This window comes from Paralimibaculum aggregatum (assembly GCF_030270585.1).
GTDB classification, from domain to species: domain Bacteria; phylum Pseudomonadota; class Alphaproteobacteria; order Rhodobacterales; family Rhodobacteraceae; genus Thermohalobaculum; species Thermohalobaculum aggregatum.
Genome location: NZ_BSYI01000048.1, coordinates 1 through 42,236 on the forward strand (window position 1 = coordinate 1; position 42,236 = coordinate 42,236).

At 73.7% G+C, this 42,236-nt stretch carries 42 protein-coding genes; 16 read left to right on the forward strand and 26 right to left on the reverse strand.

The features are described from left to right. Positions 1-163 precede the first annotated feature (163 nt). On the reverse strand, positions 164-1,099 hold the full coding sequence (locus QSJ97_RS20875) for an aspartate carbamoyltransferase catalytic subunit (RefSeq protein ID WP_285674175.1): 936 nt from the start codon (positions 1,097-1,099) through the stop codon (positions 164-166). A 146-nt stretch (positions 1,100-1,245) separates the two neighbouring features. Then, entirely contained in the window at positions 1,246-1,713 is a 468-nt protein-coding gene (locus tag QSJ97_RS20880; protein ID WP_285674177.1) for an ABZJ_00895 family protein, read from the reverse strand. 94 nt (positions 1,714-1,807) lie between these two features. On the opposite strand from QSJ97_RS20880, the gene QSJ97_RS20885 reads away from it, so the two are divergent. Together QSJ97_RS20885 and QSJ97_RS20890 are read left to right on the forward strand one after the other, a co-directional pair. Beyond that, complete coding sequence (locus QSJ97_RS20885; RefSeq protein WP_285674179.1) at positions 1,808-2,446, forward strand: glutathione S-transferase family protein; 639 nt, start codon at positions 1,808-1,810, stop codon at positions 2,444-2,446. Next, positions 2,443-4,515, forward strand: a complete 2,073-nt coding sequence (locus QSJ97_RS20890; RefSeq protein WP_285674181.1) for a M3 family metallopeptidase — start codon at positions 2,443-2,445, stop codon at positions 4,513-4,515. The genes QSJ97_RS20885 and QSJ97_RS20890 overlap by 4 nt, the downstream gene beginning before the upstream one ends. Positions 4,516-4,543: 28 nt before the next feature. On the opposite strand, the gene QSJ97_RS20895 is transcribed toward QSJ97_RS20890, so the two are convergent. Beyond that, positions 4,544-5,530 (reverse strand): quinone oxidoreductase family protein, encoded by a 987-nt coding sequence (locus QSJ97_RS20895; RefSeq protein WP_285674182.1) that lies wholly within the window; start codon positions 5,528-5,530, stop codon positions 4,544-4,546. A gap of 127 nt (positions 5,531-5,657) precedes the next feature. On the opposite strand from QSJ97_RS20895, the gene mnmE reads away from it, so the two are divergent. The 5 genes from mnmE to QSJ97_RS20920 all read left to right on the forward strand — a co-directional run bounded on the left by mnmE (position 5,658) and on the right by QSJ97_RS20920 (position 11,368). Continuing rightward, on the forward strand, positions 5,658-6,965 hold the full coding sequence (gene mnmE, locus QSJ97_RS20900) for a tRNA uridine-5-carboxymethylaminomethyl(34) synthesis GTPase MnmE (protein WP_285674184.1): 1,308 nt from the start codon (positions 5,658-5,660) through the stop codon (positions 6,963-6,965). Positions 6,966-7,076: 111 nt separating this feature from the next. After that, positions 7,077-8,945: a tRNA uridine-5-carboxymethylaminomethyl(34) synthesis enzyme MnmG gene (gene mnmG, locus QSJ97_RS20905; protein WP_285674186.1), complete on the forward strand. Its 1,869-nt coding sequence runs from the start codon at positions 7,077-7,079 to the stop codon at positions 8,943-8,945. Further along, positions 8,942-9,586 carry a 16S rRNA (guanine(527)-N(7))-methyltransferase RsmG gene (locus QSJ97_RS20910; protein WP_285674187.1) on the forward strand — a complete coding sequence of 215 codons (645 nt, stop codon included), beginning with the start codon at positions 8,942-8,944 and terminating at the stop codon, positions 9,584-9,586. Before mnmG ends, QSJ97_RS20910 begins: the two co-directional genes overlap by 4 nt. Beyond that, complete coding sequence (locus QSJ97_RS20915; protein WP_285674189.1) at positions 9,570-10,394, forward strand: ParA family protein; 825 nt, start codon at positions 9,570-9,572, stop codon at positions 10,392-10,394. Before QSJ97_RS20910 ends, QSJ97_RS20915 begins: the two co-directional genes overlap by 17 nt. Before the next feature lie 14 nt (positions 10,395-10,408). Then, complete coding sequence (locus tag QSJ97_RS20920) at positions 10,409-11,368, forward strand: ParB/RepB/Spo0J family partition protein (RefSeq protein WP_285674191.1); 960 nt, start codon at positions 10,409-10,411, stop codon at positions 11,366-11,368. Between the two features lie 296 nt (positions 11,369-11,664). Here the strand turns inward: QSJ97_RS20920 and QSJ97_RS20925 are convergent, their stop codons facing one another. Further along, positions 11,665-12,351 carry a ribonuclease T2 family protein gene (locus QSJ97_RS20925; RefSeq protein ID WP_285674193.1) on the reverse strand — a complete coding sequence of 229 codons (687 nt, stop codon included), beginning with the start codon at positions 12,349-12,351 and terminating at the stop codon, positions 11,665-11,667. Positions 12,352-12,470: 119 nt separating this feature from the next. Here QSJ97_RS20925 and QSJ97_RS20930 point away from each other — a divergent pair, with 119 nt between their 5' ends. The 3 genes from QSJ97_RS20930 (at position 12,471) to QSJ97_RS20940 (ending at position 15,523) form a co-directional block, all read left to right on the forward strand. After that, positions 12,471-13,238 (forward strand): DUF1013 domain-containing protein, encoded by a 768-nt coding sequence (locus QSJ97_RS20930; protein ID WP_285674195.1) that lies wholly within the window; start codon positions 12,471-12,473, stop codon positions 13,236-13,238. Between the two features lie 173 nt (positions 13,239-13,411). Beyond that, entirely contained in the window at positions 13,412-14,782 is a 1,371-nt protein-coding gene (locus QSJ97_RS20935) for a glutamate--cysteine ligase (RefSeq protein ID WP_285674196.1), read from the forward strand. Positions 14,783-14,941: 159 nt separating this feature from the next. Further along, positions 14,942-15,523: a VPLPA-CTERM sorting domain-containing protein gene (locus QSJ97_RS20940; protein WP_285674197.1), complete on the forward strand. Its 582-nt coding sequence runs from the start codon at positions 14,942-14,944 to the stop codon at positions 15,521-15,523. A gap of 47 nt (positions 15,524-15,570) precedes the next feature. Here the strand turns inward: QSJ97_RS20940 and QSJ97_RS20945 are convergent, their stop codons facing one another. From QSJ97_RS20945 to QSJ97_RS21010, 14 genes are read right to left on the reverse strand one after another with little or no spacing between them, the layout of a single operon-like run. Next, positions 15,571-16,935, reverse strand: a complete 1,365-nt coding sequence (locus tag QSJ97_RS20945) for an AMP-binding protein (RefSeq protein WP_285674199.1) — start codon at positions 16,933-16,935, stop codon at positions 15,571-15,573. Between the two features lie 3 nt (positions 16,936-16,938). Next, the gene (locus tag QSJ97_RS20950) at positions 16,939-17,580 is read right to left on the reverse strand and encodes a hypothetical protein (protein WP_285674200.1); all 642 of its coding nucleotides are present in this window, start codon (positions 17,578-17,580) and stop codon (positions 16,939-16,941) included. Continuing rightward, positions 17,577-17,864 (reverse strand): phosphopantetheine-binding protein, encoded by a 288-nt coding sequence (locus QSJ97_RS20955; RefSeq protein WP_285674202.1) that lies wholly within the window; start codon positions 17,862-17,864, stop codon positions 17,577-17,579. The genes QSJ97_RS20950 and QSJ97_RS20955 overlap by 4 nt, the downstream gene beginning before the upstream one ends. After that, on the reverse strand, positions 17,857-19,143 hold the full coding sequence (locus QSJ97_RS20960; protein WP_285674204.1) for an NAD(P)/FAD-dependent oxidoreductase: 1,287 nt from the start codon (positions 19,141-19,143) through the stop codon (positions 17,857-17,859). The genes QSJ97_RS20955 and QSJ97_RS20960 overlap by 8 nt, the downstream gene beginning before the upstream one ends. Further along, the gene (gene fabG / locus QSJ97_RS20965; RefSeq protein WP_285674205.1) at positions 19,140-19,856 is read right to left on the reverse strand and encodes a 3-oxoacyl-ACP reductase FabG; all 717 of its coding nucleotides are present in this window, start codon (positions 19,854-19,856) and stop codon (positions 19,140-19,142) included. Before fabG ends, QSJ97_RS20960 begins: the two co-directional genes overlap by 4 nt. After that, on the reverse strand, positions 19,853-20,281 hold the full coding sequence (locus QSJ97_RS20970) for an ApeP family dehydratase (RefSeq protein ID WP_285674206.1): 429 nt from the start codon (positions 20,279-20,281) through the stop codon (positions 19,853-19,855). Before QSJ97_RS20970 ends, fabG begins: the two co-directional genes overlap by 4 nt. Further along, positions 20,278-21,072: a beta-ketoacyl synthase chain length factor gene (locus QSJ97_RS20975; protein WP_285674207.1), complete on the reverse strand. Its 795-nt coding sequence runs from the start codon at positions 21,070-21,072 to the stop codon at positions 20,278-20,280. Before QSJ97_RS20975 ends, QSJ97_RS20970 begins: the two co-directional genes overlap by 4 nt. Before the next feature lie 11 nt (positions 21,073-21,083). Next, entirely contained in the window at positions 21,084-22,280 is a 1,197-nt protein-coding gene (locus QSJ97_RS20980; RefSeq protein ID WP_285674211.1) for a beta-ketoacyl-ACP synthase, read from the reverse strand. Beyond that, a complete protein-coding gene (locus tag QSJ97_RS20985; RefSeq protein ID WP_285674212.1) occupies positions 22,277-24,496 on the reverse strand; it encodes an MMPL family transporter in 2,220 nt (739 codons plus the stop codon). The genes QSJ97_RS20980 and QSJ97_RS20985 overlap by 4 nt, the downstream gene beginning before the upstream one ends. Continuing rightward, the gene (locus tag QSJ97_RS20990; RefSeq protein ID WP_285674214.1) at positions 24,493-24,984 is read right to left on the reverse strand and encodes a LolA-related protein; all 492 of its coding nucleotides are present in this window, start codon (positions 24,982-24,984) and stop codon (positions 24,493-24,495) included. Before QSJ97_RS20990 ends, QSJ97_RS20985 begins: the two co-directional genes overlap by 4 nt. A 19-nt stretch (positions 24,985-25,003) precedes the next feature. After that, complete coding sequence (locus QSJ97_RS20995) at positions 25,004-25,915, reverse strand: hypothetical protein (protein ID WP_285674216.1); 912 nt, start codon at positions 25,913-25,915, stop codon at positions 25,004-25,006. Continuing rightward, a complete protein-coding gene (locus QSJ97_RS21000) occupies positions 25,908-26,228 on the reverse strand; it encodes an ApeI family dehydratase (RefSeq protein ID WP_285674217.1) in 321 nt (106 codons plus the stop codon). The genes QSJ97_RS20995 and QSJ97_RS21000 overlap by 8 nt, the downstream gene beginning before the upstream one ends. A gap of 3 nt (positions 26,229-26,231) precedes the next feature. Next, complete coding sequence (locus QSJ97_RS21005; protein WP_285674218.1) at positions 26,232-26,648, reverse strand: hypothetical protein; 417 nt, start codon at positions 26,646-26,648, stop codon at positions 26,232-26,234. Positions 26,649-26,683: 35 nt separating this feature from the next. Further along, positions 26,684-27,415: a glycosyltransferase family 2 protein gene (locus QSJ97_RS21010; protein ID WP_285674222.1), complete on the reverse strand. Its 732-nt coding sequence runs from the start codon at positions 27,413-27,415 to the stop codon at positions 26,684-26,686. A 134-nt stretch (positions 27,416-27,549) separates the two neighbouring features. On the opposite strand from QSJ97_RS21010, the gene QSJ97_RS21015 reads away from it, so the two are divergent. Further along, positions 27,550-28,329, forward strand: a complete 780-nt coding sequence (locus QSJ97_RS21015) for a lysophospholipid acyltransferase family protein (RefSeq protein ID WP_285674224.1) — start codon at positions 27,550-27,552, stop codon at positions 28,327-28,329. Here QSJ97_RS21015 and QSJ97_RS21020 read toward each other — a convergent pair. Continuing rightward, positions 28,262-28,945 carry an MlaC/ttg2D family ABC transporter substrate-binding protein gene (locus tag QSJ97_RS21020; RefSeq protein ID WP_285674226.1) on the reverse strand — a complete coding sequence of 228 codons (684 nt, stop codon included), beginning with the start codon at positions 28,943-28,945 and terminating at the stop codon, positions 28,262-28,264. The two genes, QSJ97_RS21015 and QSJ97_RS21020, sit on opposite strands and share 68 nt — an antisense overlap. A gap of 179 nt (positions 28,946-29,124) precedes the next feature. Between QSJ97_RS21020 and QSJ97_RS21025 the strand changes: the two genes are divergently transcribed. After that, the gene (locus tag QSJ97_RS21025; protein WP_285674227.1) at positions 29,125-30,126 is read left to right on the forward strand and encodes a zinc-binding dehydrogenase; all 1,002 of its coding nucleotides are present in this window, start codon (positions 29,125-29,127) and stop codon (positions 30,124-30,126) included. Between the two features lie 4 nt (positions 30,127-30,130). Here the strand turns inward: QSJ97_RS21025 and argE are convergent, their stop codons facing one another. The 7 genes from argE to QSJ97_RS21060 all read right to left on the reverse strand — a co-directional run bounded on the left by argE (position 30,131) and on the right by QSJ97_RS21060 (position 37,790). Continuing rightward, positions 30,131-31,288 (reverse strand): acetylornithine deacetylase, encoded by a 1,158-nt coding sequence (gene argE / locus QSJ97_RS21030; RefSeq protein ID WP_285674229.1) that lies wholly within the window; start codon positions 31,286-31,288, stop codon positions 30,131-30,133. A gap of 11 nt (positions 31,289-31,299) precedes the next feature. Then, entirely contained in the window at positions 31,300-32,250 is a 951-nt protein-coding gene (locus QSJ97_RS21035; RefSeq protein ID WP_285674231.1) for a DUF6963 family protein, read from the reverse strand. Beyond that, positions 32,247-33,248 carry an ABC transporter ATP-binding protein gene (locus tag QSJ97_RS21040; RefSeq protein WP_285674234.1) on the reverse strand — a complete coding sequence of 334 codons (1,002 nt, stop codon included), beginning with the start codon at positions 33,246-33,248 and terminating at the stop codon, positions 32,247-32,249. Before QSJ97_RS21040 ends, QSJ97_RS21035 begins: the two co-directional genes overlap by 4 nt. Further along, a complete protein-coding gene (locus QSJ97_RS21045; RefSeq protein WP_285674236.1) occupies positions 33,245-34,303 on the reverse strand; it encodes an ABC transporter ATP-binding protein in 1,059 nt (352 codons plus the stop codon). The genes QSJ97_RS21040 and QSJ97_RS21045 overlap by 4 nt, the downstream gene beginning before the upstream one ends. Positions 34,304-34,314: 11 nt before the next feature. Beyond that, complete coding sequence (gene nikC, locus QSJ97_RS21050; RefSeq protein WP_285674237.1) at positions 34,315-35,253, reverse strand: nickel transporter permease; 939 nt, start codon at positions 35,251-35,253, stop codon at positions 34,315-34,317. Positions 35,254-35,263: 10 nt separating this feature from the next. Next, a complete protein-coding gene (locus tag QSJ97_RS21055) occupies positions 35,264-36,184 on the reverse strand; it encodes an ABC transporter permease (protein WP_285674238.1) in 921 nt (306 codons plus the stop codon). A 64-nt stretch (positions 36,185-36,248) separates the two neighbouring features. Next, a complete protein-coding gene (locus QSJ97_RS21060) occupies positions 36,249-37,790 on the reverse strand; it encodes an ABC transporter substrate-binding protein (protein ID WP_285674239.1) in 1,542 nt (513 codons plus the stop codon). 151 nt (positions 37,791-37,941) lie between these two features. On the opposite strand from QSJ97_RS21060, the gene QSJ97_RS21065 reads away from it, so the two are divergent. The 4 genes from QSJ97_RS21065 to QSJ97_RS21080 all read left to right on the forward strand — a co-directional run. Continuing rightward, positions 37,942-38,814 carry a MurR/RpiR family transcriptional regulator gene (locus QSJ97_RS21065; RefSeq protein ID WP_285674240.1) on the forward strand — a complete coding sequence of 291 codons (873 nt, stop codon included), beginning with the start codon at positions 37,942-37,944 and terminating at the stop codon, positions 38,812-38,814. A 28-nt stretch (positions 38,815-38,842) separates the two neighbouring features. Further along, a complete protein-coding gene (menC, locus tag QSJ97_RS21070; RefSeq protein WP_285674241.1) occupies positions 38,843-39,946 on the forward strand; it encodes an o-succinylbenzoate synthase in 1,104 nt (367 codons plus the stop codon). Positions 39,947-40,043: 97 nt separating this feature from the next. Further along, on the forward strand, positions 40,044-41,213 hold the full coding sequence (locus tag QSJ97_RS21075) for an acyl-CoA dehydrogenase family protein (RefSeq protein ID WP_285674242.1): 1,170 nt from the start codon (positions 40,044-40,046) through the stop codon (positions 41,211-41,213). A gap of 246 nt (positions 41,214-41,459) precedes the next feature. Further along, the coding region (locus tag QSJ97_RS21080) for a tyrosine-type recombinase/integrase (protein ID WP_434220948.1) at positions 41,460-42,236 on the forward strand (777 nt) is incomplete at its 3' end.

Consider the following 42,236-nt stretch of genomic DNA (forward strand, 5'->3'; position numbering starts at 1 on the left):
CCGCCGCTTTGCCTCGGCGCTTGTGCATCGGGGGGTCCTGCCGATCAGGGAGATCACGGGTCATCGCGCCGCGGCGGCTCCGGCGGCGGGCCGGGCCGGGGAAGGCGCGCGCGGCGGCCCGGGCGCCGTCACGGGCGCCGCAACGGGCGCTGCGGGCACCGGCTCAGGCGGCGGCGCCATGGCTGCGGGCCAGGAGGTCGAGCACCGCCATGCGCACCGCGACGCCCATCTCGACCTGCTGCTGGATCACCGAGCGGTCGATGTCGTCGGCCACGGTGGGGTCGATCTCGACGCCGCGGTTCATCGGGCCGGGATGCATGACGATGGCGTCCGGCCGGGCCAGCGCCAGCTTCTCGGCGGTGAGGCCGTAGCGGTGGAAGAACTCGCGCCGCGAGGGCAGCGCGGTGCCCTCCAGCCGCTCGTTCTGGATGCGCAGCATCATCACCACGTCGCAGTCGGCGAGCCCGGCCTCCATCTCGGTGAAGACCTCGACGCCGAAGCGCTCGATGCCGGAGGGCAGCAGGGTCGGCGGCGCGATCACCCGGACCCGGTTCTCCATGGCATTGAGGCAGAGGATGTTGGAGCGCGCCACGCGGGAATTGGCGATGTCGCCGCAGATCGCCACGGTGAGGCGCGACAGCCGGCCCTTGTGGCGCCGGATGGTGAGCGCGTCGAGCAGCGCCTGGGTCGGGTGCTCGTGGCGCCCGTCGCCGGCATTCAGCACCGCGCAGTTGACCTTCTGCGCCAGCAGCGCCACCGCCCCGGAGGCGCCGTGCCGCACCACCAGGAGGTCCGGATGCATGGCGTTCAGCGTCACCGCGGTGTCGATCAGCGTCTCGCCCTTGCGCATCGAGGAGGAGGAGACCGACATGTTCATCACATCCGCCCCGAGCCGCTTGCCGGCGAGCTCGAAGGAGGCCTGGGTGCGGGTCGAGGCCTCGAAGAACAGGTTGATCTGGGTGAGCCCGCGCAGCCGGTCGAGATGCTTGTCGCGCCGCCGGTTGAGCGCGACGTAATCCTCGGAGAGGTCGAGGATCGCGGTGATGTCGGCCGCCGAGAGCTGCTCGATGCCGAGGAGATGTCGATGTGCGAAGCCCATGCGGCGCTTCATAGCCGGCCCGGAGCGCGCCGTCACCTCCCCGCGCGCGGGGCGCGGCGCGGCGTCTCACCGGGCGCTGGCGGGGCGCCCCTGGGGCCTGCGCGGGGCGTGTGCGGAGGCCGGCCGCGGGGGCCGGCGGGGGCGGCTCAGCGGCGCATCCGCGCCATGCTGCGGGCCATGTTGCCGACGGCATAGGCGAAGATCCAGCGCAGCCCGAGCAGCAGGATCGCCAGCGCGCTCAGGGCGGTGACGGCGACGACCGCGAGCGCCGTCGGCTCGGCCAGCGGCGCGGCGGCGGCGGCCAGCGCGGCGCGGTCCTCCGGGCCGAGCGCGAGCGCCGCCCAGACCCCGGTCAGCAGCGCCGAGACCAGCAGCGTGACCCCGAGCAGCGCGAAGGCGAGGCGCCAGGCGGCCGGGCCCCGCGGCGCGGCGCCGCCGCGCATCGCATGGCGGCTGCCGGCGAAGAAGGTCGCGGCCAGCACCGGCACCACGGCGATGCCGCCGCCGATCTCCGGCCCGCCGAGGGCGGCGAGGCCGGCGAGCAGGGCGCCGAGGGCGATGGTCGCGGCGAGCAGGGCGAGCGCATGGTCGCGGAGGATGCGGCGGTCGGGCATGGATGCGGGTCCCTTTGGCGTCTGCAGGCGAGACGGCTTGGCGGGGCCCGGCCGTCCCATTAGCTTATGGCCTGATCAGAAGAGGAATTGCGCGATGCTGCCGAAACCCGTGCTGCTCTACGACCAGCCCCTGGCGCCGAACCCGATGCGGCTGAACCTGTTCCTCGCCGAGAAGGGCATCGAGATCGAGCGCATCCCGGTAGACCTGATGGCCGGCGCGCACAAGAGCCCGGACTATCTCGCCCGGGTCGGCGCGCCGCAGGTGCCGGCGCTCGAGCTCGAGGACGGCACCGTGATCACCGAGACCCAGGCGATCGCGCGCTATCTCGAGGCGCTGCATCCGGAGCCCAACCTGCTCGGGCGCGGCCCGCTGGAGGCGGCGCTGATCGAGATGTGGCAGCGCCGGGCCGAGTTCGGCCTGTTCGCCGCGGTCGGGCACAGCTTCCGGCACAGCAATCCGAAGATGGCGGTGCTCGAGCAGCAGTGCCCGGACTGGGCCGAGGTCAACCGCGGCCGCATCGACGGGCATCTCGCGGCGCTGGACCGGCGCCTCGAGGGGCGCGACTGGATCGCCGCCGACCGGCTGACCATGGCCGACATCACCGCCTATGTCGCGGCGAACTTCCGGCGGATCATCCGCCACGAGATGCCCGGCGGCCTCGACAACCTCGCGGCCTGGATGGCGCGCATCGCGGCGCGCCCTGCCACCGCGGCCCTGGAGACGAAACGATGAGCGAGAGCGTGAACCCGGCGATCACCGACTGGACCGGGCCCTTCGGCCTGCCCGATTTCGGAGCGATCGCGCCGGCGGATTTCGAGCCGGCCTTCGCCGCGGCGATGGGCGATCACAATGCCGAGATCGCGGCGATCCGCGACAACGCGGCGGCGCCGGACTTCGCCAACACCATCGAGGCGCTGGAGCGCGCCGGCGAACGGCTCGACCGGGTGGCCAGCATCTTCTTCACGCTGGCCGCCTCGGACACCAGCGCCGAGCTGCAGGCGATCGAGCGGCGGCTCAGCCCGCAGCTCGCGGCGCATGGCCAGGCGATCCTGACCGATGCGGCGCTCTGGGCGCGGGTCAAGGCGGTGACGGCCGAGGGGCTCGGGCCGGAGGCGGCGCGGGTGACCGAGCTGGCGCAGCGCCGCTTCCGCCGCGCCGGCGCGGATCTCGACGCGGCCGGCCGGGCGCGGATGCGCGAGATCGGCACCCGGCTGGCCGAGCTCGGCACCGCCTTCGCGCAGGCGGTGCTGAAGGACGAGCAGGACTGGTCGCTGGCGCTCGGCGAGGACGACATGGCCGGGCTGCCGGATTTCCTCGTCGCCGCGGCGCGGGCCGAGGCGGCGGCCCGCGGGGCGGATGCGGCCGGGGTGATCACGCTGTCGCGCTCCTCGGTGGAGCCGTTCCTCGCCCTCTCCGACCGGCGCGACCTGCGCGAGGCGGCCTGGCGGGCCTGGACCGGGCGCGGCGAGAGCGGCAGCGAGGGCGGCGCTGGCGGCACCTGGCCGATCATCGCCGAGACGCTGGCGCTGCGCGACGAGAAGGCGAAGCTGCTCGGCTTCGAGAGCTTCGCGGATTTCCGCCTCGCCGAGGAGATGGCGAAGACGCCGGACCGGGTGCGCGGGCTGCTGATGCAGGTCTGGCGCCCGGCCCGGGCGAAGGCCGAGGCCGACCGCGCGGCGCTGGAGGCGCTGGCGCAGGAGGCCGGGATGAACGATCCGGTCGAGGCCTGGGACTGGCGGTATCTCGCTGAAAAACAACGGAAAAAACTCCACGATCTCGATGAGGCGGCGCTCAAGCCCTATCTCGCGCTGGACAATGTCATCGCCGCCGCCTTCGATGTGGCCGGGCGGCTCTTCGGGCTGGAATTCCGCGAGGTCGAGGGGCTGCCCCTGCCCCACCGCGATGCGCGGGCCTGGGAGGTGACGCGCGGCGGCGCCCATGTCGGGCTCTTCGTCGGCGACTATTTCGCGCGCAGCTCGAAGCGCTCGGGCGCCTGGGCGAGCGCGCTGCGCCGGCAGCAGAAGCTGACCGAGCCGCACCGGCCGATCATCCTCAACACCTGCAACTTCGCGAAGGGCGCGCCGACGCTGCTGAGCTTCGACGATGCGCGGACGCTGTTCCACGAGTTCGGCCATGCGCTGCACGGGCTGCTCTCGGACGTCACCTATCCCTCGATCAGCGGCACCGCGGTGGCGCGCGACTTCGTCGAGCTGCCGAGCCAGCTCTACGAGCACTGGCTGGCGGTGCCGGAGGTGCTGGCCAAGCATGCCCGCCATGTCGAGACCGGGGCGCCGATGCCCGAGGCGCTGGTGGCGCGGCTGAAGGCGGCGGAGACCTTCGGCCAGGGCTTCGCCACGGTGGAATATCTCGGCTCGGCGCTGGTCGATCTCGAGATGCACGGGCCGCGCGCGGCCGCGGCGGCGGCCGACCCGGCGGCGTTCGAGGCGGCGGTGCTGGCGGAGATCGGCATGCCGCGGGAGATCGCGATGCGCCACCGCAGCCCGCATTTCCTGCATGTCTTCGCCGGCAGCGGCTATGCCTCGGGCTATTACAGCTACATGTGGTCGGAGGTGATGGATGCCGATGCCTTCCGCGCCTTCGAGGAGACCGGCGACGTGTTCGACCGGGCGACCGCGGCGAAGCTGGAGGCGCATGTGCTCTCGGCCGGCGGGCGCGCCGAGCCGGAGGCGGCCTATCTCGGCTTTCGCGGCGCCATGCCGGGGCCGGAGGCGCTGCTGGAAGGGCGCGGGCTGGCCGATGCCGGGACCGGTGCGGGTGCGGATGCCGGCGCCGCCGGCTGAGGGCGGCGCCGGGGTCTCGGGCCGGCCCTCAGGGCTTCAGGATCAGCGAGCCGGTGGTGGCGCGGCCCTCGAGCGCGGTATGCGCCGCCACCGCCTCGGCCAGCGGGAACACCGTCGGCTCGGCGAGCCTGACCGCGCCGGAGGCGAGCACGGCGAAGAGATCGTCGGCCGCGGCCTGCAGCGCCTCGCGGGTGGCGACATAGCTCGCCAGCGTCGGCCGGGTCACGAAGAGCGAGCCCTTGGCGGCGAGGATGCCGAGATCGACGCCGGTGATCGGGCCCGAGGCATTGCCGAAGGTGACGAAGAGCCCGCGCGTGCGCAGGCAGTCGAGCGAGGCCATGAAGGTGTCGCGGCCGACGCCGTCGAACACCACCGGCACGCCCTCCCCGCCGGTGATCTCGCGCACCTTCGGCGCGATCGCCTCGACGCCCTCGGCGCGGTAGTCGATCACATGATCGGCGCCGAGGCCGCGCACCAGGGCGCATTTCTCGGCCCCGCCGGCGGTCGAGATCACCGTCGCGCCGAGGGATTTCAGCCATTGCACCGCGATCTGCCCGACGCCGCCGGCGCCGGCATGGAAGACCACGGTCTCGCCGGCCTCGACGCGGTGGATCTGGCGGATCAGGTATTGCACCGTCAGGCCCTTGAGCAGGCTGCCGGCGGCGGTCTCGAAGGCGATCGCCTCGGGCAGGCGGACGGCGCGGTCGGCCTTGACGACATGGGCCTCGGCATAGGAGCCGATCGGGCCGGAGCAGTAGACCGCGCGCTCGCCGACCTCCCAGCCGGCGCCTTCGCCGACCGCCTCGACGGTGCCTGCGGCCTCGAGCCCGATGCCGGAGGGCAGCGGCACCGGGTAGAGACCCGAGCGGTGATAGGTGTCGATGAAGTTGACGCCGATCGCGGCATGGCGGATGCGGATCTCGCCGGGGCCGGGCTCCGGCAGCGGCACGCGGGTGGCGGTCATGACGGCGGGGCCGCCGGTCTCGGTGATGCGGATGGCGTCGATCTCGGCCATGGGCGGGGTCCTTTCCTGGGCTGCCGGGGGTCCGCGCGGCGCGGCCCGCCGGTCTGGGCGGATAGAATTGAGCCGGGCCGCGGCGGCGGGTCAAGGCCGGGAGACTGTGGGTCATGAGCGGGCGGGCATGAGCGGGCAGCGGGCGACGATCTATGCGCCGGCGACGGCGCCGGGGCGGGCCGGGATCGCGGTGGTGCGGATCTCCGGCCCGGCGGCGGATGCGGTGCTGGCGGCGCTGACCGGCGGGCCGCTGCCGGCGCCGCGGCGGGCGGCGCTGCGGCGGCTGCGCGACGGCGCCGGCGGGCTGCTGGACGAGGCGCTGGTGCTGCGCCTCGCCGCGGGCGCCAGCTTCACCGGCGAGGCGATGGTCGAGCTGCACTGCCATGGCGGGCTCGCGGTGCTGCGCGCGGTGCTGGCGGCGGTGGCGGCGGTGCCGGGCACCCGGCTCGCCGAGCCCGGCGAGTTCACGCTGCGCGCCTTCGAGGCCGGGCGGATGGATCTCGCCGAGGTCGAGGCGCTGGGCGACCTGATCGCGGCGGAGACCGAGGCGCAGCGGGCCCAGGCGGTGCGCCAGCTCGGCGGGCTGTCGCGGCTGGCGGAGGGCTGGCGCGGGGCGCTGGTGCGGGCGCTGGCGCTGACCGAGGCGGTGATCGACTGGGCCGACGAGGAGGTGCCGGAGCGGGTCGAGCCGGAGGTCGGCACCCTGCTCGGCGGCGTGGTGGCGGAGATCGACCGGGCGCTCGCCGTCTCGGAGGGGGCGGAGCGGCTGCGCCAGGGCTTCGAGGTGGCGATCCTCGGCGCGCCGAATGCCGGCAAGTCGAGCCTGCTGAACGCGCTCGCCGGGCGCGAGGCGGCGATCACCTCGCCGATGCCGGGCACCACGCGCGACGTGGTCGAGCTGCGCTACGATCTCGAGGGGCTGCCGGTGGTGTTCCTCGACATGGCCGGGCTGCGCCCCACGGCCGACCCGGTGGAGGCGATCGGGGTGGCGCGCGCCACCGCGCGGGCCGAGGCGGCGGCGCTGCGGCTGCTGCTGGCGGCGCCGGATGCGCCGCTGCCGCGGGAGGCGCTGGCGCTGGAGCGGCCGGGGGACCTGCGGCTCGCCAGCAAGGCCGATCTCGGCGGCGCCGCGGCGGGCCTTGCGGTCTCGGCGACCACCGGCGCGGGGCTGCGGGCGCTGCTCGGCGCGATCGCGGCGCGGCTCGGCGAGCGGGTGCCCTCGGAAGGGCTGGTGGCGCATGAGCGGCAGCGGCTGGCGCTGGAGGCGGCGCGAAATGCGCTGGCGCAGGCCGCCGAGGGGCTGGATTTCCGCCCCCCCGAACTGATATCGGAGGACATCCGCACCGGGCTCCGCGCGCTGGAACGGCTGATCGGGCGGGTGGACACCGAAGAGGTTCTGGGCGAGGTCTTCGCGCGGTTCTGCCTCGGCAAGTGAGCGCGGCCCGGCCTGTTCCACGTGGAACATCGGCACGGGCACGGACACTGGAACGGGCACGGGCTCCCGGCGGCGGGCGGACTGTTCCACGTGAAACAACCGGGTGACGGGATGACGACGGACGGGTTCGATGTTGTGGTGATCGGCGGCGGCCATGCGGGCGCCGATGCCGCCCATGCGGCGGCGCGCTGCGGCGTCTCGGTGGCGCTGGTCACGCATCGCGCCGACCGCATCGGCGAGATGTCCTGCAACCCGGCGATCGGCGGCCTCGGCAAGGGCCACCTGGTGCGCGAGATCGACGCGCTGGACGGCGTCATGGGCCGGGTCGCGGACCGCGCCGGCATCCAGTTCCGCCTGCTCAACCGGCGCAAGGGGCCGGCGGTGCGCGGCCCGCGGGCGCAGTGCGACCGGGCGCTCTATCGCCGGCACATGCAGGCCGAGATCGCCGCCATGCCGGGCCTCGCGGTGGTCGAGGGCGAGGTGGTGGACATCGAGATCGCCGGCGGCCGCGTCGCCGCGGTGGTGCTGGCCGGGGGCAGCCGCCTGCCGGTCCGCGCCGTGGTGCTGACCACCGGCACCTTCCTCGGCGGCGTCATCCATATCGGCGAGGAGCGCCGCGCCGGCGGGCGCATGGGCGACCCCGCGGCGCAGCGCCTCGCCGACCGGATCCGCGGCCTCGGCCTCGATGTCGGGCGGCTGAAGACCGGCACCCCGCCGCGGCTCGACCGCGCCACCATCGACTTCGCCGCGCTGGAGGCGCAGCCGGGGGATGCCGAGCCGGAGCTGTTCTCCTTCCTCAGCCGCGCGCCGGAGGCCCGCCAGGTCCCCTGCCACATCACCCATACCAACGAGCGCACGCACGAGATCATCCGCGCCAATCTCGCGCGATCGGCGATGTATGGCGGGCATATCGAGGGCGTCGGCCCGCGCTACTGCCCCTCGATCGAGGACAAGGTGGTGCGCTTTGCCGAGAAGCCGTCGCACCAGATCTTCCTCGAGCCGGAGGGGCTGGCGGACCGGCAGGTCTATCCCAACGGCATCTCGACCTCGCTGCCGGCGGCGGTGCAGGTGGACTATGTGCGCTCGATCCGCGGGCTGGAGCGGGCCGAGATCCTGCGCCCCGGCTATGCCATCGAATACGACTATGTCGACCCGCGGGCGCTCGGCCCGACGCTGGAGCTGCGCGCGGTCGCCGGGCTCTGGCTCGCCGGCCAGATCAACGGCACCACCGGCTACGAGGAGGCGGCGGCGCAGGGGCTGGTCGCCGGCCTCAACGCGGCGCGCAGCGTGCGCGGCGAGGAGCCGGTGAGCTTCCCGCGCACCGGGAGCTATATCGGCGTGATGATCGACGATCTGGTGAGCCGCGGCGTCACCGAGCCCTACCGCATGTTCACCTCGCGCGCCGAATACCGGCTCTCGCTGCGCGCCGACAATGCCGACCAGCGGCTGACCCCGCTCGGCATCGCGGCGGGCTGCGTCGGGGAGGCCCGGCGGGCCGCCTTCGAGGCCCGGCGCGCGCGGCTGGAGGCGGCGCGCGGCCTCGCCCGGGCGGTGAGCATCACCCCCTCGGAGGCGCAGAAGGCCGGGCTCGCGCTCAACCAGGACGGCGTGCGCCGCAACGCGCTGGAGCTGCTGGCGCATCCGGAAGGCTCGCCCGAGGTGCTGGTGCGGCTCTGGCCCGAGCTCGGCGCGGTCGCGCCGGATGATCTCGCCCAGCTCGCCCGCGAGGCGCATTACGCCGGCTACATCGCCCGGCAGGAGGCCGACATCGCCGAGCTCGCCCGCGAGGAGGCGCGCCCGCTGCCGCCGGGGATCGACTTCGCCGCCCTGCCCGGGCTCTCCGGCGAGCTGCGCGCCAAGCTCGCCGCGCGCCGGCCGCGCAGCCTCGGCGAGGCCCGCCGCATCGAGGGCATGACCCCGGCGGCGCTGGCGCTGCTGCTGGTGGCGGCAAGGCGGCTCGACACCCGGAAGTCGGCGTGAGCCCGGAGGCCTTCGCCCGGGCCTTCGATGTTTCACGTGAAACGCTGGCCCGGCTCGAGATCTTCGCCCGGGTGCTGGAAACCTGGACCCGGCGGATCAACCTGATCGCGCCTTCCACCGTGCCGGAGCTCTGGTCGCGCCACATCGCCGACTGTGCCCAGCTCTGGCCGCTGCGGCCCGCGGGCGCCCGCAGCTGGGTCGATCTCGGCGCCGGCGCCGGCCTGCCCGGGCTGGTGATCGCGGCGCTCGCCGCCGAGGCCGGCGGCCCGGCGGTGACGCTGGTCGAGTCGGACCGGCGCAAGGCCGCCTTCCTCGCCACCGCGGCGCGCGAGATGGGGCTGGCGCCGGCGATCCGCGCCGAGCGCATCGAGGCGCTCGCGCTGCCCGCCCCGCCGGAGGTGATCTCGGCCCGGGCGCTGGCCCCGCTGCCGGCGCTGCTGGCCCATGCCGCCCGCCTCGGCGGCCCGGAGACGGTGGCGCTGTTTCCCAAGGGCGCACGTGCCGATTCCGAATTGACCGCGGCGGCGGAGCGCTGGCATTATCACGTGACAAAGATCGCGAGCCGCACCGACGGCAACGCGACGATCCTGAGGCTAACCCATATTCGGAGCATCGAGCAGAGCCATGACCCAACATCTTGAGCCGCCATCGGCGGCAGGCCGGATCATCGCGATCGTCAACCAGAAGGGCGGCGTCGGCAAGACGACCACCGCGATCAATCTCGGCACCGCGCTCGCGGCCCGCGCCCAGCGCGTGCTGATCGTCGATCTCGACCCGCAGGGCAACGCCTCCACCGGCCTCGGCATCGACCCCGAGGCCCGCGCCCGGACCACCTATGACGTGCTCTGCGGCGCCACCCCGATGGCCGCCGCGATCCAGAGCTCGGGCCATGAACGGCTCGACATCGCCCCGGCCACCGTCGATCTCTCCGGCGTCGATGTCGAGATGGTCGACGACCCGGACCGCGCCCGCCGCCTGCGCGCGGCGCTGCGCGCGCCCGAGGCGGCGGCCGATCTCGCCGCCTACGACTTCGTGCTGATCGACTGCCCGCCCTCGCTCAACCTGCTCACCGTCAACGCGATGACCGCGGCCGACAGCGTGATGGTGCCGCTGCAATGCGAGTTCTTCGCCCTCGAGGGCCTGACCCAGCTGCTCGGCACGATCCGCCGGGTGCAGCGCGGGCTCAATCCGGGGCTGCGCATCCACGGCATCGTGCTGACCATGTTCGACCGCCGCAACCGGCTCTCCGCCCAGGTCGAGGAGGATGTCCGCGCCACCCTCGGCGAGGTCGTCTACCAGACCGTGATCCCGCGCAATGTCCGGCTCTCCGAGGCGCCGAGCCACGCCCTGCCGGCGCTGGTCTACGACCGCGACTGCGCCGGCAGCCGGGCCTATCGCACGCTGGCCACCGAGGTGCTGTCGCGCGACGGCGTGACGCTGGCGGCATGAGGGAGGAGAAACCCATGAACGCGCATCCCCCCGCCCGCAAGTCCGAACCGCGCCGGGGCCTCGGCCGCGGCCTCTCCGCGCTGCTCGGCGAGGAGCCGGTCGCGGTTGCGCCGGAGACCAAGGCGGTGCCGTTCGGCGCCGAGCCCCGCACCACCGGCGAGGCGCTGGTGGTCTCGATGCCGATCGACCTGGTGGCGCCCAACCCCGACCAGCCGCGCCGGCGCTTCGACGAGGCGGCGCTCGAGGAGCTCGCCGCCTCGATCCGCGAGCGCGGCGTGCTGCAGCCGATCATCGTGCGCCCGGACCCGGCGAAGAGCGGCCTGCACCAGATCGTCGCCGGCGAGCGGCGCTGGCGCGCGGCACAGCGCGCCGGGCTGCACGCGCTGCCGGCGATCGTCCGCGAGGTCGACGACCGCACCCTGCTCGAGGTCGCGATCATCGAGAACGTGCAGCGCGCCGATCTCAACCCGATCGAGGAGGCCGAGGGCTATGCCCAGCTGATCGAGACCTTCGGCTACACCCAGGAGGATCTCGCCCGCGTCGTCGGCAAGAGCCGCAGCCACCTCGCCAACCTGCTGCGCCTGCGGCTGCTGCCCGAGGAGGTCCAGGCGATGCTGCGCGAGGGCCGGATCTCCGCCGGCCATGCCCGCGCGCTGGTCACCGCGCCGAACCCGGCGGCGCTGGCCCGCGAGGCGGTGGCCAAGGGCATGAGCGTGCGCCAGATCGAGGCCCGCGCCAAGGAGGCAAGGGCGGCCGGCGACGGCAGCGTCGGCGGCGCGGCCGAGGGCCGCTCCGGCGGCAGGGCGGCGCGGCCCGAGAAGGACGCCGACACCCGGCTCCTCGAGGGCGACCTCTCCGCCGCGCTCGGCATGCGGGTGGAGATCGTCCACGAGGCCGGCGGCGAGGGCGAGCTGCGCATCCGCTACCGCAACCTCGACGATCTCGACCGGATCTGCCAGCGCCTCGCCGAGTAGCGCCGGCCCCGCCCCACCCGGCCCGGGCCGGCCCCGACCCGACCCGCGGCGCATCCCGCACGCCGCCGCGGCGCTGCGCCGCCGCACCAGGGCGCCTCCGGGGCGCCGCGTCGGGCGCGCCGCCCGTGGCAGGGTCACGCCCGCGGCGCATGACCGCCGGGAGCGCCGGTGGCAACCCTGCCATCGCCCGGCCGCCACCGGCGCTGCCCTCGCCTCTCGCGCCGCGGGCGGACCGCCGCCGTCCCGCCCGGGGGCCGACGCGGCGCGCCCGGACCGGGCGCCGCGAAGGCCATGCCTCAGCGCATCGGCGGCAGCAGCGCCTGGCTGCGCCGGCAGTCGCGCCGGGCGCTGTGGCTGCAGGCCCGCGGCTCGAGGCTCCGGGTCAGGCAGATCCGCACCTCCCGGATCAGCCCGTCGCCGCAGGTGACGAAGATCGCATCCGGATCAAGCCCCGGATTTTCCTCGAGAAATGCCGCCTCCACCACATCCGGGTCGAGCCGCATATCGGTGTCGATCCGGCGCAGGATCTCGGGCCGGCGCACCCGCGCATAAGCCTCGCGCGCCAGCCTGAAATAGTCCCGCGACGACATCCCGGAGCAGCGCCCGTGCTTCTTCCACTGGTACCAGGCGAGCCCGCCGCTGCCGAAGATGTCGGCCATCGCCCGGGTCTCGCGCTTCGAGGGGTCACGCCCGCGGCTGCGGCAGAATTCCGGCCAGTCGTCCTCGCCCTGCGGCCAGAGGCCGTGCAGCAGGAAGCCGTGATCGTGCCGCGGGTCGCATTGCGGGGCGTTCCGGCGATCGCCCTCGGCGCGGCACCAGGAGGCGTTCCAGGACAGCGCCAGCACGTAGTAGTCGAACCCCTCGGCCCGGGCCCGCTGGCCCGGCAGTCCCGCCCCGAAACCGATCGCGAGGCCGATCCCGAGGGCGAGGACCCCGCCCAGCCTGCGCCATCCGGCACCTGCGGAATATTGCTTTATTTGCATCGCTGCATGTCCTATATGTCGGTTGACCCGGCGCGGCCACCCGCGCACGGCGCGGCCTTGCTTTGCCTGCGCCGACGGTTTGGCTGCCCGCCCCCGAACAGATCGTGCCGAGGACCCCGATGACCGACACCCTGCCCTTGATGCCCAAGGCGACCGCCGTCTGGCTGGTCGACAACACCACGCTCACCTTTCGCCAGATCGCCGAGTTCTGCGGCATGCACGAGCTCGAGGTGGCCGGCATCGCGGATGGCGAGGTGGCGGTCGGCATCAAGGGGCTCGACCCGGTGCAGAACAACCAGCTCACCGCCGAGGAGATCCGGCGCTGCGAGGCCGACCAGATCGCCCGGCTGCGGCTGATCCGGCGCAGCGTGGCGCCGCCGCCGAAGAAGAAGACGCCGCGTTACGTGCCGGTCTCCAAGCGGCAGGACCGGCCCTCGGCGATCGCCTGGCTGGTGCGCTACCATCCCGAGATCGAGACGCCGCAGATCGCCAAGCTCGTCGGCTCGACCAAGCCCACCATCGAGGCGATCCGCAACCGCACGCATTGGAACTCCGCCAATATCCAGCCGGTGGACCCCGTGGCCCTCGGCCTCTGCTCCCAGATCGAGCTCGACGCCGTCGTCGCCAAGGCCCAGGAGAAGAAGGCCAAGAAAGCCGGCGATGTGCAAGAGGCGGCGGGCGGGCTGATGTCGACCGAGGAGAGCCTGGCGCTCGGCGAGCCGGAGGAGAGCGCGGCGCTGCCGCAGCCCTCGGCCGAGTTCATGTCGCTCGGCGACCCGCGCGGCGAGGGCGAGGAGGGCGAGGAGCCGGACGGTTTCGAGCGCGGCCGCGCGATCGACCCCGAGGCGCTGTTCAACCTGCCCCGCGGCGACGGCGCCAAGGAGTAACCCCCGCGCCCGCCACGGTTTCGTGACGCGATGTGAGCCCGGCGCCGGGCCGCCGGCGGCCCGTGGGAGGCCGCGGCCCGCGGTCAAGGCTTGTGCCGTCCGCCCGATTGGCCTATCCGCCCAGAACCTGAATGCAGGCCCCTGAATGCAGGCACTGGTGGAGGAGCGCCCCCATGTCCATCCCGCAGAGCGGCGGCGGCACGATCGAGCGCCGCGAGGATCTCGCCGGCTATCTCGAGGCCGGCTGCAAGCCCAAGGATCACTGGCGCATCGGCACCGAGCACGAGAAGTTCGGCTACGATCTCGCGACCCGCAAGCCGCTGCCCTACGAGGGCGCCTGCTCGGTGCGGGCGATGCTCGAGGGGCTGCGCGACGGCTTCGGCTGGGCGCCCGTCGAGGAGGCCGGCAACATCATCGGCCTGGTCAAGGACGGCGCCAATGTCTCGCTCGAGCCGGGCGGCCAGCTCGAGCTCTCCGGCGCGCCGCTGGAGACCATCCACCAGACCTGCGACGAGGTGAACAGCCATCTCGCCGAGGTGCGCCAGGTCGCCGACCGCATCGGCGCCGGCTTCATCGGCCTCGGCGCCGCGCCGGACTGGACGGCGGCCGAGATGGACATGATGCCGAAGGGCCGCTACCGGCTGATGACCGACTACATGGGCCGCGTCGGCACCCATGGCACCCACATGATGTACCGCACCTGCACCGTGCAGGTGAATCTCGACTTCGCCTCCGAGGCCGACATGGTGCGCAAGCTGCGCGTCGCGCTGGCGCTGCAGCCGGTGGCCACCGCGCTGTTCGCCAATTCGCCGTTCTGGGAAGGCAGGCCGAACGGGCTGCTCTCCTACCGCTCGCGGGTCTGGCGCGACCTCGATGCCGACCGCACCGGGATGCTGCCCTTCGTCTTCGAGGAGGGGTTCGGCTTCGAGGCCTGGGTCGATTACGCGCTCGATGTGCCGATGTATTTCGTCTATCGCGACGGGAAGTACATCGACGCGCTCGGCCAGAGCTTCCGGGATTTCCTGAAGGGCGCGCTGCCGGCGCTGCCCGGCGAGGTGCCGACCCTGTCGGACTGGGCCGACCACCTGACCACGATCTTCCCCGAGGCGCGGATCAAGAAGTTCATCGAGATGCGCGGCGCCGATGGCGGGCCGTGGCGGCGGCTCTGCGCGCTGCCGGCGCTCTGGGTCGGGCTGCTCTACGACGCGGGCGCGCTCGATGCCGCCTGGGATGTCTGCAAGGGCTGGACCGCCGAGGAGCGCGAGGCGCTGCGCGTCGGCGCCTCCGAGCGCGGGCTGAAGGCCGAGATCCGCGGCCGCAGCCTGCAGGACATCGCGCAGGAGGTGCTCGGCATCGCCGAGGCCGGGCTCAGGGCGCGCGCCCGCCCCGGCGCCGACGGGCTGATCCCGGACGAGACGCATTTCCTCAACGCGCTGCAGGAGATCGCCGCCACCGGCACGACCCCGGCGGAGGAGCTGCTGGCGCATTACCACGGCGACTGGGGCGGCGACCTCTCCCGCCTCTACGCCGAATACAGCTACTGAGCCCGCCCCGCCCCGGGCCTCCCCGGGGCCGGGCCTGCCCCGGCGCGCGCCGCCGGGGCCGGACAAAACGACGTTCACGGCAACACGGGCGTTGTGTGCCGCCACTTCCGAGGCTAGGCTCACGTCAGGTGAGGTTCTTGCTTCGAGGGGTGGCGTGGAATGGCAATCGGAAACAGTGTAATTGGGCGGATCGCCGCGGCCGCCGTGCTGGCGGCGGGGCTCGGCACCGCGGCGCCGGCGGCGAGCCTTGTCGGCGCCACCGTGAGCTGCGCCGGCTCGGGGTCGTTCAACTGCTCGCCGGCCAGCGTGGTGATCGCCCCGGCCCCCTATGCGCCCTCGCCGGAGTTCATCTTTACCGACAGCCCGACGCTCTACGAGCTCGAGATCGACTTCATGGGCGGCTGGGTCGACATCACCTTTACCCCGATCCTGTCGGGCCTGCTGTCGACGACCTTCAGCTCCGTTTCGCCGGCCACCCTCACGCTCTCCGGGCTGTCCGATCCGTCGATGCCCGGCACCCCGTTTCGGCTCTACGGGCCGACCATCTCCGGGATCCTCGGGATGACGGCGGATGATTTCCTGTTCTCGGGCGACACGCTGACCATCGATTTCGCCGGCACCACCTGGGGCCCGACGAGCCGGGTCAGCTTCGACGTGGCGGTGCCGCTGCCGGCCGGGCTGCTGCTGCTCGGCAGCGCGCTCGCCGGGCTCGGCTTCGCGGCCCGGCGCCGGGCCGCCTGAGGGACGCCTGAGGGACGCCTCCGGGCGCCGCCGCGGCCGGCTGCCGGTCAGCCCCGCGGCGCGCCCATCAGCGCCTCGAGCAGCGCGCCCTGCGCCTCGGCCGGGATCTTGCCGGTGCCGCCGCGCGGCAGCGCCTCGGCAAAGCGGATCCGCTGCGGCAGGAACACCGGGTCGAGATGGGCGCGGAACTGCCGGCGGATCGCGGCGCCGAGGCCGGCCTCGTCCTGCCCCGCCTGCGGCACCGCGACGACGCCGATCCAGTCGCCCTCGTCGCGGCGCTGGCGCAGCACCACGCCGTCGGCCAGGCCCGGGGTCTCGGCCAGCACCGCCTCGAGGGTGCCGAGGCTGGTGCGCTTGCCGGCCACCGTCACCATGTCGCCGAGCCGCCCGAGCAGGCGGAAGCGGCCGTCCGGCGCCAGCTCCACCGCATCGCCGAGCAGCACCGACGCGTCGAGATGCGGCGCCGCGGCGCGGCAGCCCTCGGGCAGCTGCTCCAGCGTGAAGCCGGCGATCGGCTGCCAGAGCGGGTCGGCGGCGGTGCGGCGGATCGCCAGCGAGCCGGTCTCGGTGCTGCCATAGATCTCGAACACCCGGGTGCCGGCCGCCTCGATGCGCTCGGCCAGCGCCAGCGGCAGCGGCGCGGTGGCCGAGATGATGCTGCGGATCTCCGGCAGCGCGGCGAGCGCCGGCTCGAGGAACCTGAGATGCGCCGGGCTGGTGACCAGCACGCAGGCGCCGAGCCCGGCGGCCCGCGCATCGGCGACCGCGGCCTCGAGATCGGCGGGATAGAAGATCGTGCCCCGGTGCAGCGCCCGGCCGAAGGCGAGGCCGCTGAACACCGCCGCCTCCAGCCCGTACATGTGCTGGTGCGGCGTGCTGCCGAGGATCGCGAAGGGCTGCGCGCCGGCGCCCGCGGCGCCGTGTCCGGCCGCCGCCAGCACCGCCTCGGTGACCAGCGCGCCGCCGGCCAGGGTGGCCCAGCGCTTGCGGTGGCGCACCGGCAGCCCGGTGGAGCCGGAGGTGAAGACATGGATCTCGCCCGGCGCGGTCTCCAGTGCGCGGCGGAGCGCCCGGCCGGCGCCCGGCTCGGCGGCCAGCCCGTCCGGCAGCGCCCCGATCCGCCGGGCGCTGCCCTCGGGCGCCGCCTCGCCGCCGAGCACCAGGGTCTCGCCGGGCCCGTCGAGCGCCGCCTCGACGGCGCGCGGCGCGGTCGAGGCCGGCAGCACCACGGCCTGCCCGTTGAGCAGCGCCGCGGCGAGGCCGACCATGTAGACATAGCGGTCGCGCATCAGGTTGCAGACCCGCTCCGGCCCGGCGATCCGGGCTCGCGCCGCGGCGACATCGGCGGCGAAGCCGTCCCAGCGGCGCAGGCCGGCGGCGGAGAAGCAGAGGATGTCGCCGGGCCCGGCCATGGCTCAGATCTCCAGCCGCGCCCAGATCCCCGGGCGGGCCATGATGGTGAGGGTGTCGCGCCAGGTCTCCGGGCGCCGGTAGCGCCGGTTGGCATAGCGGTGGGTGCTGACGAACCAGACCGCCTGCGCCACGACGAGGCCGGTGGTGGCGGCGCCGGCGGCCTCGCGCCAGGCCGGCGCGACCACGGCGATGGCGGCGGCCAGCGCGGTGACGGCGGCGAGCCCGGCCCAGACCCAGCACTGCCGCCGCAGGAAGCGCTGGAACGCCGGCGTGCCGCGGTCGCCCAGCCCCATCTGGCGGACCACCTGCAGCAGGATCGGCGTGCGCCCCGGCAGCACCCCGCGCAGGAAGGCATAGGCCACCGCGAGATGGATCAGCAGCACCCCGAGAAACGGCGCATAGCGCAGCCCCGGCCAGAGCGCCTGCGCCGCCAGCGCGCCCGCCGCCAGCCCCGCCGCCGCGCCCAGCGCCGCGCGCCGCGGCAGCCCGGCCCCCGGCCCGGCGCGCCAGAGCCCGAGCGCCAGCACCAGGATGAACACCGTGTCGAGCGCCCGCGGCGTGATCGCCCCGAGCCCGGCCAGCAGCATCGCGGCGGCGACCAGCCCGACCATCGCCGGGGTCTCGTAGCGGCCGCGGCGCGTCACTTCGTCCGGTTCTCCGCGATATGGCGGGCGAGGGCGTTCAGCGAGGCGAAGATCTCGCCGTTGCGGTCGTCGTCGGAGCGCAGCTTGAAGCCGTAGGTCTGGTTGATCGCGAAGGCGAGCTCCAGCGCGTCGATCGAATCGAGCCCCAGCCCGTCGCCGAACAGCGGCGCATCGGGGTCGATGTCCTCCGGCGCGATGTCCTCGATCACCAGCGCCTCGATGATCAGCGCCGCCACTTCCTGGCGCAGCTCCGGGCTCGCCATATCGCCCGCTTCGTCACGCATGGGCCTTCACCTTGGATGCCTTGTTACGCTCGACGCTGCGCCGGATGACCTTGAACAGCCAGATCCGCGAGCGCAGGCGCCAGTCCTTGCGGAAATCCCCGGCGAGCAGCGAGATCACCGCCTGCTCGATGCCGAGGAAGTTCCGCGGGTTCATGAACATCTCCCGGAACACCGGTTCGTTGATCCGGTAGACGAACCAGGAGGCGTAGTCGAGGCGCGCCCGCATGTTGCGGTCGTAGCGCGCCATGATCCGCGCCCGCTCGGCCGGCCGGGCGCGGGCGGCGACCACCGCCTCCGTCGCCTCGACCGCGCCGAGCAGCGCCAGATGGATGCCGGTGGAGAAGATCGGGTCGAGGAAGCCGTAGGCGTCGCCGACCTTGATGTGGCCCGGCCCGTGCGCCGCCGCGGCGCGGTAGGAGAAGTTCCCCGTCGCGCCCATCGGCACCGCCGATTCGGCGTTCCCGACGATGCGGGCGATCTCCGGGTGCCGGGCGCAATGGCCGCGGAAGAAGCTCTCGATGTCGCCCTTGCGGGTCAGCATGTAGTCCTTCGGCGCCACCAGCCCCATCGAGGTCATGCCCTCCGGCAGCGGGATCTGCCAGACCCAGCCGGGATCGGTGAGATGCACCCGGATGTTGCCCCCGGCCGGCCCCTCGGCCCGCGGCACGCCGCGGAAATGCGCGAAGATCGCGGCGGAGGTGTTGCGCGGGTCCGGCGTCTTCTCGGCGCGCAGCCGCGCGGTGACGGTGGAGCGCCCGGAGGCGTCGACCAGGATCCCGGCCTCGACCAGCCGGGTGCCGTCCGGCCCGCGCAGCGAGATCACCGCGCGCTCGCTGTCGCAGGAGACCACCTCGGCCAGCGTCTCCTCGCGCGTGGTCACGCCGACCGCGCGGGCGCGCTCGAAGAGGATCCGGTCGAACTCGGCGCGGCGCACCTGGAAGGCATGGTCCGGCCCGTCGAGCAGCTGGTTGGCGAAGTCGAACACCACGGTCTTGGTGCCGCATTCGCTGACGAACTCGGCGCCGGGCTTGTAGACGCCGATGCCGCGCACCGCCTCCAGCACCCCGAGCCGCTCGAGGATCGGCAGGCTGTGCGGCAGCAGCGACTCGCCGACATGGAAGCGCGGGTGCCGGTCCTTCTCGACCAGCACCACATCGAGCCCCGCCTCGGCCAGCAGGATCGCCGTGGCCGCGCCGCCCGGGCCGCCGCCCAGCACCAGCGCGTCGCAGGTGTCGACCGCCTGCCCGTCTTCGGGTCCGTTCTCTGCATGCGCGTTCAACTGCTGCCACCATCGAGACAAATCACCTGTCCGGAACAATAACCCGCGGAAGGCGAGATTAGGAAGCGCACCAGTGCCGCGACCTCTTCCGGCGTGCCGGCGCGGCCGGCCGGGGACAGCCGGCGCAGCTCGTCGAAATTCGCCAGCGCGCGGGTCTCGGGCGTGTCGATCAGCCCCGGCGCGACGGCGTTGGCGGTGATCCCGCGGCTGCCGTATTCGCGGGCCAGCGACTTGATCGCGGCGTGCAGCCCGGCCTTGGCCGCGGCATAGTTCGCCTGCCCGCGGTTGCCCATCACCGCGGCCAGCGAGGAGATCGCCACGATCCGCCCCCAGCGCCGGCGCATCATCGGCAGGATGATCGGGCGCAGCGCCGCGAAGAAGCTGCAGAGGTTGAGCTCGATGATCTCCGACCAGTCCTCCCGCTCCATCGCCGCGAAGGGCATGTCGCGCTGGCCGCCGACGGCATGGACGAAGATCTCGATCGGGGTGACCGCGGCGAGCTCGGCGAGCCGGTCGGTCGCCGCATCGGCGGTGAGGTCGAGCGAGACCGCCTGCGCCTCGCCGCCGGCGGCGCGGATCCGCGCGGCGGCGGCCTGCGCCCCGGCGAGGTTGCGATGGGCCTGCAGGATCACGGCATGGCCCTCCTGTGCCAGCGCCTCGGCGATGGCGGCGCCGATCGGGCTCGAGGCCCCGGTGACGAGCGCGGTCTTCATTCCAGCCCCCGGATGCTGAGGAGCGCCTCGCCGGCCAGCACGGCCGGCCCGCCCCCGGGGGGCTCCAGCGTGAAACGATAGCGCGCGCCGATTCCGTCGACGGCGATGCGCCGGGCCTCGGCGCGCAGCGGGGCGGCAATCGCGTCGGCCTCGGGCACGCCGATCGCCAGGTCGCGCAGCGCCAGCAGCATGCCGATATGCGCGCCGCCGATGCCGTGCAGCGAGGCATGGGCGGCGGCGGCCTGGGCGCCGATCTCGGCCAGCGCCGCGGTCATCAGCCGGCCGCGCCGGCGCAGCGGGTGATCCGGCGCGCGGTGGTCGGTGGCCTCGGCGAGGATGCGCTCGGGATCGGCCTCGAGCACCCGCGCGATCAGCAGCATCGGCCCGCGATGCGGCATCCGGGACAGCGCCGCGTCCAGCGTCATGCCGCCTCCAGGCCGAGCGCCAGCACCTGCGTGCCCTGCAGGCCGAGCGCCGCCACCCCGCTGCGCTCCGCGGCCAGCAGCTCGAGCAGCGGCAGCAGCGCCGCGGCCGGGTTGCCGCTGGCGGCCAGCGCGCGGCCGATCTCGGTGCCGGGCGGCGTGGGCGGATGCGTCGCCGCCGGGGCGAGGCGCGCGCTGAGCCGCAGGCCCGGCGCCTCCGGTCCCTCCGGCACCAGCGCCAGCGCCACCGCCAGCGGCAGGCCGAAGGGGCGCTTCTCGTGCAGCGGCGGCGGCATCGGCGCGTCATAGACCACCAGCCCCACCGGCAGCCGTTCGAGCCGCAGCTGCATCAGCGCCTTCAGCAGCGCCGCCCCGGCGGTGTCGTCATGCGCGGCGAGGCTGGTCGAGGGCCCGCGCAGCCCGGCGGCGATCGACCATTGCCCGGCGGCGGCGTTGTGCACCGCGTTCTGGAACCTGAGCGGCTGGATCGCCGGCGCCTCGGCCCGGAGCGCCTCGAGGATCACGTTCAGCGTCTCGCCCTCGCCGACCGAGGAGGCGAACACCCAGGCCGCCTCGGCCGGCAGCGCCGGGCCGATCTGCTCCGCCGCCATCAGCGCCAGCCGGATCGTCGGGCTGAGCCGCCGCGCGGCGCGCGAGGGCAGGCAGGCCGGCTGCGGCTGCCAGCCCGGCTCCGGGGCCCAGGGCGCGCCGGCGATCGCGGCGGACAGCGCCGGCCAGTCGGCCAGCCCCGGGCCGGCGAGGCCGACGCCCCCGATCCGCGCCGACAGCTTCATGCGCCCCCCGCTCACCGCGCCAGCACCAGCGCGCAGTTGTTGCCGCCGAAGCCGAAGGCGTTGCTCAGGAGATGGCTCAGCGGCGCCTCGCGGCTCTCGGCCAGCACGGCGCAGGCGATCTCCGGGTCCGGCGTGGCCAGCCCGGCATTGCCCGGCAGCAGCCCGGCCTCCATCGCGATCAGCGCCATCACCGCCTCCACCGCCCCGGCGGCGCCGAGGGTGTGGCCGACCAGCCCCTTCAGCGAGGAGACCGGCACCTGCGCCCCGAAGAGCCGCGCCACCGCGGCGCATTCGGCGCTGTCGTTCGCCGGGGTCGCGGTGCCGTGGAGATTGACATAGCCGACCGCCGCCGGCGCGATCCCGGCGCGTTGCAGCGCCGCCGCCATCGCCGCATGGGCGCCGGCGCCGTCCTCCGGCGGGGTCGACATGCTGGTGCCGTCGGTGCTCTCGCCGAAGCCGGCGAGCCGCGGGCCGCTGCCCTCGCGCTCCACCAGCAGGAAGGCCGCGCCCTCGCCGATCGAGAGCCCGTCGCGCGCCGCGTCGCAGGGCCGGCAGGGCGCGCGCGAGACCAGCTCGAGCGCGTCGAAGCCGGCGAGCGAGGTGCGGCAGAGGCTGTCGACCCCGCCGCAGAGCACCGCATCCGCCAGCCCGGCCTCGATCAGCTGCACCGCGTCGACCAGCGCCTTGGCCGAGGAGGAGCAGGCGGTGGAGATCGTGTAGGCCGGCCCGTCGAGCCCGCAGAGCCGCTGCAGGAAGGCCGCCACCGCCTGGTGGTCGTTGTGGTGGCGCAGCGAGTAGCCGGCCGCCAGCGGCGCGCCGTCCGCCCGCGCGCGATAGGCCCGCTCCAGGGTCTCGACGCCGGAGGTCGAGGTGCCGATCACCACCGCGCAGCGCGCCGCGCCCCAGCGGCTGCGGGCGGCGGCGATGCGGCCCGTGATGCCGTCGGCCTCCAGCGCGGCGAGCGCCAGCCGGGTGGCGCGGTTGTCCCAGGCCGCGAGATCGCCGGGGAAGGGGTCCGCCTCGATGCCGGCGACCCGGCCGATATGGCAGGCGATCGGCAGCCCGCCCCAGTCGCAGGGCGCGAGCCCGCTGCGGCCGCTGCGCATCGCCGCCAGATGCGGCGCCGCGCCGCGGCCGAGGCAGGTGGCGATCGCGGTCGCGGTGATCGGCGGCACCGCGGCGGCGGCGGTCTCGGGCGAAGGGGTCATGGCGCCGGTCTCGCGTCTCGGCATGGCGGAATTGTTGCATGCATGAGTAACATTGCTCCGACCCCGATGGAAACCGCCAGGCCGATCTCCGAGAGAAGCGCCACCGGCGACAGCGCCATCACCGCGAAGGCGATCAGCGTGGTGCTGGCGCAGAGCCCGGTCGAGCGCCGCGCCGCGCTGTCCTCGGCAACGTCGCGGGCGAGCCCGAGGAACAGGCCATAGTCGATCCCGATGCCGACCACCAGTGTCAGCGCGACGATCTGGAAGATCCCCGGCGGGCCGGAGACCAGCCAGAGCAGCGCCGCCGCCAGCCCCAGCGCCGCGCCGGTGCCGCGCGCCAGCCGCAGCGCCGGGCGCCAGCGGCCGAGGCCGAGCGCCAGCACCCCGAACGCCGCCGCGGCGCCGACCGCGAACCAGGTCAGCACGGCGCCGCGGATGCGCTCCAGCATCGCGGCGATCCCGGCCGCGCCGTCGACCAGCCGGGTGCCCGCGATGCCGGCCTGGGCGATCGCGGCGCGGAGCCGCTCCGGCGCCACCGGGCCGCTCAGGCGGATGCGCTCCCGCGCGCCGCCGGGGCCGGTCTCGAGCCCGGCGGCGAGCGGCGCCAGCGCCGGCAGCGCCGCGAGATCCGCCGGGGTCACCGGCGGCGCCTGCAGCGCCTCGGCATAGGCCGCCGCGATCGCCCCGGCGAAGCCCTCCGCCATGCCGGCCGCGGAGAGCGCCGCGCCGGCCGCCGCGGCCAGCGCATCGGGCTCCGGCAGCGCGGCCAGCGCCGCCGCCTGCGCGCCGAGCGCCGGCAGATGCCGCGCCAGCGCCGAGTCGCCGCCGAGATCGCCCGATGCCCGCGCCGCCTCGAGCACCGGCAGGAGCGCCGCGCCGCGCGCCAGCACCGTCTCGGCATCCGGCCCGGCAACCGCGATGTGGTAGCGCGCCGAGGGCAGCGGCAGCATGTCGCGGAACGCCGCGAGCGTCGCCGCGGTCTCCGGCGGCAGCTCGAACAGCCGCTCGCGCCCGGCGCCGGGCTGCACCAGCACCGCGAGGCCGAGCCCGATCAGCGCCAGCTCGAGCCCGGCGCGCCCCGGCAGCCGCAGCCGCGGCGGCAGCGGCAGCTGCGGCGCGCGCGGCGCGGCAGGCGGCGCCAGCAGCCCGGCGGCCAGCGCCGAGACGGTGAGCCCGGTGGCGACGAACACCCCGGTCTGCGCCAGCGCCTCGATCTCCGAGCCGGTCAGCGCCAGGAAGGCCACGGCGGTGGTCACCGCGCCGAGCCGCACCAGACGCCGCGCCCGCGCCGCCGCGCCGCCGGGGTGCTGCGCGAGATGCAGCGGATAGTCCATGGCGAGCCCGGTGAGCGCGCCGCCGAAGCCGAGGGCGATCACGTGCACCGCGCCGAACAGCGCCGCCACCGCCAGCACCGCGCTCGCCACCCCGATCGCCAGCGGCAGGAACACCGCCGCCACGCCGCGCGCCGAGCGCAGGGTCCAGACCAGCCAGCCGAGCAGCAGCGCCAGCGCGATCGCCACCGCGGTCGCCGAGGCGCGCTGCACGTGGCGGCTGACCTCGGCGGTGACGATGCGCGGGCCGGTGAGCCGGGCATCGAGCCCGCGCGCCGCAGCCATGTCCCGGATCCTGTCGGCGAGCGCCTGCATGGCCGCGACATCGAAGGGCGCCGGCGCCAGCTCGAGGAACACCAGCGCCGCCCGGTCGTCGCGCGACTGCCAGACGCCGCGATGGCTGGGCAGCCCCGGGCCGGCGGCCGCGAGCCGGGCGACGAGGCGGGCGAAGCTGCCGGTCGGGTCGCGCAGCAGCCGGTCGCCCAGCACCGCGCCCTGCGCGCCGGTGAGCGCGGCGCGGGCCTCCGCGAGCCGCGCCGCGAGCGCCGCGGGGGCGAGGTCCTCCGGCGCCGGCGGCGCGAGGCGGAAGCGGTGGCGCCAGAGCCAGTCGAGCAGCGGCCGGTCCGGGGTGATGCCGGTGCGGGCGGCGGCGATGCGCGGATCGGCGGCGAGCGCGGCGGCGATGCCGCGGGCGGCCTCGGCGCGGGCGTCGCGGTCGGGGCCGATGAGCGCGAGGGTCACCTGCCGGCCCTCGGGGCGCTCCAGCAGCGCCGCCGCCGGGCCGTCGCCGCCGAGGGCGCTGCCGGCATCGGTGCGCAGGCCGATCTGGGTGAGCCCCGCCGCCAGCGCCGCGAGCACGGCAAGCCCCGCGAGCCAGCGGGTCATGGGGCGCCGAAGCGGATGCGCCGGCGGGTGCCGCCGGGCTCGGCGATCTCGAGCCCGGTCAGCCGGTCGCCGCAGCCGTACAGCGTCAGCCCCGGCCCGCCGCCGGCGAAGCCGAGCGCGAGGCGCCAGCCCTCCGGCGCCGCGGCAAGCTCGGCGCTGCTGCGGGCGATCGCCGCCTCCGGCGCGCCGGCCAGCAGCGCGCGCATGGCATCGAGCATCGGGGCCATCTCGTCGGGGATCGGGAGCAGCTCCGTGCCGGTCTCGCCGGGGCGCATCACGGTGATGTAGCCGGCGCCGATCCGCGAGGTCTCCTCGCGCGGCGCGGTCTGCTCGCGGATCAGCGCGCCGTCCGGCGCCCGGCGAAACCGGCCGCGGGCGATCTCCGGCGCGGCGAGGGCGGGGTGGCTGATCTCCTCGGTATAGGGCAGCGGGGTCTCCGGCCCGGCGCCGGAGCGCGCGGCGAGGGCCGCGCCGACGCCGGCCGGCATCGGCGCGCTGCAGGCCGGCTCACTCGCCCCAGACATCGAAGAAATTGAACCAGTTGTAAGGATGGCGGCGGCACAGATCCTCGAGATGGCCGAGATAGGCCGCGGCCAGCCGCGCGGCCTCGGCGCGGCGCTCCGCCCGCGGCACCGGGCGGCCGTCATGCAGCAGGTGGAACTCGATCGCATAGCTGTCCCTCCCGACCCGCGGCGCGGCGCAGAGGATGAGTGGCACGCCGGCGGCCATCGCGGCAAGATAGGGCGAGAGCGGCACCCGGACATGCCCGCCGAGAAAGCCGATGCGCGCCTGCGAGCGGCTCTCGCGCCCCGGCAGCCGGTCGCCGAGAAAGGCGACGAACTCGGCCCGCTCCAGCGCCTCGGCCGCCGCCAGCATGGCCTGCGGCCCCTGCCCGAGCGGGATCACCCGCGCCGCCACCTCGGGGTTGAGCGCGCCGTAGACCCGTGTCGAGGCCGCGGCGGCGCCGTCATACATCATGTAGCGCACGGTGAGCCCGGGCAGCATCCGGTCATAGGCGCGCAGCGCCTCGAAGCTGCCGAAATGCGCGCCGAGCAGCACCCCGCCGCGGCCCGCCGCCAGCGCCTCGTGCACCGCCTGCGCGCCGGTGGCGGCGAGCGTGAAGCCCGCGCCGCCGCCGGTCAGCAGCCGCGCCCGGTCGCGCAGCATCAGCCCGAAGAGGAAGGCGTGGCGGTGCAGGTCGGCGAACCGTGCCGGCCGGCCGAGAATGCGCGAGAGATAGCGGCGCGAGGCGGCGTTTTCCGGCCGCCCGGGCCAGGCGGCGAAGCCCGCCGCCAGCAGCCAGATCACCGCGCGGGAGAGCGGCTCGGGCGTGTTCAGCGTGATCCAGCCCATGACGCGGAAGCCCGCGCCGGTGCCGCTCTCGCCCTGCCGGACCCAGCCCGCGGCCTCCTCAGCCATCCGCGGGCGCGAGCGTGACGCTGCCCTCGGCCAGCAGGGTGTCGCCGCGCAGCCAGCGCAGCGCGAGCCCGCCGCGCCCCGGCACGGCGCGGATCTCGAAGGGCTCGCCGGGGCCGAGCGCGGCGACGAACTTCACCCGCCGCACGCCGCGCACCTCGTGGCCGAGCTCGGCCAGCCAGGCCAGCGCCTCGCCCAGCAGCACCGCCGCCGGCACCACCGGGCGGCCGGGGAAATGCCCGTCGAGACAGGCCGCCTCGGCCGGGATCCCCTGCGGCAGGGACAGCACCCGGCCGGCCTGCGGCGCGGCGGCCACGCCTCAGCTCGCCCGGAGGAGCTGCACCTCGGCGCGGATGTCGTTCTCGAGGTTCTGGATCCAGGCGTTGTAGTTGGAATGGATCGTGCCCTGGCCGGGGTTGTAGTCGAGCCCGCTCGAGGCCTTGTGGATGATCGAGAAGCTCTCGGTGTCGAAATAGATGTCGACCACCGCGTTGTGCTTGCCGCGCACGGTGAGCGAGCCCTCGAGATGGCCCTGCCCGATGCGGCGGAACACCCAGTTGCGCTTGGTGCCGGCGCGGATGATGGCGTTCTCGTAGTCGCGGTAGGACAGCCGCTGGTAGGAGGTCGCCGCGCCATAGGGCGCGCCCTTGATGTCGAGCAGCGGGGCGGAGCGGCATCCCGCGAGCGCAAGGGCGAGCGTCATGGCCGCGACCGCGGCGAAACGGGTAAAGGTCATCGGGCGTACCCCCAGATTTCACGAATGCGTCAGGCTTAGCGCAGCAGTCCGAGCGCAATCAATAGCCCGCGCGGGCGGAAGCCCCGGCTGACGATGAAACGCGTGATCGCCAGGGTGATCGCCACGAAGTCGGCCACCGGGCGGAAATGGCTGGCCCGCCGCAGGTGGCCGCCATAGCGCGCCCGGACCGGCACCGTGACGAAGCGGGTGCCGATATCGGCGGCGTGCAGCAGCAGCGCGGTCTCGAACACGAAGCCGCGGCAGTAGGAACGCGGGATCCTGAGCGCCCGCCACATCGCCGCGGGATAGAGCCGCATCCCGCATTGCGCATCGGTGATCCGCCGGGCGCAGCCCCAGCCGATGAAGAAGTTGCTGAGCCGGATCGAGCGCCCCCGCCCCTTCGGCACGTTGGCCATGTCGGCCGAGCGGTCGCCCAGCACCAGCGCGCCGGGGGCCTCGGCGGCGCGGGCGCGGAAGGCGGGGATGTCGGCCGGGTCGTGCTGGTCGTCGCCGTCGAGGGTGATCACCGCCCCGGCGCCCTCGGCGACCGCGAGATCGAGCCCCTCGACCAGGCAGGGGCCCTTGCCGCGGTTCTCGGCGTGGCGAATCACCCGCGCGCCGCTGCCCTCGAGCGCCTCCGCGGTGCCGTCGGTGGAGCCGTCGTCGATCACGATCACCGCATCGACATGGGGCAGCGTGGCGGCGACGATCGCGCGGATCGTCTGCACCTCGTTATAGGCCGGGATCAGCGCCACGCAGCGGGTCATGCACGAGTCCTTGCGGAAAACTTTCGGAAAACTTGCGGGAAAAGGGCCCGTCCGGGCGGGCAGGCCAAAAAAGGGCTTGCGCCGGGGGATGTCAATTCATAGCCGGCAGGGGGGCGGGACCACCGGGAGGGGCAATGGCAGGGACAGAGAGCAAGGCGGCGGTGGCACTGGCCTGGATCCGGACCCGGATCTTCGATCTCGCGGTGATCGTGATGAGCCTCTGCCAGGGGCTGGCGATCGTGACCTATTTCCAGATCCGCCGGCGGCCCGAGGAGGTGCGCTTCCTGCTGCGCAGCTGGTCCTGGGGCTTCCTCTGGATGGCGCGCTGGCTGCTCGGCGTGCGCTGGCACCTGGAGGGCCACGACCGGGTGCCGGACGAGCCGGTCTTCTACATCTCCAACCACCAGTCGGCCTGGGAATCCATCGCGCTCAGCGTCTTCGCGCCGAAGGCCAACATCATCACCAAGCGCAGCCTGATGAAGATCCCGGTCTTCGGCTGGGGGCTGCGGCATGCGCCGATGATCCCGGTGGACCGCGACCAGCCCGGGCAGAACATCCGCCGCATCCTGCGCGAGGGGCAGAAAACGGTCGCCGGGGGGCGCAGCCTGCTGATCTTTCCCGAGGGCACCCGCCTCGCCCCCGGCACCCGCGCGCCCTTCGCCCGCGGGCTGGGGCTGCTCTATGCCCGGCTCGGCGTGCCGGTGGTGCCGGTGGTGCACAATGCCGGGCTGGTGTGGCGCAAGGGCTTCGCCGCCAAGCGCCCGGGGCTGGTGACCATGCGCTTCCTGCCGGCGATCCCGCCGGGGCGCGACCCCGAGGTGTTCGCCCGCGAGATCGAGGCGCTGCTCAACACCGAAAAGGATCGTCTGCCCGGCATAGCTCCGGCGCGGCCTGACGATCCGCCGCCGCGCTGAGATCGGCGATCAGCCGCTCGACATCGCCGCCGCGGCTGGCGAACATGTCCTGCAGGATCTCGCGCTGGGTGATCGCGAGGGAGATCCCCGCCACCGTCATGTCGACGATCACCGGCCGGCCGGGCCGGTCGCTGACCAGGAAGCCCATCTCCACCGCCGGCGCGCCCGGCGGGGTGATCGCGACGCGGACGTAGAGCCCCTTGGCCCCGGCATCGGTGACGCCGGAGACCGCGACATGGCGGTGCAGGTCCTCGGCCCGGACGTCGTAGCCCGCGAACTGCCGGCCATAGGTGGCCGAGACGCTGGCCGCGAAGGCATCGGTGAAGCGCGCGCGCTGGCCCTCGTCCATCCCCGCCCAGTGGGGCCCGGCGGCATAGCGCGCCAGCGCCGGCACCGAGGAGCGCGTCTCGATGATCCGGCGCAACTCCGGCACCGCCCGCTCCGGCCCGGCGCCGGAGGCGAGCAGCGCGATGATGTCGGCGATGGCGCCCTCGACGAGGCTGCGCGCCGCCCCCGGATCGAGCGCGCGGGCCGGCGCCGCGGCGAGCACCAGGGCGGCCAGCGCGGCCAGCAGGGCCCGGCGAAGGGCGGTCGTCCGGCGTGTCAGGGTTCCCATGCGCGGCACCTCCTTGGGCCCTCAGGCTATCCGACAGCGCGGGCCGGGGATCAAGCCCGGCGGCGTTCGTGGCGCGATTGTATCCGGTTTCCGAACACTGAAGCTCTGAATCGACGAATTCAACGGAATTCCGGAGGGGTTATCTAGGGGGCGATCCAGAACGCAACGGGAGCCTTCCGATGAAAGCCATGATCCTCAACGCCTATGGCGAGACCGCCGCCTTCGAGCCGGCCGAGCTGCCCCGCCCCGCGGTGAAGCCGGGCCATGTGGTGCTGCGCGTCGCCGCGACCAGCGTGAACACGGTCGACACGATGATCCGCCAGCTCGGCCGCGAGAACCTGCCGCTGGCGCCGGAGCTGCCCGCCGTGCTCGGCATGGATTTCGCCGGCACCGTCGAGGAGGTCGGCGCGGGCGTCACCGGCTTCGCGCCGGGCGACGAGGTCTATGGCTGCGCCGGCGGGCTGGTCGGCCTGCAGGGCGCGCTGGCGGAATACATGCTCGCCGATGCGCGGCTGATCGCGCGGAAGCCGGCGGCGCTCTCGATGCGCGCGGCGGCGGCGCTGCCGCTGGTCGGCATCACCGCCTATGAGGGGCTGCTGCGCGCCGGGATCGGCGCCGGGCAGGGTGCCGGGCGGATGATCCTCGTGCATGGCGGCGCCGGCGGGGTCGGCCATCTCGCGGTGCAGCTCGCGCGGCATTTCGGCGCCGAGGTCTTCGCCACCGGCACCGGCGGCAAGCAGCTCGGCGCGATCGAGGGCTATTGCGCCACCGCGATCGACTTCCGCGCCGAGACGGTCGAGGACTATGTCGCCCGGCACACCGGCGGCGCCGGCTTCGACGTGGTCTTCGACACCGTCGGCGGCGCCAACCTCACCAACTCCTTCGCCGCCGCGGCGCTCAATGCCCATGTCGCCACCACGGTCTCGCTGGTCGAGCTCGACCTGAGCCCGGCGCATTTCAAGGGCCTGTCGCTGCATGTGGTGTTCATGCTGATCCCGATGCTGCACGACCACGGGCGCGAGGCGCATGGCGCGATCCTGGCGCGGCTGGCCGAGATCGTCGATGCCGGCGCGCTCGTCCCGATGCTCGACGAGGCGCGCTTCACCCTCGCCGAGGTCGGCGCCGCGCATGACCGGCTGACCGGCGGGCAGGCCATCGGCAAGGTGGTGGTCGAGGTCTGAGCCCTCAGCCGAGCCGATCGACGATGCGGTCGAGCATGGCATCGCAGGCGGCAAGCTCGGCAAGTTCGATGAACTCGTCGGGCTTGTGGCCCTGCGCCATGTCGCCCGGCCCGCAGACGATCACCGGCAGGCCGAGCGCCGCCGCGAACACCCCGCCATCGGTGCCGTAGTTCACCTTGGTGGTCGGGCCGATGCCGCCGACCGCGCCGATGAAGGCCTCCGCCGCGCTGCCCGGCGCGAGGTCGAAGCCCGGATAGCGGTTGATCTCACGGATGCCGATCGCGGCGGCCGGGTGGCGCGCGCGCAGCCCGGCGACCAGATCCGCCGCCTCGGCCCGGACCCGGGCGAGCAGGCCGTCCACGTCGTCCTCCGCGAGGTGGCGGATCTCGAATTCGAGCTCGGCCCGCGCCGGCACCATGTTGAGCGCGGTGCCGCCCGCGAGCCAGCCGACATGGATCGTCGCATGCGGGATCGCATAGGCCGGGTTGCGCGCGCCGGTCTCGGCGATCTCCGCCTGCATCCGGCGCAGCACGCCGACGAAATCGGCCGCGAGGTGCAGCGCGTTGAGATGGCGCGGCGCCTCGGCGGAGTGCCCCGGCTCTCCGCGCACCGTGGCGCGGCAGGAGAGCTTGCCCTTGTGCCCGGTGGCGATGCGCATGCCCGTCGGCTCGCCGACGAGGCAGAGCTCGGGCCGGCCGATGCTGTCCTCGAGCGCGCCGATCATCTCGGAGATGCCGACGCAGCCGCTCTCCTCGTCATAGGAGAAGGCGAGCTTCAGCGGGCGCTTCAGCCGCCGCCCCGCGGCCCGCGCCATGGCGCGGATCGCGCAGGCCGCGAAGCCCTTCATGTCGGTCGCGCCGCGGCCGAAGATCCGGCCCTCGCGCTGGATCCCGGCGAAGGGGTCGAGGCTCCAGTCCTGCCCGGCCGCCGGCACCACGTCGAGATGCGCCGAGAGCAGCACCCCGCCCGGCCCCTCCGGCCCGGTGGCGGCGAAGAGCCCGGCCCGCGTGCCGGTGGCGTCCGGCATCCGGTGGCAGCGCACGCCGAGGGGGGCGAGCAGGCCGATGACATGGTCGGTGATCGCGGCATAGTCCGGCGCGGTGTGCACCGATGGGAAGGCGATCAGCCGCTGCAGCAGGGCGGCGGAGCTGGAACAGGGCAAGGCGGCTCCTTTCAGGGCGTTTCGGGGGCGGCATAGGGGATCGCGAAGCGCGCCTGCCCGCTCAGGCGCAGGATGCGCCCACCCTCCACCAGCACGTTGGGTTCCTCCATCGTGGTGCCGAGCAAGGTGCCGTCATGCACCACCTCCGCCCCCAGCATCACCGCCGCGCAGGCGAGCCGCCCGGTGAGCAGCAGCGGCGCGGTCACCTCGACCCGCAGCGCGCGGCCCCCGGCATCCACCACCACGCGGTTGGCCGGGCCGAGCGCCAGCGGCGTGCCGGCCTCGACCACGGCATGGCCGGCGGCGGCGGGCGGCGGCGCCAGCACCGCCATGGCGATCTCGGCGACCAGCGGGGCGAGGCTGGCGGCGGGGCGGATCGCGTTGTGCAGCACCTCCACCGCCGCATCGCCGCGGCGCAGGCCGGCGGTGCCGAGATCGGGCCGGCCGGCGACGAGGCGGCTGTTGCCCGCCGCCACCCCGCCGGCGCGGTCGAGCGCGATCATCCCGGCATCGATCTCCGGATTGGCGCCGAGCACCGCCGCCAGCGCCTCGCCGGCCGCGAGCCCGGCCGCCATCCCGGCCAGCACCGCCTCGTTCACCGCGCGGCCGTCGGCGCCGGGGGTGTTCGGCAGCCGGTGCCCGGTGACGAGGCCGGCGGCCGGGTCGGCGGCGAGGAACCGGCTGAGCGGCGCCGGCCGGTCCGGCCCGCTCGACATCACCGCGGCGACGGGCGCGGCGGCGATCTCCGGCGGCGGCGGGGTGCCGGTGCGCTCGCCCTCGGTGAACAGCGTCGCGGTGCCGCCGCGCTGGGTCTCGGCGCGGTGCAGCCGGCCGGCGGCATCGATCGCGGCGAACACCGCGAAGCCGCCGATGGCGCCCTGCCCGACGCGCTCCGCCGCTTGCAGCGCGCGGAACACCGCGAGCCCGGCATTCTGCCCGGCGGCGCCGATCCCGATGGTCATGCCGCCGCCTCCGGCGCGCGCAGATGGCAGGCCACGGCATGGCCCCCTGCGCCCTCGACCAGCGGCGGCACGGCGCTGGCGCAGATCTCCGCGGCGAGCGGGCAGCGGGTGCGGAAGGGGCAGCCGGAGGGCGGGTCGATCGGGCTCGGCACATCGCCCTTCAGCACGATCCGCGGCCGGCTGCGGCGCGCCGGATCGGGCACCGGCACGGCCGAGATCAGCGCCTCGGTATAGGGATGGCGCGGGCCGGCGAACAGCGTCTCGCGCGGCGCGGTCTCGACGATCCGCCCGAGATACATCACCGCGACGCGGTGGCTGACATGCTCGACCACGCTCATGTCGTGCGAGATGAACAGCAGCGCCAGCCCCATCTCCTGCTGCAGCCGCACCAGCAGGTTGATCACCGAGGCCTGGATCGAGACGTCGAGCGCCGAGACCGGCTCGTCGGCCACGATCAGCTCGGGGCCGACCACCAGCGCCCGGGCGATCGACAGGCGCTGGCGCTGGCCGCCGGAGAACTCGTGCGGGTAGCGCGCCATCTGGTCGGGCCGCAGGCCGACCTTGCGGAAGGTCTCCGCCACCATCCGCCACTTCGCCGCGCCCGAGGCGAGGCCGTGGATCGTCAGCGGCTCGGCGACGATCTCGCCGGCAGTCATGCGCGGGTTGAGCGAGGCGAAGGGGTCCTGGAAGATCGTCTGCACCCGGCGCCGCACCGGCTTCATCGCGGCGCGGCCGAGGGCGGCGATGTCCTGCCCGTCGACCAGGATGCGCCCGCTGGTCGGCTCGTGCAGCTTCATGATCGCCTTGCCGACGGTGGACTTGCCGCAGCCGCTCTCGCCGACGAGGCCGAGGGTCTCGCCGGGGCGGATCGCGAGGGAGACCCGGTTGACCGCGTGCAGCAGCCGGCCGCCGCCGAGCAGGCCCCGCTGCACCGGGAACGACTTGACCAGATCCTCGAGCTCAAGGATCGGCTGCGGCTCGGTGCCCGGCGCGCTCATGCCCCGGCCTCCGCCGCATCGGCATGCCAGCAGGCGACGCGGTGCCCCGGCGCCGGCTCCTCGAGCGGCGGCGGCTCGGCCCGGCAGCGCTCGGTGGCCAGCGCGCAGCGGTCGGAGAAGCGGCAGCCGGCGGGCAGCGCGGTGAGCGCCGGCACCACGCCGGGGATCTCGCTGAGCGCGCCGCTGCCGACCGCGCCGGCCTGGCCCAGCACCGGCAGCGCCCCGAGCAGCCCGCGGGTATAGGGATGGCGCGGCCGCGCGAAGAGATCGCGCACGCCGGCCTCCTCGATCTTGCGGCCGCAATACATCACCACCACGCGGTCGGCGGTCTCGGCCACCACGCCCATGTCGTGGGTGATCAGGATGATCGAGGTGCCGGTGCTGTCGCGCATCTCGCGCATCAGGTCGAGGATCTGCGCCTGGATGGTGACGTCGAGCGCCGTGGTCGGCTCGTCGGCGATCAGCACCCTGGGGTGGCAGGACATCGCGATGGCGATCATGATCCGCTGCAGCATGCCGCCGGAGAACTGGTGCGGATAGGCCCCGAGGCGGCTCTCCGGCGCCGGGATGCTGACCCGGCGCATCATCTCGATGGCCCGCGCGCGCGCCTCGGCCGGGCCGAGGCCGAGATGGTGCATGATGCCCTCGGTCATCTGCCGGCCGATCGAGAGCACCGGGTTGAGCGAGGTCATCGGCTCCTGGAAGATCATCGAGATGCCGTCGCCGCGCAGCCGCTGCATCTCGCGCTCGCCCAGCCGGGTCAGGTCCTGCCCGCCGAACATCACCCGGCCGCCGGCGATGCGCCCCGGCGGATCGGGGATCAGCCCCATGATCGAGAGCGAGGTGACGCTCTTGCCCGAGCCGCTCTCGCCGACGATGGCGAGGATCTCGCCGCGGCGGAGCTCGAAGGAGAGCCCGTCCACCGCGCGGGCGATGCCGGCGGCGGTGCGGAACTCGGTCGAGAGCCCCTCGACGGAGAGCACCGGGCCGGCGGTCTCCGCGGCTTCCGCGGCTTCCGGGGCGGGGGCGCCCGCGATGGGGGTGTCTGAGATCATGCCGGGCCCCGTCATCTGTGTTTCTGCCGCGGGTCGAGGGCCTCGCGGATGCCGTCGCCCAGCAGGTTGAAGGCGAGCACCGCCACCATGATCGCGAGGCCGGGATAGATCATGATCCAGGAGGCCTGGGTGAAGTAGTCGCGCCCGGCCGAGAGCATCGCGCCCCATTCCGGCGAGGGCGGCTGCGCGCCGAGGCCGAGGAAGCTGAGCCCGGCCGCCGCCAGCACCGCCGAGGAGACCCCGAGCGTCGCCACCACGATCAGCGGCGGCAGGATGTTGGGCAGCAGATGCACGAAGATCAGCCGCATGTGCCCGGCGCCGGCAACATAGGCGGCATCGAAATAGGCGCGGTTGCGCTCGACCAGCGTCACGCTGTAGGCGACGCGGGCATAGAACGGGATCGCCGCGATGCCGACGGCGATCATCGCATTGGTCAGGCTCGGCCCCATCACCGCCACCGCGGCCAGCGCGATCAGCGTCTCGGTGAAGGAGAACACCACGTCCACCAGCCGCATCAGGATGCGCTCGGTCCAGCCCCCGGCATAGCCGGCGACGAGGCCGACCAGCGTGCCGACGGTCAGCGAGATGCCGACCGCGATGACGCCGACCTGGATGGTCAGCCGCGCGCCGTGGATCACCCGGCTGAAGATGTCGCGGCCGAACTCGTCGGTGCCGAACCAGTGCGCGGCGCTCGGCGGCGAGAGGAACATGCCGGCGCCCATCTCGTCCGGGTCGAAGGGCGCGATCCAGGGTGCGAAGACGGCGGCGAAGACCAGGGCCAGCACCAGCGCGAGGCCGATCCGGGCGCCGCGGTTCACCGTCGCCGCGGCGAGCAGGGCGCGCAGGCGGCGCCAGATCCCGGGCCGGCGATAGCTCTCCTCCCCGGCCGGGCCGGGCATCGCGCCGGCCGCCTCGGCGAGCTCCACGGCACGGTTCACGCGGTTCTGCATCGCGGCCTCCCTATCGCCGGATGCGCGGATCGAGCCACGCATAGATCAGGTCCATCAGCAGGGAGACGGTGACCACCACCACCGCGAACATCAGGATGAAGCCCTGGATCAGCGGGTAGTCGCGCTGGAAGATCGCCTGGATCGCCATGCGCCCGACGCCGTTCCAGCCGAACACGTTCTCCACCACGATCGCGCCGCCCATCATGTAGGTGAACTGCAGCCCGATCATCGTCACGATCGGCACCAGCCCGGCGCGCAGCGCATGGCGCGACAGCACCACCGCCTTGGGCAGCCCCTTGGCATGGGCGGTGCGGATGAAGTCCTGGTCGAAGATGTCGATCATCGAGGAGCGGGTCAGCCGCGCGATGATCGCCGCGTTGGTCAGCCCCAGCGTCACCGCCGGCAGCACCAGGTTCTCGATGCCGTTGCCGGCCACCGGGAACCACTGCAGCTGCACCGCGAAATAGAACAGCAGGATCAGCCCGAGCCAGAAATGCGGCATCGAGACCCCGAGGATCGCCGTCGTCATCAGCACCGTGTCGATCCAGGTGCCGCGCTTGTAGGCCGCGACGAAGCCCAGCGTCATGCCGATGGTGGCGGCGATCAGCAGCGCCGCGCTCGCCAGCACCAGCGTGTTGGGCAGGCGCAGCAGCAGCAGCTCGAGCACCGGCTGCTCGCCGCGGATGGTGTGGCCGAGATCGCCCTGCAGCACCCGGCCGATATAGGTGACGTACTGCTCCACCAGCGGCCGGTCGAGCCCGAGCCGGGCGCGCACCTCCTCGAGCTGCTCCGGCGTGGTGCCCTGGCTCTGGGCATACATGATCTGCACCGGATCGCCCGGCACCAGATGGATCAGCATGGAGACGGCGATGGTGGTGACGAAGACCGTCAGGATCGCCGCGAAGACGCGCTGCAGCAGGTATCGGGCCATGATGCTCCCTCGGGGGGTGGCACGGGGTCCGGGCGGCAGCCGCTGCCGCCGCCCGGGCGCGGGCTCAGGGGGCCGCCATCGCGGTGAACTGGGCGCGGTTGAACGGGCCGATCTTGAAGCCCGGGTTCTCGGCCGAGACGGCATAGAGCCAGAGCCAGCCGGGGGTGTAGATCGGCACCTGCGCCGCCTCCTCGAGCAGCACCTTGAAGATCGCCTTCACCACCTCGGCGCGCTGCGCCGGATCGACCGTGGTGCGGCTCGCCTCGAGCAGGGCGTCGAGCTCGGGCGTGTGGAAGCCCTCATAGGCGCCCGGCGAATGCCAGAGCAGGTAGAGCAGATCCGGGTCGAACCAGGTCCAGCCCATCAGGTCCATGTAGCCCGGACCCTCGGCCTTGTTGTTCTCCTGGGTGTCGCGGGCGTTCAGCGTGCCGATATCCATCACCTCGATGCTGGCCTTGATGCCGACCTTGCCGAGCATGTTCTGGATCACCTGCAGCATCCGCTCGCGGCTGTCGCCGGTCCAGGTGGCAAGGATCACCTCCATCGGCCTGTCCGGCCCGTAGCCGAGCTCGGCGAGCAGCGCCTTGGCCTTCTCGGGGTCGTAGTCCTGGTCGTGCTGCTGGCAGAATTCCGGGTCGTTGCCGAACACCCCGCGCGACAGCGGGCAATACTGCCGCTCCACCAGGTCGCCGTAGACGATCTTGATCGCGATGTCCTTGTTGATCGCGTGCGAGACCGCCCGGCGGGCGCGGGCATCGTCGAAGGGCGGGCGGTTGACGGCGAATTGCAGGAACATGTTCTGCCCGGTGCCGGAGGCGACATGCACCTCGACCGAGGCGTCCTCCTGCAGCGCCTTGACCTCCTGGATCGGCGGCACGATGACGTCGAGCTCGCCGGTGCGCAGGCCGGCCATCCGGGTCTGCGCCTCGGGCATGGTGCGGATCACCAGCCGCTCCGCCATGGCGGCGCCGGGGTTGTCGACCGGGCGGCCGTGGTTGACATAGCCGTCGTTGCGGCCGAGCACGAGCTCGGAGCCCTTGGTCCAGGAGGCGAGCTGCCAGGGGCCGGTGCCGATCGCCGAGCCGGTGCCGAAATCATCCGCCCCGGCATTGCTGTCGCAGAGCATCGCGGTGAACTGGTCGGCCATGAAGGGCACGAAGGCGCCGAACGGTTTGGCCAGCTTGAACGAGACGGTCAGCGCATCGACCTTGTCGACCGCGGTGACCTCGCCCCAGCTTGCCTTGGTGAGGCTCGGATTGTCGGAGAACAGCGCCCGGTTCGCGGTCCAGAGCACGTCGTCGGCGTCGAAGGCGCTGCCGTCGTGACAGAGGATGCCCTCGTGCAGGCTGAAGACCACCTCGGTGCCGTCCTCCGACACGGTCCAGCTCTTGGCGAGGTTGGGCACCGGGGTGCCGCTGTCGTCGAATTCGAGCAGCGAATCGTAGATCTGGTACCAGACCTGCCGGGAGAGGGTGGAGGTGGCGCGGTGCGGATCGAGCGAATCGATGTCGCCGTCCCGCGCCCAGACGATGTCGCCCGCCGATGCCGGCAGCGCGAACCCCAGCGCCAGTGCGGCGGCAACCAGGGGTTTCGATCCTCGAAGCATGTCGTGTCTCCTCTGTTGAACAGGGCGCCCGTTGCCGTTCGCTCGGAAATCTGTGGCGTCTCTTGCGGCGTTGCGGAAAAGGCTGAAACACAAATTTTAGTTTGTCAAGCTTGTGAAATTCTAGTTTCATGAGCGCGAAAGGGGAGGTCCGATGACGAAGGACGATCCGTCGACCGCGAGGCCGCGGGCGATCGAGCGGCACATCCGCTCCGTCTACGAGCAGATGCCGAAGAGCGAGCGCGCGCTGGCCGATCGCGTGCTGGAATATCCCAACGAGGTGCTGCTGCATTCCGCCACCGAGCTGGCCGCGATCGCCGGCGCCTCGAAGGCCGCGGTCTCGCGCTTCGTCAAGCGGCTCGGCTTCAGCGATTTCCGCGAGATGCAGCGCGAGTTCCGCCAGGCCCAGACCACCGGCGACCCGATCTTCCTCACCGCCTCGCCGGAGGCCGGGCGCGGCACCCTCGCGGCGCATCTCGAGAACGATGTCGCCTGCCTGCGTCAGACCATCGAGGCCATCGACAGCGCCGCGGTGGAGGAGGTCGCCCGGCGCATCATCTCGGCCCGCCGGGTGGTCTGCCTCGGCTATCGCAACAGCTACTTCTTCGCCTCCTACATGCGCCGGCAGCTCGTGCTGGTGCGCCCGGACGTGGCGCTGGTGCCGGGGGCCGGGCAGATGCTGATGGAGGAGATCGGCGCGCTGGGCCCGGACGACCTGCTCTTCGCCTTCGGCGTGCGCCGGCGCGCCGCCAAGCTCGGCCCGGCGATGCGGATGATGCACGAGCGCGGCGTGCCGATCGCCTATGTCACCGACCGCCGGGCGGTCACCACCCTGCGCCATGCCACCTGGGCCTTCCCCTGCCAGGTGCGGGGCATGTCGCTGTTCGACAGCTATGTCGGGGTGATCAGCCTGACCAATTTCATCTGCACCCGGGTGCACGACCTGGTGGGCACCGAGGGCCGCGCGCGGCTGCGCATGGTCGAGGAGGCGCTGGACCAGCTCGGCGAGCTCGACCCGGACAACTGACGGGGCACGACCATGCCCGCAAGGAAGGATGACGATGCATATTGACGAGATCCGGGTGTTCCACGTGTCGATGCCCCTCAAGGAGCCCTGGAGGACCGCCTTCAGCGAGGAGCATGCCATCGACACCGTGCTGGTGCGCATGCGCAGCGGCGATCTCGTGGGCTGGGGCGAGGCCGCGCCCTATGCCGTGCCGCAGTTCTCGCCGGAATGGACCACCGGCTGCCTCGCGCTGATCCGCGACGTCTTCGCGCCGCTGCTGGTCGGGCAGGAGATCGCCTCCGGCGCGGCGCTGCAGGCGCGGCTGGCCAGCTTCAAGGGCAACTACTTCGCCAAGGCGGCGCTCGACACCGCCTGGTGGGATCTCCACGCGAAGGCCCGCGGCCTGCCGCTCTGGCGGCTGATCGGCGGCGCCGCGCCCGAGGTGCGGGTCGGGGCGGACATCCCGGTGCAGGCGGACCGCGCCGCCCTGCTCGCCCATGTCGGCCGCGCGGTGGCCGGCGGCTTCGGGCGGATCAAGCTGAAATACCGCCGCGACAGCACGCCCGAGATGGTCGCCGCGGTGATGGCGGCGGCGCCGGGGGTGCCGGTGCATATCGACTGCAATGCCGGCTTCGGGCTCGAGGACCTGCCGGTGTTCCGCGCGCTCGACGGGCTCGGCCTCGCGATGATCGAGCAGCCGCTCGGCTGGACCGATCTGATCGACCATGCCCGCCTGCAGGCCGAGCTCGAGACGCCGCTCTGCCTCGACGAATCGATCACCTCGCTGGAGGCGGCGCGGCAGGCGGTGGAGACCGGCGCCACGCGCAAGCTCAACATCAAGCACGGCCGCGTCGGCGGGCTCACCAACGCGCTGGCGATCCATCGCTATTGCCGGGAGGCGGGAATTCCCTGCTGGGTCGGCGGCATGCTCGAATCCTTCGTCGGCCAGGGCGTGTCGCTGGCGCTGGCGACGCTGCCGGGGCTCGACTACCCGGCCGACATCTTCCCCGACGGGCGGCTCTATGCGGCGGATCTCGCCGGGCCGGCGCTGGATCTGAGCGGGCCGGGCGAGATGACCGCGCCGGAGCGCCCCGGCCACGGCTTCGCGCCGCTGCCCGGGCGGCTCGCCGCGGTGCTGGTGGCCGAGGGCTGAGCCCGGGCGCCGCCCGCGGCGGCGCCGGCGCGGCATTTCTCTGGCCTTGCGCGCGGGCCGGGCATAGGTGTTCCTCGAGCCTCGAAAGGAGTTCGCGATGCCCGCCGCCGCCGCCCCCGACGACCCCCATGCCGATCTCCGCGAGGGCGTGCGCGCGCTCTGCGCCGAGTTTCCCGCCGAGTACCACCGCAGGATCGACGCCGAGCGCGGCTATCCGGAGGAGTTCGTCGAGGCGCTGACCCGCGCCGGCTGGATGGCGGCGCTGATCCCGGAGGCCTATGGCGGCTCGGGGCTCGGCCTCACCGAGGCCAGCGTCATCATGGAGGAGATCAACCGCGCCGGCGGCAATTCCGGCGCCTGCCACGGCCAGATGTACAACATGAACACGCTGGTCCGGCACGGCTCGGAGGCGCAGCGCCGGGAGTTCCTGCCGGCCATCGCCGAGGGCCGGATCCGGCTGCAGTCGATGGGCGTCACAGAGCCGACCACCGGCACCGACACCACCCGGATCAAGACCACCGCGGTGCGCCGCGGCGACCGCTGGGTGATCAACGGCCAGAAGGTCTGGATCAGCCGGGTGCAGCATTCCGACTACATGATCCTGCTGGCGCGCACCACGCCGCTCGCCGAGGTGGCGAAGAAATCCGACGGGCTGTCGATCTTCCTCGTCGACATCAAGGCGGCGATGGCCTCGGGCATGGCGGTCCGGCCGATCCCCAACATGGTGAACCACGAGACCAACGAGCTGTTCTTCGACAATCTCGAGATCCCGGCCGAGAACCTGATCGGCGAGGAGGGCAAGGGGTTCAGGTACATCCTCACCGGCCTCAATGCGGAGCGGGTGCTGATCGCCGCCGAATGCATCGGCGACGGCTACTGGTTCACCGACAAGGTCACCGCCTATGTCGGCGAGCGCCAGGTCTTCGGCCGGCCGATCGGCCAGAACCAGGGCGTGCAGTTCCCGATCGCCGAGGCCTATATCGAGGTCGAGGCGGCGAACCTGATGCGCTGGAAGGCGGCCGCGCTCTACGATGCCGGCCAGCCCTGCGGCGCCGAGGCCAACATGGCCAAGTATCTCGCCGCCAAGGCCTCCTGGGAGGCGGCCAATGCCTGCATCCAGTTCCATGGCGGCTTCGGCTTCGCCGAGGAATACGATGTCGAGCGCAAGTTCCGCGAGACCCGGCTCTACCAGGTGGCGCCGATCTCCACCAACCTGATCCTCTCCTATGTCGCCGAGCACGTGCTCGGCATGCCGCGCTCCTTCTGACCGGCCGCCCGGCCCTCCGCCGGCGCGCCCGCGGTCGCCGCCCGCGAAGCGCAGACCGGGAAGCCGGAGCGGGATTCTCCGCGCCGCCGCGCGGGGCAGGCGCCGCGATATCGGCCTCGGCGGCGATCCGGCGGTCGGCCTGCCGGGGCCCGGGAGCGGGCGGGCGAGCTGCGCGGGATCGCGACGAGCGGCGGCGACCCGGTCGCGGCGAATGCCCCGGCCGGGCCCGCGCCGAGCTTCGAGACGGTGGCGCGGACCGTCTACGCGGGGCTGCTGCCGACGTGGAAGCCCGGCGGCGTCCATGTGCGGCACTGGATCGCCTCGCTGGAGCGGCACGTCTTCCCGACGCTCGGCCAGATCCCCATCGTCCGCATCACCAGGCAGGACATCGCGCGGGTGCTGCAGGCCATCCGGTTCGAGCGGCCGGAGACCGCGCGCCGGGTCCGGCAGCGGCTCCGCGCGATCATGGCCCGGGCGAAGGCCAACGAGAAATATGCGGGCGAGACCCCCGTGGAGATCGCGTCGGGCGGACTGGCGGACAACCGCCCGGAGGGCCCCGATCATCACCCGGCCCTGCCCCGTGATGCCCTGCCGGGCGCGATGCAGGCACCGGCTGCGCAGGACAGCGTCAGCGGCCTCGCCCTCAGGTTCATCACCCTCCCGGCCGTCCGGTTGGACGAGGGGCGCGGCGCATGCTGGGGCGAGATCGACCGCGAGACGCGGATCTGGACCGTCCCGACGGCGCGGATGAAGACCCGGCGGGACCACCGGGTGCCGTCGAGTGCAGCGGCGCTCGAGGTTCTGGAGGACGCCAGGGGCCTCGATGACGGCCCGATCTTTCCCGGACAGAGATCCGGCAAGCCGCGCACGGATGTCGCGGTGACCAGGGCCCTGCGCCGGGCCGGGCGGGACGACTGCTCGGCCCGCGGCATGCGCTCCACCTTCCGCGACTGGGCCTGGGAGCAGACCGGCACACCGCGCGAGATCGCCGAACTCTGCCTCGCCCATCAGGTCGGCAACGCC

What these genes read in the sequence shown, in the direction of transcription:
- QSJ97_RS20875 (WP_285674175.1), bottom strand. Translation starts at nt 1,099, where the DNA reads ATGGGCTTCGCACATCGACATCTCCTCGGCATCGAGCAGCTCTCGGCG.
- QSJ97_RS20880 (WP_285674177.1), bottom strand. Translation starts at nt 1,713, where the DNA reads ATGCCCGACCGCCGCATCCTCCGCGACCATGCGCTCGCCCTGCTCGCC.
- QSJ97_RS20885 (WP_285674179.1), top strand. Translation starts at nt 1,808, where the DNA reads ATGCTGCCGAAACCCGTGCTGCTCTACGACCAGCCCCTGGCGCCGAAC.
- QSJ97_RS20890 (WP_285674181.1), top strand. Translation starts at nt 2,443, where the DNA reads ATGAGCGAGAGCGTGAACCCGGCGATCACCGACTGGACCGGGCCCTTC.
- QSJ97_RS20895 (WP_285674182.1), bottom strand. Translation starts at nt 5,530, where the DNA reads ATGGCCGAGATCGACGCCATCCGCATCACCGAGACCGGCGGCCCCGCC.
- mnmE (WP_285674184.1), top strand. Translation starts at nt 5,658, where the DNA reads ATGAGCGGGCAGCGGGCGACGATCTATGCGCCGGCGACGGCGCCGGGG.
- mnmG (WP_285674186.1), top strand. Translation starts at nt 7,077, where the DNA reads ATGACGACGGACGGGTTCGATGTTGTGGTGATCGGCGGCGGCCATGCG.
- QSJ97_RS20915 (WP_285674189.1), top strand. Translation starts at nt 9,570, where the DNA reads ATGACCCAACATCTTGAGCCGCCATCGGCGGCAGGCCGGATCATCGCG.
- QSJ97_RS20920 (WP_285674191.1), top strand. Translation starts at nt 10,409, where the DNA reads ATGAACGCGCATCCCCCCGCCCGCAAGTCCGAACCGCGCCGGGGCCTC.
- QSJ97_RS20925 (WP_285674193.1), bottom strand. Translation starts at nt 12,351, where the DNA reads ATGCAAATAAAGCAATATTCCGCAGGTGCCGGATGGCGCAGGCTGGGC.
- QSJ97_RS20930 (WP_285674195.1), top strand. Translation starts at nt 12,471, where the DNA reads ATGACCGACACCCTGCCCTTGATGCCCAAGGCGACCGCCGTCTGGCTG.
- QSJ97_RS20935 (WP_285674196.1), top strand. Translation starts at nt 13,412, where the DNA reads ATGTCCATCCCGCAGAGCGGCGGCGGCACGATCGAGCGCCGCGAGGAT.
- QSJ97_RS20940 (WP_285674197.1), top strand. Translation starts at nt 14,942, where the DNA reads ATGGCAATCGGAAACAGTGTAATTGGGCGGATCGCCGCGGCCGCCGTG.
- QSJ97_RS20945 (WP_285674199.1), bottom strand. Translation starts at nt 16,935, where the DNA reads ATGGCCGGGCCCGGCGACATCCTCTGCTTCTCCGCCGCCGGCCTGCGC.
- QSJ97_RS20955 (WP_285674202.1), bottom strand. Translation starts at nt 17,864, where the DNA reads ATGCGTGACGAAGCGGGCGATATGGCGAGCCCGGAGCTGCGCCAGGAA.
- fabG (WP_285674205.1), bottom strand. Translation starts at nt 19,856, where the DNA reads ATGAAGACCGCGCTCGTCACCGGGGCCTCGAGCCCGATCGGCGCCGCC.
- QSJ97_RS20970 (WP_285674206.1), bottom strand. Translation starts at nt 20,281, where the DNA reads ATGACGCTGGACGCGGCGCTGTCCCGGATGCCGCATCGCGGGCCGATG.
- QSJ97_RS20975 (WP_285674207.1), bottom strand. Translation starts at nt 21,072, where the DNA reads ATGAAGCTGTCGGCGCGGATCGGGGGCGTCGGCCTCGCCGGCCCGGGG.
- QSJ97_RS20980 (WP_285674211.1), bottom strand. Translation starts at nt 22,280, where the DNA reads ATGACCCCTTCGCCCGAGACCGCCGCCGCCGCGGTGCCGCCGATCACC.
- QSJ97_RS20985 (WP_285674212.1), bottom strand. Translation starts at nt 24,496, where the DNA reads ATGACCCGCTGGCTCGCGGGGCTTGCCGTGCTCGCGGCGCTGGCGGCG.
- QSJ97_RS20990 (WP_285674214.1), bottom strand. Translation starts at nt 24,984, where the DNA reads ATGCCGGCCGGCGTCGGCGCGGCCCTCGCCGCGCGCTCCGGCGCCGGG.
- QSJ97_RS20995 (WP_285674216.1), bottom strand. Translation starts at nt 25,915, where the DNA reads ATGGCTGAGGAGGCCGCGGGCTGGGTCCGGCAGGGCGAGAGCGGCACC.
- QSJ97_RS21005 (WP_285674218.1), bottom strand. Translation starts at nt 26,648, where the DNA reads ATGACCTTTACCCGTTTCGCCGCGGTCGCGGCCATGACGCTCGCCCTT.
- QSJ97_RS21010 (WP_285674222.1), bottom strand. Translation starts at nt 27,415, where the DNA reads ATGACCCGCTGCGTGGCGCTGATCCCGGCCTATAACGAGGTGCAGACG.
- QSJ97_RS21015 (WP_285674224.1), top strand. Translation starts at nt 27,550, where the DNA reads ATGGCAGGGACAGAGAGCAAGGCGGCGGTGGCACTGGCCTGGATCCGG.
- QSJ97_RS21020 (WP_285674226.1), bottom strand. Translation starts at nt 28,945, where the DNA reads ATGGGAACCCTGACACGCCGGACGACCGCCCTTCGCCGGGCCCTGCTG.
- QSJ97_RS21025 (WP_285674227.1), top strand. Translation starts at nt 29,125, where the DNA reads ATGAAAGCCATGATCCTCAACGCCTATGGCGAGACCGCCGCCTTCGAG.
- QSJ97_RS21035 (WP_285674231.1), bottom strand. Translation starts at nt 32,250, where the DNA reads ATGACCATCGGGATCGGCGCCGCCGGGCAGAATGCCGGGCTCGCGGTG.
- QSJ97_RS21040 (WP_285674234.1), bottom strand. Translation starts at nt 33,248, where the DNA reads ATGAGCGCGCCGGGCACCGAGCCGCAGCCGATCCTTGAGCTCGAGGAT.
- QSJ97_RS21045 (WP_285674236.1), bottom strand. Translation starts at nt 34,303, where the DNA reads ATGATCTCAGACACCCCCATCGCGGGCGCCCCCGCCCCGGAAGCCGCG.
- nikC (WP_285674237.1), bottom strand. Translation starts at nt 35,253, where the DNA reads ATGCAGAACCGCGTGAACCGTGCCGTGGAGCTCGCCGAGGCGGCCGGC.
- QSJ97_RS21055 (WP_285674238.1), bottom strand. Translation starts at nt 36,184, where the DNA reads ATGGCCCGATACCTGCTGCAGCGCGTCTTCGCGGCGATCCTGACGGTC.
- QSJ97_RS21060 (WP_285674239.1), bottom strand. Translation starts at nt 37,790, where the DNA reads ATGCTTCGAGGATCGAAACCCCTGGTTGCCGCCGCACTGGCGCTGGGG.
- QSJ97_RS21065 (WP_285674240.1), top strand. Translation starts at nt 37,942, where the DNA reads ATGACGAAGGACGATCCGTCGACCGCGAGGCCGCGGGCGATCGAGCGG.
- menC (WP_285674241.1), top strand. Translation starts at nt 38,843, where the DNA reads ATGACGATGCATATTGACGAGATCCGGGTGTTCCACGTGTCGATGCCC.
- QSJ97_RS21075 (WP_285674242.1), top strand. Translation starts at nt 40,044, where the DNA reads ATGCCCGCCGCCGCCGCCCCCGACGACCCCCATGCCGATCTCCGCGAG.